The 57671-nt window shown below is 41.2% G+C and carries 52 protein-coding genes (2 of these 52 running past the window's edge); 24 read left to right on the forward strand and 28 right to left on the reverse strand.

Features of this window, described 5'->3' with window-relative positions:
- Positions 1-1629, forward strand: the 3' portion of a protein-coding gene (locus tag CXF81_RS13675; RefSeq protein ID WP_101181899.1) for a TonB-dependent receptor. The gene continues 1404 nt to the left of window position 1, outside the view; only the last 1629 of its 3033 coding nucleotides appear in the window; the start codon falls outside the window, past its left edge; it ends in the stop codon at positions 1627-1629.
- A gap of 400 nt (positions 1630-2029) precedes the next feature.
- Here CXF81_RS13675 and nspC read toward each other — a convergent pair whose 3' ends face one another.
- From nspC to CXF81_RS13695, 4 genes are all read right to left on the reverse strand, one after another.
- Positions 2030-3169, reverse strand: a complete 1140-nt coding sequence (gene nspC, locus CXF81_RS13680) for a carboxynorspermidine decarboxylase (RefSeq protein WP_101181900.1) — start codon at positions 3167-3169, stop codon at positions 2030-2032.
- A gap of 14 nt (positions 3170-3183) precedes the next feature.
- Positions 3184-4386, reverse strand: a complete 1203-nt coding sequence (locus CXF81_RS13685; RefSeq protein WP_101181901.1) for a saccharopine dehydrogenase family protein — start codon at positions 4384-4386, stop codon at positions 3184-3186.
- 88 nt (positions 4387-4474) lie between these two features.
- Positions 4475-4909: a hypothetical protein gene (locus CXF81_RS13690; RefSeq protein WP_232771932.1), complete on the reverse strand. Its 435-nt coding sequence runs from the start codon at positions 4907-4909 to the stop codon at positions 4475-4477.
- Between the two features lie 151 nt (positions 4910-5060).
- On the reverse strand, positions 5061-6035 hold the full coding sequence (locus tag CXF81_RS13695; protein WP_101181902.1) for a 1-aminocyclopropane-1-carboxylate deaminase/D-cysteine desulfhydrase: 975 nt from the start codon (positions 6033-6035) through the stop codon (positions 5061-5063).
- Between the two features lie 91 nt (positions 6036-6126).
- On the opposite strand from CXF81_RS13695, the gene CXF81_RS13700 reads away from it, so the two are divergent.
- Both CXF81_RS13700 and CXF81_RS13705 read left to right on the forward strand, forming a co-directional pair.
- The gene (locus CXF81_RS13700; RefSeq protein WP_101181903.1) at positions 6127-6735 is read left to right on the forward strand and encodes a chalcone isomerase family protein; all 609 of its coding nucleotides are present in this window, start codon (positions 6127-6129) and stop codon (positions 6733-6735) included.
- A 133-nt stretch (positions 6736-6868) separates the two neighbouring features.
- Entirely contained in the window at positions 6869-7426 is a 558-nt protein-coding gene (locus tag CXF81_RS13705; RefSeq protein WP_101181904.1) for a DUF3833 family protein, read from the forward strand.
- 97 nt (positions 7427-7523) lie between these two features.
- Here CXF81_RS13705 and CXF81_RS13710 read toward each other — a convergent pair whose 3' ends face one another.
- Entirely contained in the window at positions 7524-8900 is a 1377-nt protein-coding gene (locus CXF81_RS13710; RefSeq protein ID WP_101181905.1) for a HAMP domain-containing sensor histidine kinase, read from the reverse strand.
- Between the two features lie 11 nt (positions 8901-8911).
- The gene (locus CXF81_RS13715; RefSeq protein ID WP_101181906.1) at positions 8912-9595 is read right to left on the reverse strand and encodes a response regulator transcription factor; all 684 of its coding nucleotides are present in this window, start codon (positions 9593-9595) and stop codon (positions 8912-8914) included.
- A 210-nt stretch (positions 9596-9805) separates the two neighbouring features.
- Between CXF81_RS13715 and CXF81_RS13720 the strand changes: the two genes are divergently transcribed.
- Positions 9806-10192: an MAPEG family protein gene (locus CXF81_RS13720; RefSeq protein ID WP_101181907.1), complete on the forward strand. Its 387-nt coding sequence runs from the start codon at positions 9806-9808 to the stop codon at positions 10190-10192.
- An 8-nt stretch (positions 10193-10200) separates the two neighbouring features.
- On the opposite strand, the gene aceK is transcribed toward CXF81_RS13720, so the two are convergent.
- Positions 10201-12066, reverse strand: coding sequence for a bifunctional isocitrate dehydrogenase kinase/phosphatase (aceK, locus tag CXF81_RS13725; protein ID WP_232771933.1), 1866 nt, complete (start codon positions 12064-12066; stop codon positions 10201-10203).
- A gap of 184 nt (positions 12067-12250) precedes the next feature.
- Here aceK and CXF81_RS13730 point away from each other — a divergent pair, with 184 nt between their 5' ends.
- Both CXF81_RS13730 and CXF81_RS13735 read left to right on the forward strand, forming a co-directional pair.
- Positions 12251-12760, forward strand: a complete 510-nt coding sequence (locus CXF81_RS13730; RefSeq protein ID WP_101181908.1) for a DUF2937 family protein — start codon at positions 12251-12253, stop codon at positions 12758-12760.
- A gap of 337 nt (positions 12761-13097) precedes the next feature.
- Complete coding sequence (locus tag CXF81_RS13735) at positions 13098-14360, forward strand: DEAD/DEAH box helicase (protein ID WP_101181909.1); 1263 nt, start codon at positions 13098-13100, stop codon at positions 14358-14360.
- 36 nt (positions 14361-14396) lie between these two features.
- Here CXF81_RS13735 and CXF81_RS13740 read toward each other — a convergent pair whose 3' ends face one another.
- Positions 14397-15551, reverse strand: coding sequence for a flavohemoglobin expression-modulating QEGLA motif protein (locus tag CXF81_RS13740; protein WP_101181910.1), 1155 nt, complete (start codon positions 15549-15551; stop codon positions 14397-14399).
- A 243-nt stretch (positions 15552-15794) separates the two neighbouring features.
- The gene (gene hpf, locus CXF81_RS13745) at positions 15795-16151 is read right to left on the reverse strand and encodes a ribosome hibernation-promoting factor, HPF/YfiA family (RefSeq protein WP_101181911.1); all 357 of its coding nucleotides are present in this window, start codon (positions 16149-16151) and stop codon (positions 15795-15797) included.
- 319 nt (positions 16152-16470) lie between these two features.
- On the opposite strand from hpf, the gene CXF81_RS13750 reads away from it, so the two are divergent.
- On the forward strand, positions 16471-17352 hold the full coding sequence (locus CXF81_RS13750; RefSeq protein ID WP_101181912.1) for an alpha/beta fold hydrolase: 882 nt from the start codon (positions 16471-16473) through the stop codon (positions 17350-17352).
- A gap of 39 nt (positions 17353-17391) precedes the next feature.
- On the opposite strand, the gene CXF81_RS13755 is transcribed toward CXF81_RS13750, so the two are convergent.
- Both CXF81_RS13755 and CXF81_RS13760 read right to left on the reverse strand, forming a co-directional pair.
- Positions 17392-18318, reverse strand: coding sequence for a sulfotransferase family protein (locus CXF81_RS13755; protein WP_101181913.1), 927 nt, complete (start codon positions 18316-18318; stop codon positions 17392-17394).
- Positions 18319-18450: 132 nt separating this feature from the next.
- A complete protein-coding gene (locus CXF81_RS13760) occupies positions 18451-18630 on the reverse strand; it encodes an SEC-C metal-binding domain-containing protein (RefSeq protein ID WP_101181914.1) in 180 nt (59 codons plus the stop codon).
- A gap of 1165 nt (positions 18631-19795) precedes the next feature.
- Here CXF81_RS13760 and CXF81_RS13770 point away from each other — a divergent pair.
- From CXF81_RS13770 to ung, 7 genes are all read left to right on the forward strand, one after another.
- A complete protein-coding gene (locus CXF81_RS13770) occupies positions 19796-21031 on the forward strand; it encodes a hypothetical protein (protein WP_101181916.1) in 1236 nt (411 codons plus the stop codon).
- Entirely contained in the window at positions 21028-22335 is a 1308-nt protein-coding gene (locus CXF81_RS13775; protein ID WP_101181917.1) for a hypothetical protein, read from the forward strand. Before CXF81_RS13770 ends, CXF81_RS13775 begins: the two co-directional genes overlap by 4 nt.
- Before the next feature lie 836 nt (positions 22336-23171).
- Positions 23172-23342, forward strand: coding sequence for a hypothetical protein (locus CXF81_RS19925; RefSeq protein WP_157825566.1), 171 nt, complete (start codon positions 23172-23174; stop codon positions 23340-23342).
- Between the two features lie 92 nt (positions 23343-23434).
- Complete coding sequence (thrA, locus tag CXF81_RS13780; RefSeq protein WP_101181918.1) at positions 23435-25900, forward strand: bifunctional aspartate kinase/homoserine dehydrogenase I; 2466 nt, start codon at positions 23435-23437, stop codon at positions 25898-25900.
- Positions 25900-26853: a homoserine kinase gene (thrB, locus tag CXF81_RS13785; RefSeq protein WP_101181919.1), complete on the forward strand. Its 954-nt coding sequence runs from the start codon at positions 25900-25902 to the stop codon at positions 26851-26853. The genes thrA and thrB overlap by 1 nt, the downstream gene beginning before the upstream one ends.
- A 102-nt stretch (positions 26854-26955) precedes the next feature.
- Entirely contained in the window at positions 26956-28239 is a 1284-nt protein-coding gene (gene thrC, locus CXF81_RS13790) for a threonine synthase (RefSeq protein WP_101181920.1), read from the forward strand.
- Between the two features lie 144 nt (positions 28240-28383).
- Positions 28384-28995 carry a uracil-DNA glycosylase gene (gene ung / locus CXF81_RS13795; protein WP_232771941.1) on the forward strand — a complete coding sequence of 204 codons (612 nt, stop codon included), beginning with the start codon at positions 28384-28386 and terminating at the stop codon, positions 28993-28995.
- A 176-nt stretch (positions 28996-29171) separates the two neighbouring features.
- Here ung and CXF81_RS13800 read toward each other — a convergent pair whose 3' ends face one another.
- From CXF81_RS13800 to tal, 3 genes are all read right to left on the reverse strand, one after another.
- Positions 29172-29348 carry a DUF3545 family protein gene (locus CXF81_RS13800; protein ID WP_006015476.1) on the reverse strand — a complete coding sequence of 59 codons (177 nt, stop codon included), beginning with the start codon at positions 29346-29348 and terminating at the stop codon, positions 29172-29174.
- A 171-nt stretch (positions 29349-29519) separates the two neighbouring features.
- On the reverse strand, positions 29520-31172 hold the full coding sequence (gene pgi, locus CXF81_RS13805; protein WP_101181922.1) for a glucose-6-phosphate isomerase: 1653 nt from the start codon (positions 31170-31172) through the stop codon (positions 29520-29522).
- 254 nt (positions 31173-31426) lie between these two features.
- Positions 31427-32380 carry a transaldolase gene (gene tal / locus CXF81_RS13810; protein ID WP_101181923.1) on the reverse strand — a complete coding sequence of 318 codons (954 nt, stop codon included), beginning with the start codon at positions 32378-32380 and terminating at the stop codon, positions 31427-31429.
- Between the two features lie 159 nt (positions 32381-32539).
- Here tal and yaaA point away from each other — a divergent pair, with 159 nt between their 5' ends.
- Positions 32540-33355 carry a peroxide stress protein YaaA gene (gene yaaA, locus CXF81_RS13815; RefSeq protein WP_101182045.1) on the forward strand — a complete coding sequence of 272 codons (816 nt, stop codon included), beginning with the start codon at positions 32540-32542 and terminating at the stop codon, positions 33353-33355.
- 105 nt (positions 33356-33460) lie between these two features.
- On the opposite strand, the gene CXF81_RS13820 is transcribed toward yaaA, so the two are convergent.
- The 4 genes from CXF81_RS13820 to CXF81_RS13835 all read right to left on the reverse strand — a co-directional run bounded on the left by CXF81_RS13820 (position 33461) and on the right by CXF81_RS13835 (position 36088).
- Positions 33461-33928: a DUF4426 domain-containing protein gene (locus tag CXF81_RS13820; protein ID WP_101181924.1), complete on the reverse strand. Its 468-nt coding sequence runs from the start codon at positions 33926-33928 to the stop codon at positions 33461-33463.
- A 14-nt stretch (positions 33929-33942) separates the two neighbouring features.
- Complete coding sequence (locus CXF81_RS13825) at positions 33943-34485, reverse strand: YggT family protein (RefSeq protein WP_101181925.1); 543 nt, start codon at positions 34483-34485, stop codon at positions 33943-33945.
- A gap of 17 nt (positions 34486-34502) precedes the next feature.
- Complete coding sequence (gene proC / locus CXF81_RS13830) at positions 34503-35324, reverse strand: pyrroline-5-carboxylate reductase (protein WP_101181926.1); 822 nt, start codon at positions 35322-35324, stop codon at positions 34503-34505.
- Between the two features lie 74 nt (positions 35325-35398).
- Positions 35399-36088, reverse strand: coding sequence for a YggS family pyridoxal phosphate-dependent enzyme (locus CXF81_RS13835; RefSeq protein WP_101181927.1), 690 nt, complete (start codon positions 36086-36088; stop codon positions 35399-35401).
- An 86-nt stretch (positions 36089-36174) separates the two neighbouring features.
- Between CXF81_RS13835 and CXF81_RS13840 the strand changes: the two genes are divergently transcribed.
- Both CXF81_RS13840 and CXF81_RS13845 read left to right on the forward strand, forming a co-directional pair.
- Positions 36175-37218: a type IV pilus twitching motility protein PilT gene (locus CXF81_RS13840; RefSeq protein ID WP_101181928.1), complete on the forward strand. Its 1044-nt coding sequence runs from the start codon at positions 36175-36177 to the stop codon at positions 37216-37218.
- Positions 37219-37237: 19 nt separating this feature from the next.
- On the forward strand, positions 37238-38353 hold the full coding sequence (locus CXF81_RS13845; protein ID WP_101181929.1) for a PilT/PilU family type 4a pilus ATPase: 1116 nt from the start codon (positions 37238-37240) through the stop codon (positions 38351-38353).
- A 52-nt stretch (positions 38354-38405) separates the two neighbouring features.
- Here the strand turns inward: CXF81_RS13845 and CXF81_RS19930 are convergent, their stop codons facing one another.
- A complete protein-coding gene (locus tag CXF81_RS19930; RefSeq protein ID WP_157825567.1) occupies positions 38406-38555 on the reverse strand; it encodes a hypothetical protein in 150 nt (49 codons plus the stop codon).
- A gap of 293 nt (positions 38556-38848) precedes the next feature.
- On the opposite strand from CXF81_RS19930, the gene CXF81_RS13850 reads away from it, so the two are divergent.
- Positions 38849-39190 carry a DUF2007 domain-containing protein gene (locus CXF81_RS13850; protein ID WP_101181930.1) on the forward strand — a complete coding sequence of 114 codons (342 nt, stop codon included), beginning with the start codon at positions 38849-38851 and terminating at the stop codon, positions 39188-39190.
- A 25-nt stretch (positions 39191-39215) separates the two neighbouring features.
- On the opposite strand, the gene ruvX is transcribed toward CXF81_RS13850, so the two are convergent.
- From ruvX to CXF81_RS13870, 4 genes are read right to left on the reverse strand one after another with little or no spacing between them, the layout of a single operon-like run.
- Positions 39216-39662, reverse strand: coding sequence for a Holliday junction resolvase RuvX (gene ruvX / locus CXF81_RS13855; protein ID WP_101181931.1), 447 nt, complete (start codon positions 39660-39662; stop codon positions 39216-39218).
- Positions 39663-40253, reverse strand: a complete 591-nt coding sequence (locus CXF81_RS13860; RefSeq protein WP_101181932.1) for a YqgE/AlgH family protein — start codon at positions 40251-40253, stop codon at positions 39663-39665.
- Between the two features lie 17 nt (positions 40254-40270).
- On the reverse strand, positions 40271-41218 hold the full coding sequence (gene gshB, locus CXF81_RS13865) for a glutathione synthase (RefSeq protein WP_101181933.1): 948 nt from the start codon (positions 41216-41218) through the stop codon (positions 40271-40273).
- Between the two features lie 59 nt (positions 41219-41277).
- On the reverse strand, positions 41278-42006 hold the full coding sequence (locus tag CXF81_RS13870; RefSeq protein WP_101181934.1) for a 16S rRNA (uracil(1498)-N(3))-methyltransferase: 729 nt from the start codon (positions 42004-42006) through the stop codon (positions 41278-41280).
- A 438-nt stretch (positions 42007-42444) separates the two neighbouring features.
- Here CXF81_RS13870 and CXF81_RS13880 point away from each other — a divergent pair, with 438 nt between their 5' ends.
- On the forward strand, positions 42445-43263 hold the full coding sequence (locus CXF81_RS13880) for a mechanosensitive ion channel family protein (RefSeq protein WP_101181936.1): 819 nt from the start codon (positions 42445-42447) through the stop codon (positions 43261-43263).
- Positions 43264-43368: 105 nt separating this feature from the next.
- On the opposite strand, the gene CXF81_RS13885 is transcribed toward CXF81_RS13880, so the two are convergent.
- Together CXF81_RS13885 and metK are read right to left on the reverse strand one after the other, a co-directional pair.
- Positions 43369-44181 carry a M48 family metallopeptidase gene (locus tag CXF81_RS13885; protein ID WP_101181937.1) on the reverse strand — a complete coding sequence of 271 codons (813 nt, stop codon included), beginning with the start codon at positions 44179-44181 and terminating at the stop codon, positions 43369-43371.
- A 74-nt stretch (positions 44182-44255) separates the two neighbouring features.
- Complete coding sequence (gene metK / locus CXF81_RS13890; protein ID WP_101181938.1) at positions 44256-45407, reverse strand: methionine adenosyltransferase; 1152 nt, start codon at positions 45405-45407, stop codon at positions 44256-44258.
- 517 nt (positions 45408-45924) lie between these two features.
- Here metK and tkt point away from each other — a divergent pair.
- The 4 genes from tkt (at position 45925) to CXF81_RS13910 (ending at position 51227) form a co-directional block, all read left to right on the forward strand.
- Positions 45925-47919, forward strand: coding sequence for a transketolase (gene tkt / locus CXF81_RS13895; protein ID WP_101181939.1), 1995 nt, complete (start codon positions 45925-45927; stop codon positions 47917-47919).
- 47 nt (positions 47920-47966) lie between these two features.
- Positions 47967-48980: an erythrose-4-phosphate dehydrogenase gene (epd, locus tag CXF81_RS13900; protein ID WP_101181940.1), complete on the forward strand. Its 1014-nt coding sequence runs from the start codon at positions 47967-47969 to the stop codon at positions 48978-48980.
- 29 nt (positions 48981-49009) lie between these two features.
- A complete protein-coding gene (locus tag CXF81_RS13905) occupies positions 49010-50179 on the forward strand; it encodes a phosphoglycerate kinase (RefSeq protein ID WP_101181941.1) in 1170 nt (389 codons plus the stop codon).
- 148 nt (positions 50180-50327) lie between these two features.
- A complete protein-coding gene (locus tag CXF81_RS13910; RefSeq protein ID WP_101181942.1) occupies positions 50328-51227 on the forward strand; it encodes a fructose bisphosphate aldolase in 900 nt (299 codons plus the stop codon).
- A gap of 98 nt (positions 51228-51325) precedes the next feature.
- Here the strand turns inward: CXF81_RS13910 and ppx are convergent, their stop codons facing one another.
- The 3 genes from ppx to CXF81_RS13925 form a co-directional block, all read right to left on the reverse strand.
- On the reverse strand, positions 51326-52855 hold the full coding sequence (ppx, locus tag CXF81_RS13915) for an exopolyphosphatase (RefSeq protein WP_101181943.1): 1530 nt from the start codon (positions 52853-52855) through the stop codon (positions 51326-51328).
- Positions 52856-54925, reverse strand: coding sequence for a polyphosphate kinase 1 (gene ppk1 / locus CXF81_RS13920; RefSeq protein WP_101181944.1), 2070 nt, complete (start codon positions 54923-54925; stop codon positions 52856-52858).
- A gap of 72 nt (positions 54926-54997) precedes the next feature.
- A complete protein-coding gene (locus tag CXF81_RS13925; protein WP_101181945.1) occupies positions 54998-55501 on the reverse strand; it encodes a glycine cleavage system protein R in 504 nt (167 codons plus the stop codon).
- Positions 55502-55594: 93 nt separating this feature from the next.
- Between CXF81_RS13925 and CXF81_RS13930 the strand changes: the two genes are divergently transcribed.
- A protein-coding gene (locus tag CXF81_RS13930) for an ABC transporter permease subunit (RefSeq protein ID WP_101181946.1) crosses the window boundary here: on the forward strand, positions 55595-57671 show its 5' portion. It continues 164 nt past the right edge of the window; 2077 of the gene's 2241 nt are visible here — the first part of the coding sequence; its start codon is at positions 55595-55597; the stop codon falls past the right edge of the window.

Raw genomic sequence — 57671 nt, forward strand, 5'->3', positions numbered from 1 at the left:
TACCTTGGATCGGACGACAGTCGTCAAGCTAATGACTTAAATTGGGAACAGTTTGGCATTATTCTCCGAGGCACTTACTACTTTGACAATGACCATACGGTAACGTTCGGTTATGAACGCGATGAATTAGACATATTTAACTTATTTGTGCAGCATACGGAAACTGAAATCCGCTTTGACGGTATTGAGAATTTCCGCAACGGATTCGCAGATGCTATCTATTACAACAATGCACCATCAGGCAATCCTCTCGACGCTGCTGCGGATTGGGGCTATGCCGTTAATTCTTTGTATATTCAAGACAGCTTCTACCTAACAGATGACTTGTCAGTTACCGCGGGTTTGCGCTATGAATGGTATACATCTAGTGATGCGCCAGCAGAAAATGCACAGTTTGTTGAACAATATGGTTTTAGCAACAGCGGCACGATTGACGGCGAAGGTCTTCTCCAGCCACGAATTGGCTTGAACTACACGTTGAGCGACAACACAGAACTTCGCGGTGGTCTTGCCTTATATAGTGGTGGTAACCCTAACGTCTGGTTGTCTAACAACTTTTCTAACACCAACGTCACTCAGTTTGGTGCACGAGGCAGGGACTATGGCTACACCGACGGTTCGCGTTCCTTGTTCGATGCTGATGTCGTTTACTCCGGTCTTGAAGCTGGCGTGCCAAATGGCCCAGGCTATGGTGTGCCATCTGAGATGTTTGATGCAGTTGCAGGTGGAACGGGTGCAAACTTTGAAGTCAACTATTTAGACCCTGATTTCAAGCTGCCAAGTGAACTGAAACTCACTGCCGGTATGACACATTTAACGGATTCTGGCTATGTATTTGACGTTGATTTAATTATATCTCGCACTTACGACGCCGCTATTGTTTTGAAGGGTGATTTAGTTGAAGAAGGCGTAACTGATAATGGTTATATCGACTACGCAAGTCCTAACATTGACGCCTTTAAATTAACTAACTCTTCAGCTGATTCGACCTCTTTGAGTCTCGCTGGCAGCATGACCAAGAGTTGGGATAACGGTATTCAGTTAACAACAGGTTATGCCTACAGTGACGCTGAAGATTCACAGCCAATGAACAGCGCCGTTGCGTTTTCAAACTACCAGTTCCGCGCTTATACTAATCCGAACGAACAAGTTTCTTCTCTGTCGGATTGGAACATTGAGCACCGTATTACCGTTGATTTTCGTTACACGGTTGAGCTAATTGATGGTTTGCAAACTCGTTTCTCGGCCTTTGGTTTAAGCCAATCTGGCAGTCCATATAGCCGCGTGCTAGAGAATGGTAACTCAGAATTTGGATTTACACCTTTCCTTGAAAGATTTGATAGCGGCAGTGGTGCAGTGCTACCAATTGGGTCGTCACGTAACTCAATGGAAAGTTCATGGTGGACAAAAGTCGATATCAGTGTAAGACAAGACATACCAGCGTTTGCTGAAGGCCACAGTGCTAATGTTTACTTTATTGTCGACAACTTCACCAATATGTTAAACGACGACTGGGGTGTTTTGTATGAAGCGCCTAACATCGTTCGTATTGGTGATACTACACCGGAAACTCGTCAGGGTGATGCATCTCAGTGGGAACTTCGTTTTGGTGTACAATACAAGTTCTAAAACCTAAACTAGGTTAGTTGAACTGCCTACTTTTTGAAGAGCCTGCTTTAATTGAGACTCTTTAATAAGGCCACTATAGAGGCTTGATCTCGGTATTGTACCGAACTCAAGCCTTTTTTTTGCAACTAACGAGCATATTGACTTTCTTAACACACTAATACGGTGAGTCGCATATAATCTTGGTTATTGAACAGTTGCCTGAGTTAGACCGGAAATAAGTGATGGCAGTATGAGTACTTGTCCCCTCAGATCGGTGTTTGATAGGTTTTTATTGAAACGGCGAGTATTTTTTAATTCGTTCATAACGCCCCAAAAGTGATATTCAACTTTCGGGGCTATTGCGGTCTTCGAGTTTTTTTTGTCGCTGCGATTTGTTAATTGGAAGGTACTGAAGTAACAATTATGACAAGCGAGCTTTAAACTCTTCGTACGTAAACTCTTTTAGCAAATCAAAGGAGTTATCTTTTCGTAAAATTCCCATACTCGGATGTTCCACACCATTAAAAAAAGTTGTTTTAACCATGGTGTAATGCAGCATATCTTCAAACACTAATCGGTCACCGGCCTTTAATTTATTATCAAAGCTGTATTCCTCAATTACGTCACCGGCTAAGCAAGAGTTGCCACCTATTTTGTAGGTAAATGCTTTTTCGTTGGGCATACCAGCATCACTAATTTTAGGTCGGTATGGCATTTCCAGTACATCAGGCATATGCGCTGTGGCACTGATATCCATTATCAGAATTTGTTGTTCATTTTCAACAATGTCGACAACTTCGGCAACCAATGCACCCGCTTGCCAAGCAACAGCTGAGCCAGGCTCCATAATAATACGTAAATTTGGATACTTTTCTTTAAAAGTGACCAAGGCCTTAATTAAATGTTCAAGGTCATAACCTTCTTTTGTCATCAAATGACCGCCGCCCAAATTTAACCATTTTAGCTTAGGTAGATACCTTGAAAACTTTTTCTCTATCGCGTGCAATGTACGCTCAGTCGCAAACGAATCACATTCACATAAATTGTGTACATGGAATCCGTCAACACCAGTTAAGTCCTGACCTTCCAGTTGAGACGCTAAAATTCCTAAGCGAGAACCAGGTGCACAAGGGTCGTATAGCGGCGTGTCAGCCTCTTGAATCTCTGGGTTCACTCGTAAGCCTGCAGAAACCGAGCTTTGCATAACTTGCTCTTTAAATCGATCCCATTGGCTCATGCTGTTGAAAGATAAGTGATGCACTAAATCTAAAAGCTGGTCCATGTCTTTCTGCTTGTAGGCGGGAGAATAACAATGCACTTCGCCGCCCATTTCGTAATTGGCAAGCTTTGCTTCCCAAACAGCACTTGCTGTTGCACCCTTCAAATACTGCTTGATCAACGGAAAAGTTGACCACATTGAAAAGGCTTTGAGCGCCAAAATGATATCAACGCCTGCCTTATTTTGAACGTATTGCATCAGTTGCAAATTTTGTTCAAGCTTCGCTTCGTCACAAACGTAACAAGGAGAAGGAATATCGTCTCTTAAATATCTATTTGTCATTGAGTCTTATCTCACTACTTCGCGAACGGGCTGCGTTCGCATTCAATAACATGCCAAGGTAGGCCATGTTCCTTTAGCATCGCCATAAAGGGGTCTGGATCGAATTGCTCCATGTTCCATACGCCTGGTTTTTTCCATGTATTGTTTAACATCAGCGCTGCACCAATCATGGCAGGGACACCGGTGGTGTAAGAAACTGCTTGCGCGCCAACTTCTTCATAACAAACGGCATGTTCACAGTTATTGTAAATAAAAATAGTTTTTTCTTTGCCGTCTTTTATGCCCGTTACGTAAGTACCAATGCAGGTTTTTCCGGTATAACCTTCGGCTAGAGAACCAGGATTAGGTAGTACTGCCTTCAAAAATTCCAGAGGAATTATTTGTTGGCCTTGAAAGTCGATAGGGTGAATGCTTGTCATGCCTATGCCTTCAAGCACTTTTAAGTGATTCAAGTAAGCGTCACCAAAGGTCATCCAAAAACGAGCACGTTTTAACGTAGGGAAATGCTTAACTAATGACTCTAGTTCTTCGTGGAACAACAAATAAGAGGCCCTTACGCCGATGTTTTGATAATCTAAATCTTCGCGGACAGTTAATGGGTCAGTTTCTTTCCATTCGCCATTTTCCCAAAAGCGACCCCGTTGGGTTATTTCGCGAATATTAATCTCAGGATTGAAGTTTGTTGCGAAAGCCTGACCGTGGTCACCGCCATTGCAATCGACAATATCCAAATAATGAATTTCATCAAAGTAATGCTTTGCCGCATAGGCCGTGTAAACGTTAGTTACGCCGGGATCGAACCCGCTGCCAAGAAGTGCCATAATGCCGGCATCTTGGAACCTTTGCTGATAAGCCCACTGCCAAGAATATTCGAATTTAGCGACGTCTTTCGGTTCGTAATTTGCGGTATCAAGATAGTCAGTTTTCGTCGCTAAACACGCATCCATAATAGGTAAATCTTGATAGGGCAGGGCAAGATTAATTACCAAGTCAGGTTTCACTTTATTTATTAATTCGATAACGGCGTCCGCGTTATCCGCATCAACCGTAAAAACGCCTTTTAGACGCTCTGCACCTACTTCTTTTTGAAGCGCTTCACATTTTGATAATGTGCGACTCGCCAAATAGATTTCGTCAAATATTTCAGGTAATCGAGCACACTTTTTAACAGTCACGGAAGAAACACCGCCAGCGCCGATTATTAATACACGAGACATAAAAATTCCTTACTAAATAATTTGGCTGCATCGTAACAGCAATTTTTAAATTCACAAGTTTAATGGAAAAGTGCAGATAGTGATAGGATCAGTCTGGAAAATCACAAGTAAAAGGCTTCCCTATTTTAATTGAATTTACCTCAAACTCATAAGGATAGAGTGTTAGGGTGTTTTCACCATTTGCATCGCAAATACTAAACATGAGTGCATCGTTCTCTTCTTGTTGGGGAGATCTAATCGTAGCAGCATACACAAGCATGCCAATGGCCGAGTTTGCTTGTTTTTTACCTGACGCTAACTGACGTTCGAGCTTTTCGATCATGCCAAAATGCGCGCCGTTAGGATGTGTATTATTGTAGTCCTCGTCATCAAGAAAAACGCATTGAATCTGTTTGTCGATTGAGAGTACGGCAAAGGGATACAAAGTTTGTGATCGAGAGAGCATGGCTTCACACAAGTTCAATGCTCTATCAATCATTGATGCATATTGCACCTGCTGTTTCAAAATCATTTTGTGGTTCATGCCGCTGACCTCAACTTCTTTAATTACTGATGGTATATAGACCTTTATTTGCGATCTATATGTGAGTGTTACATATGGGTAATTTAACGGTAAGCACCGTAAAATAGTTCAGTCTAATACTGCGATGGTTTTATATTGATGTATCACTTCGTTAGCGAGCTCCTTGCAATCCACCTGTATGAATGATCAAGATTTTGCTATTGGGGGCAAAATACCCCTGTTGGATAAGCGTTTTGAGGGCGAAAAAACATTTGCCGGAGTAAACCGGTTCAATGCAAATAGGTATGTCTTGTTTCGCTTGTTGCTGATTGACCTCTTTGCAAAACGTCTTTAGCTCAACTGTGCTTTTGGCATAACCACCAAAGTGAAATTGGTGATTGATATGCCAAGGTAAATGAGGTGTGTCCTTGTTTAGGAATTGATTTACCAAGCCCTCTAAATAGCCTTCGCCTTGCAGTACGCCGATGCCGATTATATGTTTTGCAAGTTTTGATGAGCAGTTTTCAATGACACCAGCCATGCTTGCGCCGCTGCCAACAGGCAGTAATATGGCGTCAAAAGGCCTGCTTGAAGTAGCCATATTAATTTCATCTAGCATTGCCTGCATGCCAAAAAGCGCGTCTTGTTGTGAGCCACCTTCTGGAATAATAACATCGGCACTCATTTTTTTACGAAGTGTTGCTAAGTAGTTTTCATCGGTTTTTTGTTGGTAGGTTATCTTGTCCACAAAGACCAAATTAGCATTCCAGTTGTTTAAATCTTGCAAGGTGCGGTTAAACGCTTGGTCTTTTAGATAAGCGCCACGAATAACGGCAGTAAACTTGATATTCAGCTGGTTACAACAATAGCCCAGTGCGTGCAGGTGATTTGAATATGGACCGCCAAAACTGAGTACGTGTGATGCCCGATTGAGCTGAAATTCTTGCAAAGGCTTAGCTAGTTTACGCCACTTATTTCCCGCTATAACGCCATGCAGCAAGTCGTCTCGTTTACACCAAACTTCAACTTTTTTTCTGCTTTCACCAATAAAGAAGCGAGTCCAGGCCGCTTCTATTTTTTGTAAAGGCGAAGGAGTAATAATTGAAAATTGTGTTGCGATACTCTCGGTGCGCGGACAGGTTAACAAAGTTTAATCCTCTATACTGATCTTCTATTGTAGAATACGACGTTATTACTTATATATCATCTGTAATACGACAGATAATGAGGAAGCGACTATGAATTTACCAAAAATAATATTATCTCCGATGCTTTTAGCGCTGTCACTTACTGTTGTCATGTACGCTGCTGGAAGCCATGCAAAAACCCCTGAAACGCCAACTCAATTGAGTGTATCAGGTGCCGCTGCAGCGAATACGCCATTCACCTTTGAGCAGATTTCTGCACAGTATATGCAAAACCCAAAAGTGGTTGGCGAGGCGCGGCTCAAGATTATGTTTTGGAAAATTTATGATGCTAAATTAGCGGCAGCCAACGGCAAGTGGAAGAAGGACACATCTTTTGCATTGTCGCTAACGTATTTACGCGATTTTGATGGCGAAGAAATAGCCAGTCGGTCGGTAGATGAGATGCGAGACATTGGTTACGAAGATGAAGTGTTACTGGCTAAATGGTTTGAACAAATGCGTTCTGTTTTCCCGAATGTGAAAGAGGGTGAAAATATTACCGGCGTGATGGATGAAAATCAACACACGCACTTCTACCATGAAGGCAGGTTGGTTGGTAGCATAGACGATAAATCTTTTGGTCAATCTTTTTTCGATATATGGTTAAATGAAAAAACTTCTGAGCCAAAAATGCGTAAACAGTTGTTAGGGCTTCAATAACCCAGTGCCTAGCTTGTATCTACTATCTCACTAGATAAGCGTAGCGATGTGAGCCGCAGTGAGTATCGAAGCAATATTAAAAAGCCAAAAAATCGCTCAACTCTGTTTTAAGATAAGCGTATCAGGAGTAAAAATGAATTTGTCGAAAATATCAAAAAATGTCAGTAGGCTACTAGCTCTGGCAGCCTCAATTATTGTTTTGGGTGCATGCTCAATATCGTTAGATGCGCAAAAATATGAGCAAATGGAACCTAAGTTTGATATTGAGAGCTTCTTTGACGGTAAAGTGAAAGCGTGGGGAATTGTCCAAAACCGAGATGGTGATGTGGTTCAGCGTTTCATCGTGCATATCGATGGTTATAAAAAGGATGGTAATTTAATTTTAGATGAACGCTTTGAATATGGTTTTGGCGACGGTCCAGAAACACGCGTTTGGACCTTGAGCAAAAATGCGGATGGCACGTATACGGGCAATGCCGGTGACATCGCAGGTGCAGCTAAAGGCACCCCGCATGGGAATGCATTTAACTTCGCATACGAAATGGATTTAGCTGTGGGTGGCTCTACCTACCGAGTGAATTTTGACGATTGGTTTTTTGCCTTTGATGACAAAACAATGATGAATCGTTCGTACATAAAAAAATTCGGCATTGTGATGGCTGAAGTATCGATTTTTATGCAAAAACAGTAAAGTAAAACAGCAATCAATCAGCGTAAAGCATCAACAACGACACAGTTATATTGGGTTGTCGGGGTGGGGGTAATGTATCATCCCTCGGCTGCTAACTTTACTCACGTTGAGGCAGCACAATCTGGCATCCTAAGCCTGATGTTGTTGCTAAGGGATTGTCGATAAAGCCGATGGTGCCTTTGTGCAGGTTGACAATCGCCAACACCAGCGCCAATCCCAAACCATTGCCACTTTTATTTCGGCTACTGTCTTCACGATAAAAACGTTGTGTGAGTTTTTCAAAAGCCGGCGGCATGACGCCAGGACCGGAGTCAAAGACACTGAAAATCATTTCCTTTTGCTGTCCTAATGTTCCGTCATTTAGGGTGACAACAATATTGCCCCCTTCTTCATTAAATTTAATTGCGTTATCTAGGACATTTGCGAAGGCCTGAAATATAAGGTCTTTATCGCAATATAGTGTTACGTTTTTTAAGTTAATGGTCAGCGTCAAATGGATCTTATTGTCCTCAATAACGGGGAAGTAAAGGTCAACTACGTCCTCGAGAATTTGCTTCATATTGTGTTGAGCAAACGCACTGGTTTTTCGTTCAGACTCAATATCTGCAATTCTTAATAATGAGTTAAAGATAGACAATAAATTATCAGACTCTTTTAGAAGTGCAAATTTATCATCGCCCTCAGGCATCACTTCAATATGTGTTTTGAGCCTTGCTAAGGGCGTACGTAAGTCATGTGCAATGTTATCAGACACCGACTTGATGCCTTCAACGGAATACTCAAATTGGTCAAGCATTTTATTCAGCGCCATGGTCAATTTGCTCAAATCATCCCAGTTGCTATCGACCGGCAAGCGCTCAGTTAATTTACCGGTAGAAATGATGTCATCAGCTTTTTCTGAAATAATATTAATACGGTTTACAACATAGTACGCTACCCAAATACTAGTGGCTGAAATTAGGCAAAGGATCAATATCATTATCCAACCAAAGGTTCGGCCAACCCACTGAATAATTTCTATGTCGTCTATATTGCGCCCAATAAGTAATTGATGACCGTTAGTCAAGACCATTATCTTGGCCATAACATCATATTCTTTGGATGCGGCGTCACCAATTTTTAATGACAACATGCCATTTTTGATGCTTTGGGTATCATCGTTCGGCCAAAACAGCATATTGCCAGTAATAAACTTGTTTTTGTCGTTCTTGAGATGATAGAAAAAGTCGTTTCCGTTTTCTGCAATTCTATCATTTAGTGCTTTTTCAACGGCCTTTGAACCGGCAGCTCTATACAGTGAATTAAAGCCTCTTATATCAGCGTTGATGGCCGCTTCTGACTCTCTTATTAGTAAATCGTCATTCGAAATAATGAGGAAGTAGGTAATAAACACCACTCCGATCATTAACAAGCTGGTCAATACAATACTAAGTGTAAAACTAGAGCTGTTTCGAAATGCGCTGATTGCTCTCACTTATTCGGCTCCTAAGCTGTTGGCTCTGATACTAAATACCCAGCTCCACGAATAGTCTCAATAATTTGATAGCTAAAACCTTTGTCAATTTTATTTCTTAGTCTGCTGATATGCACGTCGATCACATTAGTTTGAGGGTCGAAGTTATACTCCCATACTTTTTCTAACAGCATTGTTCTTGTGACTATCTTGCCTTTATTTTTCAATAAGAATTCAAGCAGTTTGAATTCTTTTGATTGTAGATCGATGACAGTATCGTTGCGGGTAACACGCCGATTAATTAGGTCGAGTTTTAACTCACCCAGCACGATTTCGGTAACGATAGGCGTTGCAGGCGCCTGACGAGAGCCAATAATTTCAATACGCGCCAATAGTTCTTCAAAAGCGAAAGGTTTGGTCATGTAATCATCAGCGCCCGAGCGCAAACCTTTTACTTTATCTTCAACTTTGTTTTTTGCACTCAGGATAACCGTTGGCGTTTTATTACCAGACGCTCTAATGGTGTTTAATAGCGCAATACCGTCGACATGCGGTAACATTCTATCCAAAACGATCACATCATATTTGTTGGTAGTGGCCAATAACAATCCTTGTTTACCATCGTTTGCTACCTCGGGGGTGTGGCCTGATTCTTTAAGACCTTTGTTAATGTATTGTGCAACGGTCGAGTCGTCTTCTACGATAAGTATCTTCATTTTAGTCTTTTTCCATTTGACATATTGGCGATTCTTGTGACTTTGCTTATCTGAAAATATCGATAATATTCACGCAATGATTTACAAACGTTAATCCACATAATCGTATATTATAGGTACAAATAGACGACATAAATTTTTTACGTAAAATTTTACAATAAAGACCTATATCCTTTACTTTATCAAGGGAAACCAAATTAGGAGACAAGTATGACAATAGTAGTAATTTGTATGGCAATAGTGGTTTTTATGCCGATGCTGGCGAAAGTGCCTCTAGCCATGATGATGAATAAGCAAGGAGGATACGACAATAGGTTACCTCGTGAACAACAAAAAAACCTAGAGGGTCTGGGTGCTAGGTCAAAAGCGGCCCATGAGAACTGTTTTGAAGCGACCACATTTTTTGCGCCAACGATATTGTTAGTGCTCGCTCTCAATTCAGTTAATCACACCACCGCCTATTTGTGTATTATGTTTGTGGTTGTTCGTCTGGCCTATTTAGTTTGTTATTGGAGCGACTGGCACTTGTTGAGAAGCCTATTCTGGGGTATTGGCATGGTCACCGTAGCCGCTCATTATTACCTGCTGTTAAGTTAAGCAATCAACTAACGTATAAAGCGATAGCGCTCAGGGTAAGGTGTAAAATTTTGAATGATACCTTGAGCTGTTATGCGCTGCGTTTCGAGCCAATATTCAGTGGTCATGAGATCGCCATGTAGTTCTTTTAATATATCTTTAAATACTTTTTTACCCACAATAAAGTGTTCAAACTGTTCAGGAAATACATCAGTAGGACCCACTGATAAAGTATCAATAGCATAGGGGTCGCCGTTTTTAGGTAAACGACGAAACTGACGTTCGGACATGTAGCAAATCTCATCATAGTCGTAGAATATGACTCTTCCGGTTTTCGTTACGCCGAAATTTTTATGCAACATATCACCTGGGAAAACATTTGCTAGGGCTATTTGTTTAATACAAAGACCAAGTTCATCAAGCACATTACGAATTTTTATCGAGTCGGTCTCCTGTTGCAGATATAAGTTAAGTGGCGTCATTTTTCGTTCAATATACATGTGTGAAATTATCACATCGCTTTCTGTGATTGTCAGACTGCTCGCGCAGGTGTCCTTAAGGTATTGCAAGAGTTCTTGGTCAATACGATTGCGCGGAAAACGGAAGTTCACGTATTCATGAGTATCAGCCATACGGCCTACGCGATCGGTGGCTTTTACCAATCGGTAGCGATCTTTAACGTATTCTCGAGTAATTTTTTTACTTTCAGCAAATTTATCCTTAATCACTTTAAATACAACCCCATAAGAGGGTAAGTGAAAAACAGTCATCACTAGTCCTTTTATACCAGGCGCAAGTTCAAACATGTCGGTCGTATTACCACCCGAAGTATTATCTAAATGGGCTAAAAAATTACGATAAAACACGGTCTTACCGTGTTTGTAAAAACCCATTGACATATATAGTTCAAAGTTCTTTTTATGCGGCAATAGCTCTTGTAAAAAAGCAACGACTTCTGCTGGATATTGCGTGTCGGCCATAAAATACGAACGTGCAAAACTGAATATCACACTTAAATGATGTCGCTCAGTTAACAACGCATCGACCATGAGTTTGCCATCATCCGTCATTTGCATGGCGATAACAAAAGGTAATGTTTCGTCGGGCATACAAATGCGGCCTACCAAATAGGCTGCTTTTCCGCGAAAAAAAACAGGTTTTAGCATTTCTACGGCGTGCACGCTAGCCAATTTATCACGATTCAATTGCGCCCTTAACGCCGCGTCCATGTTATCTAAATCGATATCTAGATTATCGAAAGGGGTTTTGAAACGATAAGTATCAAATATAGATTCGTGCATGGCTCTAACAGTGCCAGAAGTATCAAAACTATAAATAACTTTATGTCGGTCTTGGCCAGGTAAATAGCAACGACTAGGCAGCACAAACATCATATTGTCATCAATTTTACCGTGTTTAAAAATACGCCCGATAACTGAATTATAAAAGGTCTCAGCCAATTCAAATTGTGGGTGACCGTTGAGTAATTTAGAGTATTGATTTTTGGCCGCTTTCCAAAAGCGTTGATCTTGTTGCTTAGGATGAACTTGTTGATATAAGTCGATAACGATATCCGTTAAACTTTGCTCATAAATAGCGATCCGTTCTTCAATAGCGCGCTGAGATTGAGCCCATTGTTGATTCTCAAATCGTTCTTTTGCCCCGGCCGTAATGCGACTATGCCAACGATATGATTTATCAAACCCGGTAATGATTTGGTAGGCAAATTGGCGTGCAATTGTGTCTAGCGCTTGCTGACTGCTGGTGTTTTCGCTTTCGCTTAATAGAGCAGTGCTAACTAACGCTTCAGGGTGACTAAGCGCTAGCGTATTCCTCGCAGAATCAATAGATGGAGCAGATACAGTCTTTTTTGGCGAAGCGGCTTGTTTTTTCATCGTTTAACTATTCATCATTGACATGCGTTAACTTAAGCTAGATTAACATGTATTGTATACTCTGATAACACGTTGTCACTGTCGCGGCCTTGCTTAATAAAGTCCTTATTATATATTTTATATAAAGCGAGTGCAGACAAAGGGCAATTAGCAACTGCCCACGCCAAGTTAAGTAGGAATTACATTGATATTTAAAACACTCGACAAGCTATTTTTTGGCATCACATTAGTTTTGGCTCTTCAAGTGCCTCAGTTGGCTGATCATTACCAACAGTTTTTAGCGGGCATGCATGAATCGAGTCAATGGCAAATTAATGGCTATCAACAAACTGCCAAAAAATACAATTACGCTTCTGTAGACGCTATGATTGAGCATCATCTGCAAAATGCAGTTCCTAGCGTGCGCGATGACGCAGTTCAGAAACAGCAAACCATCATTAAGTATAATGAGTTGAGTGAAGGACTCGCTGTTTTCCAAAGCGGCAATATAATTCAGAAGTTGCTCTATATGCTCTCCCCAAGTGGCTGGCAATACATAGACAATACGTTAGAAAATTTTTCATTTGGTTTACCTATTACAACCGAAGGTATTCTATTTGGTGTATTATTTGGCTTGTTTTTGAACCTCCTTATTAGTGCGCCATCATCGATGATTGCAAAGAGACGCCGAGAGCGAAAAAACAAAATGGACTAAAAAAAGGAATCGTAGACAACTGACTTTTCAATTTTTTTATAAAGCTTTATAACGCTGCGTTATTATCAACGCTTATGATTAAACGCTATTAATAAAACAGTGTTATAAAATGCATAGCTAACAGGGTCTCCAGAGGTTTTTTTTTGAAAAACCGCAACTTCTAATGGCCTGCTATTTGCACTTATAACGGTGTTGAGCAGAAAAACATCATTTAATCCCACCAAATCGTATAAAATACTGTATATTCCGCATTCATTTTTTGACTGTAGCCAGTGGTTATTGGTCTTTCATGCCATTAAACGACTACATTACAGAAAACTGCTACAGAGGACCCCACATGAAATTTTCAACTTTAGGCTTACATCCATCACTTGAGCAAGCTATCGAGTCTTGCGGATACAGCGAAATGACGCCTGTTCAAGAATTATCGATGGTGAAAGCGCGTCGTGGTAAAGACTTGCTTGTGCATGCCCAAACGGGCACCGGTAAAACAGCTGCTTTTGGCCTGCCTGTTTTGCAGCAAATGCTTGATACGCCTAAAGCAACTATTTCAAGTAGCCCAAGAGCGCTTATTTTAACGCCAACCAGAGAGCTTGCTGAGCAACTTGCCGAGGCTATCGGTAGTTATGCTCAATTTACGGCATTAACCGTAACCGCATTATACGGTGGCGTGAAAATGGCCGGGCAGATGAGCAAACTAAAACAAGGGATTGATGTTCTTATTGCAACGCCTGGTCGTTTACTTGAGCACATGGCATTGAATAACGTGACTTTGGCGAACGCCGAGTTTGTTGTGCTTGATGAGGCTGATCGCATGTTAGACATGGGCTTTATTGCTGATGTGAGTAAAATTATGCAGCACACGGCGAAAAAACGCCAAACTCTCTTATATTCTGCAACCAGTTCGCCGGCAGTAAACGAGTTGTGCCACAAGATCCTAAACAATCACACTGAAATTCGAGTGAGTAGAGCTAATGCAGCTGCTGACACAGTAAACCATGTAATGTACCCGGTTGAAGAATCACGCAAAATTGATTTATTTAAGGTCTTGCTGAAAGAACAAAATTGGTTTCAAGTATTGGTTTTTACGAGTACAAAAGAGCAAGCCGACAAACTCATGGCGGCACTCAAACAAAGCAAAATTGAGGCAGCAGTTTGTCACGGTGATAAAAGTCAGGGCTCACGTCGCCGCGCACTAGCAGATTTTAAGTCAGCCAAGCTTCAAGTGTTAATTTCAACTGAAGTTGCGGCACGAGGACTAGACATTCAAGGTTTGGATTTTGTGGTTAATTACAATCTGCCTTATTTACCTGAAGATTATGTTCACAGGATTGGTCGTACGGGTCGCGCTGGAAACTCAGGTAACGCAATTTCATTTGTCAGTCGTGAAGAAGAACGCACGATAAGTCGCATTGAGACGCTTATTGGTACTTCTATTAAGCGAGTCGTAAAGAAAGGCTTTGAAGTAAGCAACCGTCAAAGCTTGTTGAAAAGCATCTCAAAGAGTGGGCGTCCTAGTAAAACCAACAAAGTGAGTAAAACAGATATTACGGGTGATAAAGTTAAAGCGAAGAAACGCAATACTTCTAAACGGAAGTAGTACGTTTCGATTCTTAAGCGTTTTTTATTGCATGCCTTATCTTATCGCATGCGCAATGTATTGTTTAATTTCGCTTAAGCTATTTGGATTTTTGAATATATCAGACACATACTGAGGCTCATGTAACATGCCCTTAGTTATCAATCGGCTAATTTGCGGTAAATAATCAATCGATGTTTTACCCGCAAATAGCAAATTGAAGTTCGGCTCGTTTTCATACGCGTTCAGCATTTTATGAAAACCTTGCATGTATAAATAATCTTTCACAAAACCGCCACCTCTGTATATGCGTGAACATACCGCAAAGGCAATATCGTTACTCGAGCCATATTCTTCTTTGAGCATTAAAAAACTTCTTCTGAAGCTTTTTTCTTTTATCATGGATTGCACTGCGACTACCCGCAAGGCCAATATTTTCAAACGTTTGATGGTTAAGTTATCGGACAAGTATTCACTTAAAATAGCCAAACCTTCTTGCGTCATGGTATTCAGCGGGTTACCTATTTCTAGTATTCTTAACGGTTGCAGTCTTGCGTTTAATGTGGTCACTAAATGCACGCCAAGTTCATGTTGTGCCAAGGCATTGGTGTCACTTAGAGAAAGCTTTGCGTTCTTGTTTAATTTAAGTGTGTTGCCGGATACTAGCGCATTTGCGAGCATGTTTTCTTCGATCTTGAGATTGTAGGGCAAGTCATTTTTTCCAGCAAAATCGACTAATATTTTTTTGATTTCCTCAAATACTAAAGCGTCCTCATTTTCCTCATTTAGATTATCAGGTAAATGCAGGATGAATTTTGCGTTACCGATGTCTTTTTGTGTTGGCTCACCAAAATACCGAAGAGAATCATATATGAAGTCACTCGTGCCAATAGAGTTGAATTGATCTACTTTGTCTAAATAGCTATTAATGGTGTCAAAATAAATTTCCGTAAGGTCTTCATCAACGACCTTTTCAAGAGGTAAGTTTAGCAACCTCCTTTTGGTTGCAAATACGTCTAATTTACTTCCCTCATAAGTGAACTCAGGCTCAATTGAAAAGTGACTATCAAAAAAGGTTTCTTTTTGCTGGTCAAAATTAGTCGGATTTACTGCGCTCAAAATATTGATTTTTTTTGTGATATCGTAAAACTCTCTGTCAAATTCAATTAATTCTTGAGAGATTTGTGGCTTACCTAGAATGACCTCTGTCACTTTTTATCCTTTGATTTTCGGAAGTAATGCTGCGCGCACGGGTGGTCAAATACAGTGGCCTTACATTTAATAATATTACCTTTTGTACGCGCGAATCTGTTTTTTGAGTGGTAACTTGTATCGATTAGTCGGTTAGGCGGGGGGTAGTTTTACTATCAGCATAACTTTCTTATGAACGTTTTCTCTAGTGTTGCGCTCAAGTTCTTAGCTTTAACCTGAGCGCGTTTACCACATGGAGATGACTTAGCTTAGATCCATATCTTGGATAATTTCATGAGCAATTTCTGGTGTGGTCACTGTCGGTTTATCATGTAAATCGCCTTTTAATTGGCCTTTTCGGTGCTTAAGTGCGGCATCTAATTTTTTAATGGCTTGAGTAACGGCCGGATACATGACGTCATTTTTGCCTTTTACTGCAATACTGCTGCCTTCATATTTAGTGGCAACCTCGGCGCTGTACTCTCTGTGCTCTTTAGTCACAATGACATCTACGGCGATAAGGGTAGGGAAATGGCTCTCTATTTTTGAGAATTTTTGCTGAATATCTTCTTTAGCTGACTCGGAGATATCGCAGTGGTGACCTGAAACATTTATTTTCATAGGTTTTCCTCTTTGCTTTGATTACGTTTTTTATTGTTCTCACTATATAGCTTGGGACAATATAAGAAAAACACAAGGTATTAACTGTTTTTTTTACTCTGATGACTTGAAACAATTGGATACTGGAAGATAGGTCAGTAATGCCGCCTGTCTCGTGTTCGCGCGCTGAGTTGCTAGTTGCATGAAGTCCCTATTGTCCGCAGTCAGTTCTGTTGTATCGATCTCGGATAGCGTTTATTCTTTATACCCTAAAACGTCGACAACACCACGAAAATCAGCATGACCACGACGATAACCAAGCTCACGAGGCGAGATATTTATGACTACTCATTCATTTGGCGAAAACAGTACGTACATTCTACCCACCAAAAACGATGAGGCCCTTCTCGTTCGCAAATGGAATGCAGCGCAGACGACTAAGGGGATAATTATCGCGATCCATGGCGGAATGGCTCACTCGGGGGACTGGAATGTGGTAGCCAAATTCTATAATCAGAAGGGGTATGAGCTGCATGCCATCGATCTTCCAGGCCATGGAACCTATGCCGAAATAAATGCGGGTAAAAGAAACTTACTTGATATTAAAACATTTGATGCTTATTTACAGCATATCCATGATCTCATTAACGCTTCACAAAACGATACTCAGGATCTTCCAATCTATATTTTTGGCCATTCGATGGGTGGACTGATCGCTTTGCTCTATGGGTTAAGTTTAGACAAAAACCAAAAAAATATCCGCGGTTTTGGAATTTCTTCACCTTGGCTCAAGAATAAGACGGGTCCACCTATTCCAGCATTTATTGTAAATATACTTGCAAAATTTTTTCCCACTTTGCCAGTTTCATTAAAAATTGATTTGAGCCAGTTGACTCATGACCAAGCAGTGTTGAAGCGACATCAGCAAGACATCGACTCTGGACTGCGAGGCGGATTTGCCACTCCTCGTTTCGCTAAGGTCTCCCAACAGGCCCAAGCAAAACTAGCAATAGAACTCTCGAACTGGGCAGATTATCCTCTAGCTGTGGCCATTGCTGGAATGGATCATCTGGCAGACGCTCAGTTCACTAAGACTCAAATGGAACGTATCCAGTCACCGCTAGTTCAATACCGTTATTATGAAGAAAACCTGCATGAGAACTTTAATGAAATAAATCGAGAGGAGGTTTTTCAGTACCTTTTCGACTCACTTAATATGTAATTAGAAGGTAATGAAGAGCGCGTGTTTTAAATCGTAAAATTAAAAATTTATAGGCTTAAATAACTGCAGGACTCTTTTTTTAGATGCTTCATCAATCAATATGTCATTTGCATAATTTTCAAGCACAGCATTGATTGCTTTTAAGTGAGGCATCAAACGTGTTTTGTCTTTTGCTTTCATATTATAGTGGTTTATGGTTCTTAGTAATTTTATTGAAGCACTATTTACACTATTATTTTGTCTCGGAGTCGGATTGTCATGAGGAGTCGCGAGCCCTAATTTCCGTATGACTTCTTGTACCACATCACCTTCATATTTAAACACTGAAATGTTATTTTTACCAAACACTGTTTGGCATTCTGTAACGAAGCCTTGATAATCTAAATGTTGAAAAAACCAGTTAATATTTAACATTTCAGCAAAGGATAAGTCTTTGCCATAACATGGGTTGCCGACAACTTGGGGGTTGCGAATACATTGTTTGTAGTAACTTTCAATAAAACCTAAGGGTTCACGAAACCACACCCAGACTTCAATATCGAAGCGTTTACTCAATTCACCTAAAATATCTTTTGATTGGCTAGGGAAATCCCACCAGTAATTATAAATACCTTCAGATGACAATATAATGGTGTGGGTGTCGCTTTTAACTTGTGAGATTATATTCCTAAAATTTTCTAGCAAGCTGTCCAAATTTATCGTCACTAAATTCTTCTCAAACCATTGGTGTTTTGGTGCTGCAGTGTTCTGTAATTTATCAAGATTATGTGGATAAAGGATCCCTTTTCCTCTGAGCTTGCGTTGTTTTTTATTAAGGTAGGTTTGTAAGCTGGTGGTGCCAGTTTTTGGTGTGCCAACATGAATGATCAGCTTGAGTTTCTGCAGTTTAAGTTGCGCTAGAGATGGCTTAAGTGGCGCTAACAACGCAGTTAATTGTTTAATAAAATGAAGCTTCGATTTTTCCATCTCGATATATAAAAACCTTTAATTAGGGCGGGTCAAAGAGTGAGCTTATTCTAATCTGAGATATTAATACTAATCTGTAAATGGCCTGACTCACCATTTACAGCGGTACTGAGAACCTAAGCGTTGCTGCTCTTACTTATTTCCGCAACATTTCTTGTACTTTTTAGCACTGCCGCAGGGGCATACATCGTTACGGCCGATTTTAGCGCCTTCCCTAATAATCGGCGTTTGTGGCTCGTGGTGATGCTGATGGTTGCAATTTGGACCATGAACATGACCTTCGTCGTCATTTATTTGTTGTTTGGTTGTCATACTTTTTCCTGATTAAATATAAGCTATCTTTTATTTTTGCATAATAACAGATTGGATAAAAATCAAAAATGATTAAGTCAGATAATTCCAGATAATGGAGGGTAATCGCAGGGTCGGGTGCCCGCTACCTAGTCAAAAACATTCGAAAATAACCCTAAGATTCTTGAAACTTTGTTTTCCGTTCTTATAGGAAGCGAGGAAGAACCGGAGCTAAAAGATATCATTGAAATATTGTCTTCGAACCTCAGAGAAGTGATCTTCCCCTAAATCTGTAGACATTTTTTAACTACAACTTAAAATTCCCAATCTATAACTATTATTCCCAATCTATAGTGTCGCTGATCACCAGATGATCAGCGATATTATAGATTGGGAATTAATCGCTCTGGATGCCCTATTCTTTAACTTCGATAATATAATTATAGATTGGGAAAAGTAACCGAAATTCAACTAATTTATTTAAGGCTAATGTTATAGATTGGGAGAAACGTTCAAAACAAACCGTACTTTTTATTACCTGTATGTCTCCAGTGGGCAGAAGGAGACATATTACATTTCGTGTATGGGACTGAACAATAGATTAGCACCAAGCAAACAAATACACCCTCTACGATTACTTAACTTTTGCAAAGCTTTACTTCTCAATATTAATTATGTAATTTGACAAGGGCGGAGTTAAAGGAAGGGACTAATTAATGAAAAAGGATTGCTCTGAATGCAACTCTCATTCGTTCAAGATTGGAATTTTTAGGACATGTATTTTAAGGAGAGGTTTTTTTAGCGTTCCTATACAACTAACGTGTCCGAATTGTGGCGCTCATTTCGATGTCAAAGTAAAAACGCCAATCATAGTTAGAGCAACATCCGCTATTGGCTTCTCCATTTTATTTGCACTTTTAATACTATCTGACGTTCTTTTGCACAATTGGTTAATATTTATCGCCATGTTTGCATTCTCTATCACACACGCCATTCATGAGTCTACATACATTTCTCTGGAGCTTTCAGGATTGCGCAGAAAATTAAAAGATAAGGGAGTGAATATCGACACGCAAAAAGCAGCGAATTTACGTAAAGACGACCACAGCAGCAATTTACCGTATTAACTTTCTGATATAGTTTTCGAATTAAATTAAGGATTAGGGGGCATAATATCCGATTAAAAATGAAAATTGTTGTATTAATCACTCTATTCTTTGTGAGTTTTTTTATTAGCTTCTTTAGCTATGAGCCATCACAACCAAGTCATCCTCTAACTCTGCTTGAAGTAAATAATAGCAAACTTCAACAAGCTAAAAAGCCGTTGAAAAAAACAGAGCAAACTGACGCTGCGGAATTGCTAGATGAATTGAGTCTACAAGAACTCGCTTTATTGGTAGACGGCAGTTTTTTTGATTTCAATCCATGGCTTTCAGCCAAAGTCAGTAACACCCTAACAAGCTTTGGCTATTTGCAATTGCGAGGTGCCTATGAGCGTTTAAGTAATAGTAAAATGGCGGGAAAACACCAGCTCATGAACCTAATCGTATTGAGTATGGCTGCACAGTCAAGTATTGATACGCTTGAATATTTGCTCAAGATACCTGATGACCGGGTAACATCGCGACACATCTCACAAGTTTTCAAAAACGCAAGTAATCAAAATGCCAGCGACATTGCAGAGTGGATCTTGTCAAAAGATTACTATGCAGTAATAGAAAATAAGAATTTTGCTGTTGATGAAGTATTTGCAAAGGTTGCTCAACAATCACCTGAAACAGCGCAAGCCTACTTGCCACGTGCACACATTCATTTAAAACAACACATTATTTCCGGTTTGATAAGTAGTTTCAACGAATACCAGCAATATCAGTCATTGCTTGATTATATATCCATTAATGAACATGAAGTATTCAGGAAAATGGTAATGGATAGTATGGCTTCAAAATATCCAGAGCAGACTGCCAACTGGTTAGCCAACAACACAAAGCAAGACTACTCGGAATCTGTATATAGAAATATTTTTATGGCTAAAGTACAAAAAGATTTCACAAAAGCAGCCAACTGGTATTTCGAAAACGCTACCGATGATAAGAAAATGGCGATTGACACGGTATTCTTTAGTGGCCGAAAAAACTATAGCTCTCAAACAATGTTAGCGTGGGCAAAGAGCTTACCCATTGAACATAGTAATTATGCAATCGGGAAATTATTGTCATGGCTTGTAGGTGAAGACAATGAGTTCGTAATGGAGCATTACGAAGAGGTTCAAGATAAAAATCAGCGATTTACAATAAGCTCAAAGTTGTTCAATACCATCCGGCGTGAAGCCCCTGAATTATTAGATGAATTCATTGATAATTCCGAGTTCTCAAAGGAGTGGCGTGAAAGGCATGCCCAATATGAGGCTGGTGGACTATGAGAAAAACCATCTATGTTGGGCTGTCATTGATAACACTGCTAATCGGTGCATACTTGGGTAATATTTATGCCATATTACATTCAAAAGGCACCTTAAAAGAGCATAAGGCTAGCGAATTACATATACAGAAAAGCGACTCCCGCATTATTAATAATCCTGCTGACAGACTGGAGCGCAGGGCAGATGACTCGCAAGAAACGAATTTACCCGAAAACTTAGTAAGGGCGATATCCAATGATAATTCAACACAACAGGCAATATTGATTTATCAAAGCTTGTCAAAAATGTCACAACAAGACTTAGTACCATTAATTGCCAGTATAGACAGCTTCGAGAATATTTCTGCGGACGATAAATCGTTAATATTCATTATGCTGTTAGCTAGAATGGCTGAAATTTCACCTGCGTTTAGTATTGAATTGAGCATTGAGAGCTTGAATACACTAGCATTACCCGTCAACAAGCAAGTTGTTATGAATAGCATTTTTACTATCTGGTCAAAAAATGCACCCGCTGAAGTGTTTAAATATATATCAACACAAATACAATATCGCTCAGACTATTTAGCATTGCTTTTTCGACATTGGTCAGCCAAAGATTTTCCACAAGCCTTGCTAGCTGCGAAGGAACTGCAAAAAAATTCCGTAGAGGCATTTTATGGCATGGTGAATGGCAGCAACACTTCGGGCCACTTTAGCCAATTATTACCGATAATTTGGGCTGAACAAGATGAAGAGTTAAAGAAATTGTTCTTTCGAAGGTGGGCTGCGGTTGATGCGATATCAGTTGCTGAATGGTTGGCAAACAATACAAAAATTGGCGAAGCAAAAAAGCAGAAAGAGGCAATATTCTCTGCGTTAATAAGACGAGACTTCAACTACGCCATTGATTGGTATTTTGCCAATACAAACGATAGTTTTTCTAATCCAGAGTTTTCAGGCTCAAACTTCTATGATTTCATTACGCCATCTCAGTATTCACAAGTTTTTGATTGGTTACTGTTGCAAGACTTAGCAAATTTTAAGACAGGCGTAAATTGGATTAAGAGGATTGAATACAATGTTTCTGTAAATGCTGTTAAATACGATATTGATATCGTTAAGCGCTATCTATCATATCTCATTGATATAAGTAGAAAGTGGGAATTAAGTTTATTTGTGTATAAAGCGTTAGCTAAACAGAACGTTAAAAATGCTAAAGCTTTTTTGGAGGAAACGGGTTTAACAAGTGATACAAGGTTCATATCGCAAGTAGAAGCTATTGACCTGCAATTAAACACTCCATGCATTGGATATTGTTACTAATACACGTTGACAATATAGCAATCAGTATAGTTCGAGCTAGGGTACTTGGTATTAAAGTCTGCCAAAAAAAGACTCCATCAACGACTCTTCTGTAAGCCCTAGTTAGCCCTTAAAATATCGATTCAGCACTATTCTATTATTGTCGGTGAGAGTAAAATTTGATTGGTAGTTTTGGCCCGCCGCAGCTTATTTTTATAACAAAAACTGCCCAAACAAATATGAACGGGGCATGTCTTCTTTGCAGTTAAGCAGTCCTAATTATCATGAGCCACATTTAACCATCATCAGGTTTTCTGAAACCGACCCACAAAAAAAGCGAACTTAATATAAGCTCGCTTTTAATTAACGCTTCAAATTCCCAATCTATAATAGAATTCCCAATCTATAACTATTATTCCCAATCTATAATAACGTTTGTCACCAGAACTCCATTAAAAATGGGGGGATTACCTAGGGACAGGAGCAAATCACATTTCAATTTCCATCAACATCATTGTTAAATGCTGGTGGAGAATCTGAGCATATCCAATCTCTAGGTTTCAGAAACTACTAATTTCACTGAATATACAAATCGACGGGATAAAATAAAAAATTGCAAAATTCCCAGCTAAATTGCTAATTTTGATCAGAACAATAATGCGAATTTAAGCTAAATGTATGAAAAAATTAAAATTCCCACAGTTTGCTAATTTCCCAAGTTAAAAAGAAATGATCAAAAATATTCCGTTTTCCCTAAAATCAAGGTTGACATATAGACGTCTATACGGCAAATTGAGCGCATAAAATAAGAATAAAACTAACGACAAAAAAGTTAAACTGAGAGGGTTGAACTACGCATGGTTAACATTGCACGAAAAAACGTCAATATAACTAGCCATGCCAGTGATAAATTACCTCGCGCAGCCTATAGTGCTGTGAGTCATTTTGTAGCAATTATCATCACCACAAGCATGATGCAAACAATGACCAGTATGATGATTACCATGCCATTAAGGGGCAGTCGTTAGCTTTTGCGTATTAAGCAGTTAACGAAAGCCCGCCAAAAGCGGGTTTTTTTGTATGTGGCAAATATAAGCTCATTTAAGTAAAGGAGAGATACATGAAGGTTTTAAAGTTTGGTGGTTCGAGTCTCGCTGACGCAACTAGGTATATGCGCGTGCTAGAGATTAGTACCGATACACACCAAACAGAAGGTGCTGCCGTCGTGTTATCTGCACCCAAAGGGGTGACTAATGCTCTTTCGTTACTATGTGAGCAAGCTCAGTCAGGTGCTGACTACGGAGAGCTCTTCGCAAAGTTAAACATGACCCTACATGCGATTGCTGACGATTTGAACGAGAGCTTAGATAATTTTTCTTATCAGCCTCTTAGCGATTTTATCACTGAAAAGCTATCGGTCCTTGAGCAGCAACTCAAGGGCATTGCACTATTAAAAATATGTCCTGATCAAATCACCGCGGCCATCTTGAGTTTGGGTGAATATGTTAGCGTGCGTATTTTTAGCGAAATTTTAAATGCAAAGGGGCTCCGCAATAACATCATTGATCCCGTCGATTATATTATCGCCCACGGTGATTATCTTGACAGTATTGCCGACTTAAGCGCCAGCAAAGCCCGTTTTTCTGATGTCGATACCAGTGGCGCCTCTCTCATCATCATGCCTGGTTTTGTTGCGATTAATGAACTCGGCGCAAAGGTCACACTAGGTCGCAATGGATCGGACTACTCTGCCGCAATATTAGCAGCCTGCATTGATGCTACCTGCTGCGAAATTTGGACCGACGTTGATGGTGTCTATAATGCGGATCCTAATCAAGTAGATGGCGCTGTTTTACTGGATAAATTAACGTATCAAGAAGCCATGGAACTGTCTTATTTTGGTGCTAAAGTACTGCATCCAAAAACCATCGGTCCTATTGCTCAATACAGCATTCCTTGTTTAATCCGCAACACCTTAAATCCAAGCGCGCCGGGTACCTTAATTAGCCATGAAGCAAGCGAGAAATGGACAAGTGTGAAAGGTATTTCTCACCTTGAGAATGTAGTGATGTTTAACATTGCAGGGCCAGGTATGAAGGGCATGGTTGGTATGGCTAGCCGGATTTTTGATGTCATTTCTACGGGTAATATTTCAATTAGTCTGATTACCCAAAGTTCATCTGAATACAGTATCAGTTTTTGTATTCAGAATAAGGATGCTGACCGTGCGCTAGAGTTGTTAGAAGACAGCTTCGCGCTTGAACTCATTAATCAACTACTCGAACCAATTGAAGTGCGCCGAGAACTCGCTATTGTCACCTTGGTTGGTGATGGTATGCGTCAGTCACAAGGAATGGCGGCAAAGTTTTTTGGCGCCTTAGCGCAAGCTAGAGTGAATAATGTAGCAATTGCACAGGGTTCGTCAGAAAGGTCAATAAGTACCGTGATTGAAAACTCGAAAGCCAAGAAAGCGGTAAAAGTGATACATCAAAATTTCTTTACTAAAAAGCATACCATTGATGCATTTTTGGTAGGGTGTGGCAATGTTGGTCAGGAGTTACTTCGGCAAATTGCACAGCAACAACCGGCGTTGATGGCTAGAAATATTAGGCTAGAAGTGTTTGGTGTCGCTAACAGTCGAAGATTGTTACTGAATAACAACGGCATTGATTTAAACTCAGATTGGAATGCTGAGTTAGAGAAAGCCGATGAAGCATTCTCTGTCGCTCGTATTCATCAGTTCTCGAATGACAACAGCTTAGTAAACCCAGTGATTATTGACTGCACGAGTAACGAGTCGATTGCAGACTTGTATGTGGAAATGATGAATTCAGGTTGTCATGTTGTTACGCCAAACAAAAAAGCCAATACGGCATCCATGGCTCAATATAAAAAACTGCAACGTACTATGCAGAAAACTAACCGACAATATCTTTATGAAACCACGGTAGGCGCTGGCTTACCAGTCATTGATAACTTGCAAAAGTTAGTCTCGGCGGGCGACGTGCTAGAAAGTTTTGAGGGTATATTATCAGGTTCACTGTCTTACGTATTTGGCAAGCTTGATGAGGGCATGAGCTTATCCGAAGCAACCCTAATAGCGAAAGAGAATGGCTTTACAGAGCCTGATCCCCGCGACGATTTATCCGGCATGGATGTGGCGCGTAAACTACTTATTATGGCGCGTGAATCCGGCATGGAGTTGGAACTTTGTGACATTGAAACTGAATCTGTTTTACCGCCTAACTTCGATGCTACAGGCACTATTGATACATTCCTCGCCAATTTACCGTCGTTGGACGCAAACTTAAAGGCCAGAGTAAATAGTGCGAAAGAGGCAGGTAAAGTGTTGCGTTATGTTGGTTCAATTAAACAGAATAAATGTAAAGTTTCTATTCAAGCCGTCTCGCTTAATCATCCCTTAGCGACAGTAAAAGACGGTGAGAATGCACTCGCTATTCATAGCAAATATTACCAGCCTATTCCGTTTGTTATTCGCGGCTATGGGGCCGGCGCTACGGTAACAGCAGCAGGTGTATTTGCTGATGTACTTCGCACAATGCCTTGGACTCAGGATTTCGGATAATGACTCCAAAAACAACAAAAGCATTTGCACCCGCATCGATTGGCAATGTCAGCCTTGGTTTTGATTTGCTAGGTGCAGCATTGCAACCTATCGATGGTACGCAACTAGGTGACTGGGTTGAGGTAACCGACGCTGATGTATTTTCACTCAGTGTGGATGGTAACTTTGCCGATAGACTGCCCCCCGGCATTGAAAACAATATTGTGACCAAGTGCTATACTTTTTTTCAAAATAAATTAACATCTATACATAAAGCGCAACTCAACGTTAAGTTACATTTGCACAAAGCGCTACCTATCGGTAGCGGATTAGGATCAAGCGCGAGTTCGATCGTTGCTGCTTTCTATGCGTTAAATGAACATGCGGGTAAGGCGTTTTCTGAAGATGCTCTTTTGACTATGATGGGCGAATTAGAAGGTCAAATTAGTGGTAGCGTGCATTACGATAATGTGGCCCCGAGTTATATCGGTGGACTTGTCTTGATGACTGGCCAGGCCTCACCGGTTGCTGCTAAACTGCCGTGCTTTGATAACTGGTATTGGGTCGTGTGTTACTCTGGTAAGACGGTTTCGACGGCTGAAGCTCGGCGATTGTTACCTAAACAATATGCATTATCTGATACGCTTAATTTTGGTCGTCAACTTAGCGTTTTTGTACATAGTCTTTATACCCGAAATGAAACGCTAGCAGCGAAAATGATGACTGACGTAATTGCTGAACAACATAGAAAAGTGCTATTGCCTCGCTTTGATGATGCGCGCGAGGCTTGTATGAACAGCAATGCATTGGCATTCGGTATTTCAGGGTCGGGTCCAACTGTTTTTGCTATCGCCAGAGAACTTGACGAAGCAAAAATCATGCAGGCATGGTTAGAAAAAGAGTATGTTCAGAACAGTGATGGCTTTAGCCATATTTGTCAGTTAGGTGATAAAGGCACAACTCTTATTACCTAAGGTGTTTAATTCGACAGAATGAAAATAGCGAAGGCGGCATGTAACAATAACGTGCATTGCTAACTAAGCCATTAGCCGAACAAAAAAACAAAGGTTTCAGACGTGAATTTAGTCAATTTAAAAGATGCGAGTGATAAAGTAAATTTTGCCCAAGCGGTAAAAAAAGGCTTGGGTAAAAACCAAGGATTATATTTTCCTGAGGAGATTATTCCTTTTGATAATATTGATGAAGTATTGGCTTTGCCATTTGTTGAAAGGAGTATTCGTATACTTAAGCAACTCATTGGTGATGAGTTACCCGATGACCTGTTGAGCAAAATTGTCACTACCGCATTTCAGTTTGGTGCGCCATTAGTGACGGTGACTGAGAACATTTATAGCTTAGAGCTTTTTCACGGTCCAACACTGGCCTTTAAAGACTTTGGCGGACGTTTCATGGCACAAGTTCTAGCTAATATTAGTCAAGGTGAGCCAATTACTATCTTAACCGCCACCTCTGGTGATACCGGTGCTGCGGTTGCTCATGCATTTCATGGCATTAACAATATTCAAGTTGTGATTTTGTACCCTAAAGGCAAAATTAGTCCGCTACAAGCAAAGCTGTTCACTACGCTGGGTGGTAATATCCACACTGTTGCTATCGAAGGTGACTTTGACGGCTGTCAGCAATTGGTGAAGGCGGCATTTGATGATCCTGAAGTGCGTGAGGGCTTACACTTAAATTCCGCGAATTCAATTAATATTAGTCGTCTGCTTGCACAAGTTTGTTATTACTTTGAAGCACTTGCGCAGCTACCCAAAAAGCAACAAGACAAAGCCGTATTTTCAATACCCAGCGGTAACTTTGGCAACCTAACAGCAGGTATGATTGCTAAGTCACTGGGGCTGCCAATTAAGCGTTTTATTGCAGCGACTAATTTGAATGATACTGTACCGCGTTATTTGCAAACGGGTGAATGGACACCTAAGTCCACGATAGCCACCATATCAAATGCAATGGACGTTAGTCAGCCAAATAACTGGCCTCGTATTGAAGCGTTGATTGAGCAGGGCTATATAAATAGAGACTGTCTAACAGGCGAAGCGGTTGACGAAGAGTATACGCAAGTAGCTATGCGTCAATTAGCAAGCTTAGGCTATGTATCAGAACCGCATGCAGCTATTGGATACCGGTCATTGTCACGCTCTTTAGCTGCCGATGAAGTCGGCGTGTTTTTGGGCACAGCACATCCTGCTAAATTTAGAGAAACGGTTGAAAATGTATTGGGGCAACCCATTAGCTTGCCGCAACCGCTAGCTGATTGTGTGGGTAAACCAGAGTTTTCCGTGGATATTGAGAATAGCTACGAAGCGCTTAAGTCGCATATGTTTTCCATCTTAAAATAAGTAAGTTAAGGAGTGGCTTACATGCAGACTTGGGAGGCGCTTTTTGGTATTAATAATCTGCAGCAATGCCTTGCACAGAGTGTTAGCAATAATGCAGATAAAGGTAATACAACAGAGCCAGTGCGCGTGTCTTTGCGCGCAGGTATGCAAAGCGCTCTTAGTCATGTCGATAATGAGCGTGCTGTTGGCAGGGTGATTTTCCCTGTGCAGGCTGATGTATTTAATGCCTTCAAACTAACCACGCCGGCCAATTTGAAAGTGGTGATTTTGGGACAAGACCCCTATCACGGCCCGAATCAGTCGCATGGTTTGTGTTTTTCGGTTTTAGAAGGGAATAAAATTCCGCCCTCTTTACGCAACATATACAAAGAACTCGCTACTGATATTGCTCATTTTGAAACGCCAGAGCATGGCAACTTAAGTCAGTGGGCCCAACAGGGCGTGTTACTCCTAAATACAGTGTTAACGGTAGAGCAGGGACAAGCGAATTCACATAAAAATGTAGGTTGGGAGCAGTTTACTGACGGCGTTATTTCAACCATTAACAGCGAATTTGATAATGTGATTTTTTTACTGTGGGGTGCCCCAGCGCAGAAAAAATCAACGCTAATTGATAAACAACGTCATACTATTTTGACCGCTGTTCATCCGTCACCATTGTCCGCATATCGAGGTTTTTTTGGGTGTAGGCATTTCAGTATAACTAACCGGATTTTAAAGTCATTAGCAAAGACGCAAATCGATTGGCGCCCTTAATAAATGATAAGGCGCTTTTCTGTTGAAAATCAGGTCGCGTAGATTTTTAGCTCGAATTTACTAAGCTCCGCTATGTGCGTTGCTGGACGGGATTAGTCGAGTGTATATAAAATTGATTGAGTATAAAACAAAAATGCCACCCTAAGATACAATCTGTGGGGTGGCATTTTCGGTTGTTATCGCATCATTTCGTTTAATTCGTTCTCTAGGCTAGTATCCAAATCGCATAATTCTCTGTCGAGTTTATATTTGTCTTGGATTGCTTCAATCTCTCTCCATTTTCGCTTCTTGCTCTTAGTTTTAACTGGACGGGACTCTGTATCGATTATTGACATTAACTCGGCTCTTTCCACGTGTATCTCCTTATCGAAACCGTTTACTACATAACCAACTAACTCAATGAAGAGCATCTGTACTCTGCGCTCGTTATTAATATGTACCATAGGCGTTGCAAAATTAAAACACATTAATTAACTATTTGTTAACCTGCAGTTGCATTTTCATGACATGAACAGCGACTTATTTTACGATTTATTTTTTTGAGCCTGATTAAATTGAGCAACTAGTGCCGCAGTTGACGCGTCTAAATATTCATCACTCTTGTTACCTTGAATGACATTTAATACATCGTTACCCAACACTTTGCCTAGCTCCACACCCCATTGATCGAATGAGTTTACATCCCAAATAGCACCTTGTATTAATACTTTGTGCTCATACAAAGCGACCAGTGCCCCCAGTGTTTTGGGATCAAGTTGCTCAAACAAAAGCGTATTACTGGGTTTGTTTCCTGGCATTGTTTTGTGCGCAGCTAACTTTACACGTTCTTCATCAGACAAGCCCTCATCACCTAAGTCTTGGTAACACTCTTCAAATGTTTTTCCTTGCATCAAGGCTTGAGTTTGACCAAAACAGTTGGAAGCCAACATTGCATGATGTGTGTCATCTTGATTTTGTACCCTAATCGGCAACATGAAGTCAGCAGGGATGGGTAAGTTACTCTGGTGAATCAACTGGTGAAATGAATGTTGGCCGTTGGTGCCCTCACTACCCCAAATAATAGGACCTGTGCCGTGATCAACAGTCATGCCGTTTTGTGTGGTTGTCTTGCCATTACTTTCCATGTCAAGTTGTTGCACGTAGGCTGGAAAACCTCTGAGATAATGATAATAAGGCAACAACACATGTGACTGTGCACCCATAAAATTACGGTACCAAACGCCTAATACGGCCAATATCACCGCTAAATTTGACTCAAAAGGAGCCTTTTTGGTGTGTTCATCCATTTCGTAAGCACCTTGCAGCACTTGCCTAAAATTATCAAAACCAATTGCAAGGCAGATAGGTAATCCGATTGCAGACCAAAGCGAATATCTACCACCTACCCAATCAGCCATTGGAAATACATTGTCAGCAGCCATGCCAAAGTCAGTTGCGGCTTTTACATTTGAGGACACCGCAACAAAATGCTTAGCGATATCAGCCTCAGTGCCACCTTGCTGTAAAAACCATGCTTTTGCAGTCATCGTATTTTGCAGTGTCTCTTGGGTGTTAAATGACTTTGATGACATTACAAACAAGGTTTCTTCAAAATCACATTCGGATAAAACGTCTTGAATATGGCATGCATCAACATTGGCCACAAAACGCACATCCAACACCTTGTTTTTATACGGTTTGAGTGCTTCAGTGACTATTTTGGGACCAAGGAATGAGCCGCCAATACCGATGCAAACTACGGTCTTAATTGGTTTTCCAGTGCAGCCTTTGTGCGCGCCCGATTGGACGCTTTGTGTGAACGCTTTCATTTTGTCTAAGGTGGCTAAAACACTCGGCATGACGTCTTCGCCATCAACCATTACAGGATTACCAGAAAAGTTTCTTAATGCAGTGTGCAATACAGCACGATGTTCAGTGGTGTTAATAAGATCACCAGCAAACATAGCATTAATTTTCTTATTCACTTGACGTTGTTCGGCAAGCTCAAAAAGAGCTTTTAATACCTCTTCGGTAACCCGGTTTTTACTGTAATCAAGGGTAATGCCGCAAGCGTTGGTTGTGTACTTGCTTGCACGATTTTTGTCAGCAGCGAACCAATCTCGCATATGTTGGCGTTTTACACCGGCTGACAGTGCTTCGAGTGTTGACCATGCTTGGGTATGACGAATACGTTCCACAGTTGAGCCTCCAATTTTTAAATTTAGTCTATTGATCAAGATACAAAAGGCACGCAAAAGGCACCCAATAGTCAGACTAACAGCAAAAAATCATGAGTCTGATTTAGGCGTGCCCTATGTTTTAAAACTTAACAGGGTGATTCTGTGAATTGCCTGCTAAGTCGTTTCGTTGTGAACACAAGATGCTTGTTTTTATTGAACCTCAGTGAACACAGTTATTATAAAAATATTAACGGTTAAAACAGCATTTGTGTTTATAGCATTTTCCCCAGCAGTATTTCTAACTTAGCTTGGTCCGCTGCGAAGTTCCGAATACCCTCTGCTAGTTTCTCAGTTGCCATTGCATTCTCGTTCATATCCCATCTAAATTGGGCTTCTGATATTTTATCACCGACATTTTTTGCTTTGCCATGATCCACTAAATAAGGTTTTACTTCACCCGGTGCGTTAGATAATTCTTCAAGCAACTGAGGGCTAATAGTCAAACGGTCGCAGCCAGCAAGGTAACGTATTTCGTCAATATTTCGGAAACTTGCACCCATAACGACCGTCTTATAACCATAAGATTTGTAGTAATTATAGATTTCAGTCACAGAAATAACGCCCGGATCTTCATCACCGGCATACGCTGTTTTACCGGTGCTTGCTTTGTACCAGTCTAGGATACGGCCAACAAATGGCGAAATCAAAAATACACCCGCTTCAGCACAGGCTCTTGCTTGAGTGAAGCTAAATAGTAAGGTTAAGTTACAGTTTATACCTTCTTTTTCTAAAATTTCTGCTGCCTTTATGCCTTCCCAAGTAGATGCGGTCTTAATCAGAATGCGAGACTTGTCGACACCAGCATCGGCATATAATTTAATTAGTTTATGCGCTTTTTTTAGAGTTGCAGCTGTATCAAAACTTAATCTAGCGTCTACTTCGGTTGAAATGCGGCCAGGAATAACCGCCACAATCTCCTTACCAATTGCAACGGCCAGTTTGTCGCTAGCATCGTTAAGCTGCTGTGCCGCGTTATTTGATTGCGTCTTTGCCCATGCAACAGACTCTTTGATTAATTCCGCGTACTGAGGCAATGAAGCGGCTTTGAGCAGTAATGAAGGATTAGTTGTGGCATCCACTGGTTGATATTTTTTAATCGCCTCGATGTCGCCTGTATCAGCAACCACAGTTGTTAGCGTGCGCAATGATTCAAGTTGTGTTGTCATTTTTATGCCTTAGTTTAAATAATGTGTCTAGATTACCGATTGTCGTGGCAACTGGCTATAACAGATTGTTTGTTTTTATATTATATTGTGAGGACATAGACATTTATGAAATTGCCCCCATGTGTTATACAAGAGAACAAAAAAGGACAGAAAGTTATTATGTTAATGATCGTTTCCCCTGCGAAAAATCTTGATTTCGAATCTTCATTGCCTATCCAAGCGTTTACTCAACCTAGTATGTTGGGTGACGCTAAAGCGTTGGTGAAGACCTGCAAAAAGTTAGCGCCAAGTGATTTAGCGAGTCTAATGCATATCAGCGATAAGCTCTCGATATTAAATGCTGAACGATTTTCCAGCTTTACTACCCCTTTCACGCCTGAGAATGCGCGCCAATCAATATTTGCCTTCAACGGTGATGTTTACACCGGGCTAGATGCAAAATCCTTAAGCGAGGATGATATTCAGTTTGCGCAAAAACATCTACGTATTCTTTCTGGACTGTATGGTTTGCTGCGACCGTTAGACTTAATGCAACCTTACCGTCTTGAAATGGGGACTAAGCTCGAAAATACGCGCGGTAAATCCTTGTATGAATTCTGGGGTAACTCGATTACCCAAGAATTGAATAAAGCACTTAAAGACGCGAGCGATGAAACTAGTAGAGCGGTAACTACTGATGCAAAGGGCAGTAGCATCCTGATAAATTTAGCGAGTAACGAGTATTTTAATTCGGTGAAAAAGAAACTACTTGGCGCGACCATCATCACTCCTCATTTCAAAGATGAGAAAAATGGACAGTATAAAATCATCAGTTTTTACGCGAAAAAGGCACGCGGCTTAATGGCACGTTATATTATTGAAAATCGTATTACGTGTGCAACAGCATTGAAAAACTTTGATAGTGTTGGCTATCAGTATAATGCGTCAGAAAGCACCGCTACGGAGTTAGTATTTAAGCGGGCACAGCAAGCTTAGCGCTAAAATATATAAAAAAGGCGACTGTTTATAATATGTTAAATAATCGCCTTCTTATTCCAGTGTTAATTCACCGTGGTGTTAAGCTAATGTGTCTACTAGCCTCTAGTCTACATACATTAACTGCTGCAATTTAAGTATTTGGGTTTCGTTACCCTGCTGAATATTGATTTCAAAACGGAAACTTTCTTTATTCGCATGTGAGAAAACGGCTAAGTAGTATATGGCCTCTCCGTCTACCACTTTTTTGAATGATAGCTTTTTTGTATTGCCCAATAAATTTCTTGCCGTGCCGGTGACAGAAACATTTTGCGCCTTCTTGTCATCGCTATCTAACACAGAAATATTAACGAATGAATTAAATTTGCTGCGCACTATCGAGTTTGCTTTTGCTATTTGGGGAGTTAAAAACGAAGTGGCTAACACTATATGATGCACGTCCCAGCTACCCAACTGAGTTTTCTCTTCCGCGCTAGCTGTCGCTTGCATTAAAAAAGTAGCAAGCAATAGCGCTAGGAACATTGAGCCGCGACACGCTCTTGCTGGATACTGCTGATTGGCTGAATATCTCATAACTTTTCCTATGTTTACATTAAGTACGGTAAGTACTGACCGATTAGATCTAATGCAAACTGAATTGCTAAAATCAACACAAGAGGAGAGAAGTCCAAACCACCTAAGGAAGGTAAGAAACCACGAATAGGTGCTAATAAAGGATCCGTAAGTTGATGTAACACAACGCGAACTGAAGGCCCGACATTAGGAACAAAACTAAGTATCATGTTGCCTATTAAGACAATGAACAGTAACCAAAAAGCACTCTTAAGTAAGCCAAATAATACTAAGATTATAGTGGGTAGGACCGGGAACATTGAGTCAGTAAGTACAAAAACCACGATGAACTTGGTGAGTATTACTAAAAATGCAAACGCAAAAGTGGCTGTGTCGAATTTCCCCAAAGACGGAATAACCCTGCGCAATGGGCCAACAGCAGGCTGGGTTGCCTTGACTACAAACTGACTCAAGGGATTGTAGAAATCAGCGCGCGCCCATTGTAGCCAAAGTCTTGCCAACACAATCATGGCATAAGTATCAAATAACAACGTAATTAAATTATTGAAGGCTAACATTTTGGATTCCGTTTAAGTTAAAGGTCAGACGACATTTTTACAGCTCTTGCAACAGCAGCCTGCATAGCTTTGCTTACAATCGCTTCTAAATTGTTTTCTTGGAAGGCACAAATTGCCGCGTGTGTTGTACCGCCCTTAGATGTAACTTGGGCTCTCAGGTCACTTAATTCAAGGCTTGGATTGTGACAAATCATTTCAGCGCTGCCCAGCAGTGCTTGCTGCACAAGTAAGCGCGCGTCATTACTGTTTAATCCCATTTGTATGGCTTCATCTTGCATTGCTTGCGCAAATAAAAAGAAGTACGCAGGGCTGCTTCCGGCGGCGGCTATTACAATGTTAATTTGGCTATCTTTTTCTACCCATAATGTTTTGCCAACATGGTCCATGATGTGCCCAACAAAGTCGCGATCAAGTTGTGCCACTGAATCAGGCGCATAGAGTCCTGTCATGCCTTTGCTGAGTGAGGATGGCGTATTAGGCATAGTGCGTACAACTTGATCGTAATTACCCAGCATCTCAATTATACGGTCGGTGGTGATACCCGCTGCAATAGACACCATAATTTTGCCATCAATTGATGTTTTTTGGATCAGGTCTGCGCAAGCTGCGGCCATGATTTGTGGTTTGACTGACAGCATAATAACATCGCCAGCTTCGCACGCTTCGACGTTTGATTGGGTTGTATTAATACCAAAATCGTTAGTTAACGCATCTAGCTTGGGCGTCGATGGATTTGATGCAGTGATTAGCTTGGGGTCATAACCGCCATTTACTAAACCACTAATGATACTTCTGGGCATATTACCCGCGCCAATAAAACTTAACTTACGTGCTTGCATATTGCTCCTTTACATTTGTTATTAATTAATGAGTGTGCAGTCGATAGCACCAGCATTAAGCAACAGCGCTAAAATTAATTGCGAGCGCCAAAAATAGCCGTACCGACCCTTACTATGGTAGAACCACATTCGATGGCGGCAGGTATATCACCACTCATGCCTATGGATAGGGTATCAAATTGTGGATACTTTTGCTGGCATGTGGCAAATAAATCCTGCACTTTTTTAAAAGAGGCCAGTTGTTCGGATTTTACTTTGCTCGCTTTTGGGATCGCCATCAAGCCTCTTATACTTAATTTGTTAAGTTTTTCGCAATCTGACAATAGCGGCATCAGGTCCTGCGGCAATACTCCTGCCTTTGTATCTTCGTCGTCTATATTAATTTGAATACAGATATTCAGTGGGCTTGCGTAATTTGGGCGTTGTTCATTCAGACGTTGTGCGATTTTATAGCGATCGACTGAATGCATCCAATCAAAATTTTCTGCCACTAAACGGCTCTTGTTTGACTGCAGTGGGCCGATAAAATGCCAAGAGACATCAGTTAAGTGCTTTAGGTCAGCTATCTTGTCGACGCCTTCTTGGACATAATTTTCACCAAATGAACGGTGTCCGGCTTCATACGCAAGCACAATATCCGATACGGGTTTGGTTTTACTTACGGCTAACAATTTAATATTGTTCGCATCACGACCAGCCGTTACCGCACATTGTTTTATTTGAGCACGAATGCTCAGAAGATTTTCGGCAATATGATTTGTCATAAGTTGGTTTCTCAAATTTTAGTAACACAAGATTAATTATTTATATCAGCGTTCGCATCAGCAACTACTTTTTGGAGTCACCCATAGTGGACATTAACGAACTTCTTGCTTTCAGTGTAAGCAATAGAGCCTCAGATTTACATCTATCTGCAGGCTTACCTCCCATCATTCGTGTTGATGGTGAAATGCGTCGCCTCAATATCAATGAGCTAACTCACGAAGAAGTGCATGAGTTAATTTTCAGCATTATGAATGACAAACAACGCAAAGAATACGAAGAAAACCTAGAATGCGATTTTTCTTTTGAAATAAAAGATTTATCTCGCTTTAGGGTCAACGCCTTCGTGCAAAACCGTGGCGCGGCTGCCGTGTTGCGAACAATTCCAAGTGATATTCTAACACTGGACCAGTTAGGTGCACCGGAAATTTTTAAACAAATAATTAATCAACCGACCGGTATCATACTTGTTACAGGAGCCACAGGCTCAGGTAAAAGTACGACACTGGCAGCAATGGTAGACTATATTAATACGCACAAACGCGAGCATATTCTTACCATTGAAGACCCGATAGAATTTGTACATAAAAACAAAATGTGCGTGATGAATCAGCGTGAAGTTCATCGCGATACGCATAGTTTTAACAATGCACTGCGTTCCGCATTGCGTGAAGATCCTGATGTTATTTTAGTGGGTGAATTACGAGATTTAGAAACCATTCGTCTAGCAATATCGGCTGCGGAAACTGGCCACCTCGTATTTGGTACACTGCACACTAACTCAGCACCAAAAACGATTGACCGTATTATTGATGTATTCCCTGCTGAAGAAAAATCAATGGTGCGTTCAATGTTGTCTGAATCATTGCGTGCGGTAGTTTCACAAACTTTATTGAAAAAAGTGGGTGGTGGTCGAGTTGCTGCGCATGAGATTATGATTGGTATACCCGCGATCAGAAACCTTATTCGTGAAGACAAAGTGCCACAAATGTATTCTGTGATCCAAACCGGACATCAGCACGGCATGCAAACCATGGATCAGTGTTTACAACGTCTGGTTGCAAAGGGTGTTATCTCAGCCAACGATGCCGCCGCTAAGTCGATAGATAAATCGCCATCCATTGGTATGTAAGTAAAGTAGAGGATTAAGTATGTTAAGTTTACACCAGTGTTTAGAAGATATGGTTGTGCATGGTGCCTCGGATTTGTTTATTACGGTAGGCATGCCAGTAAGCGCTAAAATTAATGGGCGTATGACGCCATTAACGGCAATGAATTTAACTGAGCCAGAGGCGCTCGAACTCGTACATGATACAATGAGTCAAAAGCAACAGCAGGCATTTGTTGCAGAAAAAGAATGTAATTTTGCGATTTCGATAGAAGGTGTTGGCCGTTTCAGATGCAGTGCCTTTTGGCAACGCGATCAACCAGGTATGGTCATTCGTCGTATTGTAACGCAAATTCCAAACCCAGATGAACTGGGTTTACCTCCCATTCTTAAAAATATCATCATGTCTAAAAAAGGCTTGGTGTTATTTGTTGGTGGCACGGGTACAGGTAAGTCAACATCGCTTGCTGCTCTCATTGGTCATAGAAATCAGCATTCTCATGGGCATATATTGACCATTGAGGATCCGATTGAATTTGTTCATGAGCATAATAACTGTGTCGTCACGCAGCGCGAAGTTGGTATCGATACGCATACTTTTAATGATGCTTTGAAGAGTTCGCTGCGTCAGGCTCCGGATGTTATTTTAATTGGTGAAATCCGCTCCATGGAAACCATGGAATATGCCATGTCGTTTGCTGATACAGGGCACTTATGTGTTGCTACTTTGCATGCAAATAATGCAAACCAGGCAATTGAACGTATTATGCATTTGGCTCCTCAAAATATGCATCAGAAGCTACGTTTCGATTTAAGTCAAAACATTAGAGCGATTGTAGCTCAGCAACTAGTTCAGACTATTGATGGTAAGGGCAGAGTTGCTGCGATAGAAGTGCTACTGAACACGCCATTAGTGTCAGATTTGATCCAGCGAAATGAAATTGGTATGTTAAAAGAAGCGATGGTGAAGGGCAAAGAGCAGGGTATGCAAAGCTTTGATATGGCGCTTTATACATTATACAAAGAAAACCGTATTTCTGAAGAGCAAGCCATGCATAACGCCGACTCTGCAAATGACTTACGCTTAATGATAAAGCTTGATAGCCAAGAGGGTAGTGGCCTTGGTAGTTTGAGCAATGTGTCGATAGACATGGGCTAGGCTGCCTAGGAACAGTCGCTATTTGACTGCTAGCATTTGATAAACCCCGCTCTTAGCGGGGTTTATCGTTTAGTTTTGCCTGCTCTACCGCGTAACACTGCTGGTCGCCGTAGTAATTATCTTTAAAGTTACACACTTGTATACTCTGTTTTTGTTTGCTCAGTAAAAGACGCTGGCTTAGCTGAATGATGATATTATGCATGTTACGTTCCTTAGTGCGCTTAAAATAATGGCGCTTAAAATAAATTTCTATTTATTCGTGAGTGACAGTCTCTGCCATTTCCGTTTATGTTTGTTTATAAGCAAATAATAGAGCGTATTCATAATTATTAAAAACGATAAAAACCAATCGTTCTAATCGGTTTTTATGATTATTCTGTTGTATCGGCAACAAAAGCACGTAGTCATATTTTTAATCCACGATCCGTCTGCTATGCAATAGTGCATTGATATAAGTAGATGTGAAAATGGAAATAGTTTATCAAAGGGGATTTAATGCAGAGATTTTTTCGTCATCATGATCGCTTTCATGTCTATCAAGTCAAAAGTATTTTAGATGATGCTGGTATTCCTTGTTTTGTAAAAAATGAACTAGTACAAGGCGCTATTGGCGAAATACCGCCGATGGATTCTGAACCTGAAATTTGGCTTCAAGATAGCGAATGGCAGTCTAAAGCACAAAAAATACTAGATAGTTTTTATCAAGAACAGGCCGCTATAAGTGCTGACAATAAAAATGATTGGGCATGTGCGCATTGTGGACAAATGAATGAGTTTCAGTTTGCAATTTGTTGGAAGTGCCAAGAGCCCAGAGTTAAGGACACCGGTCAATCATAGTGTAAGGTCAGAATTTATCTGGTTTTTAGTTATTTTGGTTATTTTGGTTATTTTGGTATTGCGCGATAACCCAGCTCTCGTAAATTAAACAAGCTGAAACGCTATCTACTTTTTCTTTGCTTAGCTTCTTAAACCCACCTAATTCAAATAAACGTGCTTTTGCATCTACAGTGCTTAAGCGTTCATCAAACGTATGCACTGGGAGGCCGAACCGGCCATGTAAGCGATTGGCAAACTTTCTAGCGCGTTGCGTTATTTCTTGTTCAGTACCATCCATATTCAATGGTAAACCGACCAATAGGTTATCGGGTTGCCATTCGGCAAATACGTCCGCAATGGTCTGCCAATTTGGTATGCCATCATTTGCTCTTAATGCAAACAAAGGAGACGCCGTTCCTGTTATTGTTTGACCAACCGCCACGCCAATGCTTTTGACACCGTAATCAAATGCAATGGTGGTATTGTTTTTCATTTAAGCATGACCGATTTCTTGAGTCAGTTGCCAAACATCCACGCCTAACTTGTTAACGGCGGCTCGCCATTTTGAATGCACAGGCGTGTTGAATAAGAGATCGTCATCAGCCTCTACGGTGAGCCAAACATTCTCTTGTAGTTCTTGTTCCAGTTGTCCCGGTTCCCAGCCTGCATGACCAAGCGCGATAAGCGCTTTTCCCGGGCCTAAATCGTTTCCTATAACAGCTAAAATATCTTTAGAAGTTGTGACCATTATCGCAGGTGTGAGGGCAACACTAGAACTCCAGCCTGCTTGAGATTCATGCAAAATAAAACCTCTATCTTGATGCATTGGCCCACCACAAAGTACGATTTGTTGGCTTTTGTTGTCTTCTACTATCGCGTGCTCATCGGCTTGCGAAATTAGTTCCTGAAACGTCATTGTTGAGGGAAGGTTGATAACAATACCCATTGCTCCTTCTGTATTGTGCTCGCAAACATAAATAACGGTACGCTCAAAAAAGCCGTCTTCTAGAGAAGGCATAGCAACCAATAAATGATTTTTTAAGCCGTTTTCTAATCTATTATCCAGCGTCTTTATGTTTTTCATTTATCTTAGCTACTTCTTTATTGAATTCGTTTTTCGATAGCATCAAATAAGATACCGCAAATGTTAATGTCGTATGCACCCTCTATCTCTTTTACGCACGTTGGGCTGGTAATATTAATTTCAGTTACTTTATTGCCAATGACATCAAGGCCGACAAACAACAAACCCTGGACAGATAAATTCTCTGCTATTTTATTAGCGATCGCAAAGTCCGATTCTGATAACGGCTGAGGTCGTCCTGTTCCACCTGCAGCTAAATTACCGCGGGTCTCGTTTTTCGCAGGAAGTCTCGCTAAAGCATAAGGAATAACTTGACCGTCGACAATCAAAATACGCTTATCGCCGTCTTTTATTTCAGGTAAATATTCTTGAAACATGGCATATCTAGTGCCTAGCTCAGTGAGTGTTTCAATGATGACACCTAGGTTATTACCATCTTCTTTGACTCTAAAAATAGACGCGCCGCCCATGCCATCAAGTGGTTTACAAATGATATCTCTATGCTTCGCGTGAAATGCTTTAATTAATTTACTGTTACTGGTAACCAGGGTGTCAGGAATAAGGTCTGGGAAGCACGAGGTAAATAACTTTTCATTAAAATCTCGCAACGCCGAGGCTTTGTTGACCACTAAGCAGCCAAGATTTTCTGCCAGTTCAAAAATTTGCGTTGCGTACAAAAATTCACTATCAAAAGGCGGATCTTTGCGCATCAACAAGGTATCTAATTCACCCAAACAAATATCTTGCTCTGACTCGAAAGTATACCAGTTGGCATTATCGTTCTGAACACGCAGCTTTTTGCTAGTAGCACGAGGCTCACCATTTAAAATATAAAGGTCACCCATTTCGATATAGTGCAGCTCGTATCCGCGTTTTTGCGCCTCGGTCAGCATAGCAAAACTGGTGTCTTTTTTGATATTGATGGCAGAAATTGGGTCCATCACAATGCCAAGTTTAATTGTCATAAGCTTATTGGTCTCTTGTCTTTGGTTTAGATGTTGTTACTGAGTCACTCAATTTCAAGCTACAGGTCACCAAATAATGCCTGCATTATAGAAATACTAGCTAAAGTAGCAGTTTCTGTACGCAAAATACGAGGGCCTAAATTAACCGAATCAAAGCCGGTTTGTTCACAAGTATATACTTCTTGTTCAGAGAGTCCCCCTTCGGGACCAATTAATAGCCTAAAACCGTGTACAGGTCTGGTTAAGCTCGACATATATTTGCTACTCCCAGGCGTGAGCATGACTTTTTTCTGCTCTGTAGATTGACCTAGCCATTTATTCAATGAGACAGGTTGATGCAACGTTGGTAAGACATTGCGGCCCGATTGTTCACAAGCTGAGATGATTATTTTTTGCCATTGTTGGTGTTTCTTTTGCCATCTGTCAGCTGACAGTTTGACCGCACAGCGCTCAGTAATGACCGGCGTTATTTCGGTGACTCCAAGTTCAACCGATTTTTGTAATGCAAAATCCATTCGGTCGCCCTTTGACACGCCTTGAGCTAGGTGAATATTTAATGGAGATTCACTGCGCATTGACAGTTGCGAATTGACAATAGCAAGAACTTGTTTCTTGTTAATGCTCAATACTTCCGCACTGTACTCATTGCCATCACCATTGAAAAGGACGATGGGATCACCTTGTTTTAAGCGTAATACGGTGTTGATGTAATGGCTGAGTTGCGAGTCGAGCTCAATTTCGTCATCAACTTGCAAAGGCAGAGGTGTGTAAAAACGGGAAATTTGCATAATGTTTATAATAACAAAGAAGTCATCGCTCGATCCTATCACAACATTTTTATTAGCGATGTTTTATAAATTATTTTAGAAGCGCAAAGGTGTACTGTTGTGATTGCAATGTCACCAATTTAATCGAATTTATGGCCATTTGATTTGGGGATTTCTATTCTGCGTTTAGGGCTGTTGATACGGTAATGAGCATTGACAATTTTTCTGCCTCTTTTTTCTGCCTCTTTTTCTGCCTCTTTTTCTGCCTCTTTATTGGTAAAGTCCAAGTAAGCTGATAATGATAGAAAACATAAGTCAACATTATAATTCACAGCAATAAAAATACTGATTATTTACTCATTGTTTGTTTTATATTCGATAGATGCTATTTTTGCTGGCGGTTTGCTGTAAATTATTGCAAACAAAACTAAAAATAAAAAACCACATAGGATCTGTACCATGTTTGATTTTACTCAAGAAGATATGATGAAGTACCTTGATGATTACATTATTCCATTCGCAATCAACATTGCTATGGCGCTTGTTATTTATGTCATTGGTAGGTTTATTGTCAACATTTTGGTGTCTGCTTTTGGTAAGGTAATGGCGAAATCGAAATACGATGAAATGTTGATCAATTTTCTTAAATCGATTGTCAAAGCGATATTAATGCTGTTTGTTATCATCGCCTCTCTTAACCAGTTGGGCATTAATACGACATCAATAGCCGCAATTCTCGCTGCTGCTGGTTTAGCCATCGGTTTATCCCTGCAGAGTTCGTTACAGAACTTCGCTGCAGGAGTCATGTTATTAGTATTTAGGCCTTTCAAAAAGGGTGATTATATAGACGCAGGCGGTGTTGCCGGTTCAGTAACTAGTATTGGCGTATTCTCTACCATTATGAATACACCGGACAATAAAGAAATTATTGTTCCAAATGGCAATATTTATGGCGGCAACATTATCAATTTCTCTGCAAAAGACACACGTCGAGTAGACATGAAGTTTGGTATTGGATATGGCGACGATTTATTACTTGCCAAAAAGCTACTAGAAGAAATGGTCGCAGCTGATGAGCGTATTTTGGCTGAACCTGCTCCTCAAATTGCCGTTGCTGAACTAGGCGATAGCAGTGTTAACTTTGTTGTGCGCCCTTGGGTTAATTCAAGCGATTACTGGGGGGTGATGTTTGACTTCACCGAAGCGGTTAAATTACGTTTTGACGCTGAAGGTATCTCAATTCCATTTCCACAAATGGACGTGCACGTACACAAGTAACATTCAATGTAATTAACTATGTAGACAAGGCCTGATGAAGTGCCTCCCGAAAGTGCGATAAAACCTTTCAGAGTCAAGTCATCAAAGGCCTTTTTTTATTTGTAATTACTGCTGACAATTGGGGCGATTAGGCGCCGCTTTGTATGCCGCTAAAGCCCCTTGCATGTTCGCCTGTAAATCTTCAATTCTCGTTTTTGGTGAAGGGTGAGTAGAAAAGAATTCGGGTTGTGACTGACCGCTACTTGCCTTCGCCATATTCCTCCATAACTCAACTGACTCTTGTGGGTTAAAGCCTGCCTTTGCCATCAATTCTAAGCCAATTTCGTCTGCTTCACTTTCGTGGGTGCGACCAAATGGCATGGTGACCCCATACTGAAAGCCCAGTCCCAGACCGGTCATGATCAACTGACTACTGGCAACCTCGTTGGTTTGCAAAGCAACATTGACTGCTTCTTGGCCAATACCAATTAAGGTGCTGCGTGATACACGTTCATTTCCATGATGCGCAATGACATGTCCTACTTCATGGCCTATCACTGCGGCAACTTGATGCTGATTAACGGCAACGTCCAACAAGCCTGTGTAGACACCAATTTTGCCACCGGGCAGAGCGAAAGCGTTTACTTGCGCGTCGTCAAATACGACGACTTCCCATTTGCCGTCGAATACATCTTTGGGCACATGTCGGGTGATACTGTCTGCAATACATTGCACATAATCGTTCTGAACCGGTTTATTTGACATCTTGATATTCTCTTTCATGCTTGAAAAGGCTTGAACACCCATTTCACTTAACTGAGATTCAGGAAATAACAGCATTTGACTACGCCCGGTTGGCGATGTTGCACAAGAAGCGATAGTCAATGTGGTGGCAATGGTCAAGGTTGCCAATGCGATGCGATTTGATGAGAATGTCATGCGATTTCCTTGTCAAAAAAAAGCCCCCAAAAGGAGGCATTCAATAAAATAGTTGTAATTACCTTAGAACAGTACTATAACCCAGCTGCCTGCTTTAGGTCACCGGCTTTATCTGTTTTTTCCCATGGAAAATCATCGCGTCCAAAGTGGCCATACGCAGCAGTGGCTTTGTAGATCGGGCGCTCTAAATCTAACATCTTAATTAGTCCGTAAGGACGTAAATCGAAATGGTCCCTTACCAGTGCAGTCAGCAATTCATCTGATACCTTACCGGTACCGAAGGTTTCAACGTTGATAGAGGTTGGTTCAGCAACACCGATAGCGTAAGAAATCTGAATTTCACAACGTTCCGCTAAACCTGCGGCAACCATATTCTTGGCCACGTATCTACCTGCATACGCAGCAGAGCGGTCAACCTTTGATGGGTCCTTGCCTGAAAATGCACCACCACCATGACGTGCCATGCCGCCATATGTATCGACAATTATTTTACGACCAGTTAAGCCGCAATCGCCCATCGGACCGCCGATAACAAAACGCCCTGTTGGATTGATATGAAACTTTGTTTTATTGGATAGCCACTGTGCGGGTAAAACAGGTTTTATAATTTCTTCCATGACAGCTTCACGAAGATCTTCATTGGAAACTGAATCACAATGCTGTGTGGAAAGCACAACCGCATCGATTCCAACCGGTTTATCATTTTCGTAAATGAATGTTACTTGGCTTTTCGCATCGGGTCTTAGCCAACTTAGCTTACCATTTTTGCGCACTTCGGCTTGTTTCTGAACTAGGCGATGAGCATAAGTAATGGGAGCAGGCATCAATACTTCAGTTTCGTTGCTTGCATACCCAAACATTAAGCCCTGGTCTCCCGCGCCTTGTTCTTCTGGTGATGACCGGTCAACGCCTTGATTGATATCGGTTGACTGCTTACCAATGGCGTTTAAAACAGCACATGAATTGCCATCAAAGCCCATATCCGAATGTGTGTAGCCAATTTCGTTCACGGTTTTACGCGCTAATTCTTCAATATCAACCCAAGCCTTTGTATTAATTTCACCGCCTACTAACACCATGCCTGTCTTCACATATGTTTCGCAAGCGACACGCGCTTTAGGGTCTATTTCTAAGATGGCATCAAGAACGGCATCTGAGATTTGGTCTGCAATTTTATCTGGATGACCTTCGGATACAGATTCTGATGTAAATAAGTGACTTGCCATGGATTTTCCTATATTCGTTTAAATACAGACCCTCTTACGGTCTATACTTTAATTCTAGTACAGCGAAAACGATTGAAGCGTTAAAAACCAGTTAAGCCCTTAACAATACCCAGCGACTTTGGCGCCTATCTTTAACAAATAAACGTGAGTATTTGTGCGTGCAATTTCCGTCATTTTTCTCTAAAAAGTGCATTAATACCGGTTTAAAAAAAGGTAAATATTTTTCGCTAATCAACTTTCGCGACTTTGTGGTCGTATTGTAGAGTAAATTTTGTATTTTACCAATATTTACTTCTAGACGTCTAAAAGTCCAACAACTCTACGGCTACTTACGGCCTCTAGCGCAATTTGGATTTTATAAAACGGGATTTAGTCAAAAAAATGCAGACACAAACGCCGAATAATGATTGAACAAAGTGGCCTACTGTATGAGAATACGTGTTCTATTTTGAGATTGCCTTCTATTCGAGGAGTTAGTCTAATACGCAATAAGTAATCGAAGTTTCTAGGAGAGCTCATGCCATCACGTCGTCATCTAGCCAACGCCATCCGTGCTTTAAGTATGGACGCTGTTCAAAAAGCGAAGTCAGGTCATCCTGGCGCACCAATGGGAATGGCAGATATTGCTCAAGTATTGTGGGCAGACTTCTTGTCCCACAACCCACAAAACCCTAACTGGGAAAACAGAGACCGTTTTGTATTGTCAAATGGTCATGGTTCAATGTTGCTTTATTCATTGTTGCACCTTTCAGGCTACGAACTGCCGATTGACGAATTAAAGCAATTTCGTCAATTACATTCCAAAACACCAGGCCACCCAGAATATGGCTATGCACCAGGTGTCGAAACAACGACTGGTCCATTAGGGCAAGGTCTTACTAACGCTGTGGGTATGGCAATCGCCGAAAAAGTGCTGGGCGCACAATTCAACCGTGACACGTTTACTATCGTTGATCATCAAACTTATACGTTTTTAGGCGACGGTTGCTTAATGGAAGGTATTTCTCACGAAGCCTGTTCACTTGCCGGTACCTTAGGTTTGGGCAAATTAGTCGCGTTTTGGGATGATAATGGTATCTCTATCGATGGTGAAGTTGAGGGCTGGTTCAACGATGACACGCCCAAGCGGTTTGAGGCTTACGGCTGGCAGGTGATCAGTGACGTTGATGGTCACGATCCGGAGCAAATTAGAGCGGCAATTGAGCAAGCTAAAGCGGATACAACTCGCCCGACCTTAATTTGTTGTAAAACTGTCATTGGTTTTGGTTCACCCAACAAGCAGGGCAAGGAAGATTGCCACGGCGCGCCGCTAGGTGACGCTGAAATTGAGCTGGTTAGAAAAGAACTAAACTGGCCATATGCGCCATTTGAAATTCCGCTTGATGTTTATACCGCTTGGGATGCCAAAGCCAAAGGTGCTGCAGATGAAGCCGCTTGGGAAGTTTTGTTCGCTGGCTATCAGCAGGCTTATCCTGAGTTAGCGCAAGAGTTTATACGCAGAAAAAATAACAGCTTGCCTGAGTCATGGGGCCATGAGTCGGCTAAGTATATTCGTAGCTTGCAAGATAACCCAGAAAATATTGCAACGCGTAAAGCCTCGCAAAATACATTGAATGCGTTTGGTCCATTATTACCTGAACTTTTAGGCGGTTCTGCCGACCTTGCGGGCTCTAACTTAACTATTTGGTCTGGCAGTAAAGGCGTCAGCAAAGATGACGCATCGGGTAACTATTTGTACTATGGCGTACGTGAATTTGGTATGTCGGCCATGATGAACGGCATTACGCTGTATGGCGGCTTTAAAGCTTACGGCGCAACATTCTTAATGTTTGTGGAATACGCTCGTAACGCAGTTAGAATGGCAGCGCTTATGAAGCAGCCTTGCATATTTGTGTACACTCACGATTCGATTGGATTGGGTGAAGATGGTCCAACGCATCAGCCTGTTGAGCAGGTTGTTTCGTTGCGCGCAACACCTAACTTAGACAACTGGCGTCCATGCGATCAAGTCGAATCAGCGATTGCTTGGAAAGCAGCAATTGAGAGAACAGATGGCCCAACAACCTTAATATTTACGCGCCAAGGTTTGCCACAGCAAGCCAGGAATGAACAGCAATTATCTGACGTAGAACGCGGTGGCTATGTATTAGTCGACAGCGATGTTGTGCCTCAAATCATGTTAATTGCAACCGGTTCTGAGGTTCAGTTAGCGGTTGAGGCTGCAGCGAAACTCAACGCTGAAGGGATACCAACGCGTGTTGTATCAATGCCATGTACTGACTTGTTTGACCGTCAATCAGCAGAATATAAAGAAACTGTGTTACCCAGAGCCGTGACTAAACGTGTGGCTGTTGAAGCACTAGCCAAAGATACTTGGTACAAATATGTAGGTCTCGATGGTGCTGTTGTGGGTATGGATAGTTTTGGCGAGTCGGCACCGGCGAGTGACTTATTTGCTTACTTTAATATTACTACAGACGCGGTTTATAACGTTGCAAAAGGACTGAAATAAGGTTTGAGATCCCGGTTTAATTTGTTCCAACCAAGGGGCGCAGCGTAATGTTGCGCATCGCAATAAATGGTTTCGGTCGTATTGGCAGAAATGTCTTGCGTGCACTCTATGAGTCAGGACGTAACCACCAAATTCAAGTTGTTGCTATCAACGAAATAGCATCGCCAGAAGGCGTTGCGCATTTGTTGAAATACGACACTGCGCATGGTCGTTTTAAAGGCACAGTCGGCTACACAGACAAGTGTTTAATTGTTCAGGGTGACAAAATTCCACTCTTTCAAGAAAATCACATTGAAGATCTAGCATGGTCAAAAGTTGGTGTAGACATTGTGTTGGAATGCACTGGTGTATTCAGTTCCAGAGAGTCGGCTCAGCAACACATTAAGAATGGAGCAAACAAAGTCTTATTTTCACAACCTTGTGGACAAGACATGGATGCCACGATTGTGTTTGGTATCAATCATACTAGTTTACAAGCAAGTGATGTGATTGTGTCGAATGGTTCATGCACTACGAATTGCATTGTGCCTATTATTCAGGTCTTAGATAATGCTTTTGGTGTCGAAAGTGGCACAATTACCACGATCCATTCATCCATGAATGATCAACCTGTGATTGATGCGTATCATCCCGATTTGCGTCGTACTCGCGCCGCCAGCCAATCAATCATTCCTGTGGATACTCGCTTAGCTGTGGGTATCGAAAGAATCCTACCGCGCTTTGCAGGTAAGTTTGAAGCAATTGCGGTAAGAGTGCCCACCATCAATGTGACTGCCATGGACTTGAGCGTCACTTTACGTGACAAAGTGACGGTTAGTGATGTCAATGCAGCACTGAAAAAGAGTGCGCACGGCGATTTAAAGCACATCATTGACTACACTGAAGAACCACTAGTGTCGATAGACTTTAATCATGACCCGCACTCTTCTATCGTCGACGGCACGCAAACAAGGGTGAGTCATATGCAGCTAGTTAAAACATTAGTGTGGTGCGACAACGAATGGGGTTTTGCAAACCGTATGCTCGACACTGCGTTGTATATGCATAAACTCGACAATTAATTTTTTAACACGTTTGAAAGGAGAAGTTGATGACCATTCGTAAAATGCAAGAACTAGACTTAAAAGGGAAGCGAGTACTCATCAGGCAAGACTTAAATGTGCCTGTAAAAGACGGTATTGTGACCTCTGACGCTCGAATTCGCGCCTCTCTCCCAACCGTACTATTAGCCTTAGATAAAGGGGCAAGCGTAATGTTGATGTCTCACCTGGGGCGTCCTACAGAAGGTGAGTCCGATCCGGCGTTTTCATTACAACCGGTCGTAGACTATTTAAACAAAGCCCTTGATGGTGGTGTTGTTTTAGCTACTGACTATCTTCAAGGCTTAGATGTGTCATCAGCTAAAGTGATTGTGCTCGAGAATGTGCGGTTTAACCAAGGTGAAAAGGAGGATGATGAGATCTTAGCTAAGCAATATGCTGCTTTGTGTGATGTATTCGTCATGGATGCTTTTGGCACAGCGCATAGAGCCCAAGCATCAACTCACGGCGTAGCAAAGTTTGCTACCGAAGCCTGCGCAGGACCGTTGTTATCGGGTGAACTAGAGGCCTTAGGCAAAGCCTTGGATAACCCTGCACGGCCATTGGTTGCGATAGTCGGTGGTTCAAAAGTATCAACTAAGCTAACGGTACTTGAATCATTAGCAAGCAAAGTTGACCAACTGATTGTGGGTGGTGGTATTGCCAATACATTTATTGCTGCGCAAGGCCATAACGTGGGTAAATCGTTGTTTGAAGCAAGCCTTATTCCAGAGGCAAAACGGTTAATGCGGGCTGCCAAAGATAATAACGGCGAGATACCGGTGCCGACTGATGTAGTAACCGGTGCGCAGTTTTCAGAATCGACATCGGCTACCTTAAAAGCGGTAAGCGCGGTTAATGATGACGATATGATATTTGATATTGGTCCTGAAACCGCAAAAACCTTAGCTGCGATAATAAAGCAGGCTGGCACGATTGTATGGAATGGCCCCGTCGGTGTGTTTGAATTTGACCAGTTTGGCGAAGGAACTAAAACATTGGCGATGGCTATTGCTGACAGTGATGCTTTTTCTATTGCTGGTGGTGGTGACACACTCGCCGCTGTTGAGAAATATGGTATTGAAGATAAAATATCTTATATTTCCACTGGTGGTGGTGCATTTTTAGAGTTTTTGGAAGGTAAAACCTTACCGGCAGTTGCCATTTTAGATAGAGACTAACGTTGATCTTACTTGTTTGTGAACTTGATTATAGGCGAGTTAAGGCCTTGATTAGCGAACTGATCAGATAAGTGGTAAGGCCTATAAAATCAAGCTAACATAGCGATACTGAGCAGAAATAGCTCACAAACACGAAAAGGAGCGTTAGATGACAACTCAAGCACAACAAGACATGTTGGCGAAAGTAAAAAACGAAGTTGGCTTCATTGCCGCATTAGATCAAAGCGGTGGAAGTACACCCAAAGCACTAAAGCTTTACGGTGTTGAAGAGTCAGCCTACAGCAATGACGAAGAGATGTTCACTTGTGTGCATCAAATGCGCACTCGTATTATGACGAGCCCTGCATTTACAGGGGAGCGCGTAATGGGTGCTATCTTGTTTGAGAATACATTGGATCGTGATGTTGAAGGTCTATCTAGCGCACATTATTTATGGCAACAAAAAAATGTCGTTCCATTCTTAAAAGTTGACAAAGGCTTGGAAGACGAAGCAAACGGTGTTCAGCTAATGAAGCCAATTGCGGGGCTAGATGAGTTACTAACAAAAGCCAATGCACAAGACGTTTTTGGTACTAAAATGCGTTCTGTTGTAAAGCTAGCCAATAAAGTCGGTGTTGACGCTATTATTGCGCAGCAGTTTGTTGTTGCTAAGCAAATTTTAGCGGCCGGTTTAGTGCCGATTATTGAGCCTGAAGTGGATATCAATAGCCCAGAAAAAGCGCCAGCTGAAGCTCTATTAAAAGCCGCGCTTTTAATTGAGCTTGATGCCTTATCTGATGACCAACATGTAATGTTAAAACTGACTTTGCCGGAGTCGGTCAATTTCTATAAAGAATGTATTGAGCATCCAAAAGTGATCAAGGTTGTTGCCTTGTCAGGCGGTTATTCGCGTGAGGTAGCTAATCAAAGGTTAAGTGAAAATAAGGGCATGATTGCGAGCTTTTCGCGTGCGTTGACTGAAGGTGTGTCTTTTCAACAATCAGATGAAGCGTTTAACGCAACGTTAAATGATGCAATTGAAGGCATTTATCAAGCATCAAATACCTAAGCTATAAAAAATCCAGATTAGGGCAAGCTTATTACGAAAAAAGGGAACATTATTTATGTTCCCTTTTTTGTCATTAATACGCCGTCCTAACATCGCCGTTACTTTATACGAATGTGCATGCCGGTGGCTTCAATATACTGGTTTTCTTGTTGTAAATCTGCGAGCAGTAGCGGTGACAAATCAAACCAATTGTCGGGAAAGCTGAGAATGATTTTTTGCTCAATAATTTCCAAACCAAATTCAGGTAGTTGGCTTTCTTGTCTGTTAATATTAAGCACAATACCCAGTCGTAGCAGTACCAATAATTTAAGCACCACGGTTTCACTGTAGTTAACGAACGAGGGTAATTCGGCGAGTTTTATTTTTTTGCGATGGAAGCGAACTAAGGCTGCTAATAATTTTTGTTGCTCTTGGTTAAAACCGGGTAAATCGCTTTGTTCAATAATATAACTAGAGTGACGCTGCACGCCTCGTGAGTTAATTTGTAGGCCGACTTCATGCAGCAGCGCAGACCAACCCAATATGTGGCGTAAATCTCCAGTTTTAATATCCCAAGCGTCGGCTGCTTGTTCATAAATTTTGATGCAAGTGCCCCATACTTTTTTAGCGTATAGCGTGTCCACATCATAACGTGTTGCTAGGCTTTGCGCAGTGCGCTCCCTAATATTTGTATTCGCACCGGTGTCATGCGCTTCGTAAAGAACGCCTTCACGCAACGCCGCACCACTTATTTCCATTGCAGTTAAATTCAAACTACGAAAAATAGCAATGAGAATACTCAGTCCTGCAGCAAATACTTGTTTTCTATCTTCGGTCAAGCTGGGTAAGTTTAGTTGGTTTGAATGGCCCACTTCACAGCAGGCGTGCATCAACTCATTTAAGCCTATTTTAGTGATAGCCACATCACTCTTGCTTTGCGCCTGCGCAGTCAGTACAGAGCAGATAGAGCGAATAGTGCCAGATGCGCCAATGTTGGTTTCCCATTTAAACCGTTTTAAATTACCAACAACTAATTCAATTTCTTGGCGAGCGCCAGTAATAGCTGCTTGAAACGCTTTTTTAGTAATAACGCCATCAGAAAAATAACGTTTTTGATAACTCACACAACCCATTTGTACGCTTTTACACATCATAGGTAGTAAGTGTTCACCAACCGCAAACTCTGTCGAACCACCGCCAATATCGACCACTAATCGGTTTCCTTCAGATTGCGTCGTATTGGCAATGCCGGTATAAATTAAACGAGCCTCTTCAGGTCCTGAAATGATTTCAATCGGGTAGGGGATCACTTTTCGCGCTTTGGACAAGAATACTTCTGCATTGCGTGCTTTGCGTAAGGTATGTGTGGCGACAATTCGAACATGCGAAGGTTCAAGCCCTTGCATACTTTCCGCCATACTTTGTAAGGTTGTTAAACCGCGTTCCATTGCTTCGTCGGATAGAATGTTTTTATCGTTCAAGCCTTCTGCTAATCGAACTTTGTGCTTTATCTTTTGTACCGTTTGCAATGACCCTGCAACGACTCTAGCAATAACTAAATGGAAGCTATTAGAACCAATATCTAAGGCAGCATAAAGGTTGATATCACGAGTTTTGACATCTTCAAAAACATTTTCTAGGGTCTGCAATTAAAGTGCTTCCTTTTTTGTGAGGTACTTGTGTATTTCAATTTGTGAACGCAAGTTTTTGCGATTACCGCGTTTAACGTAATCATTGACTTGATGCTGGTCGATGATGCGCGCCTTTAATGTGTCTTTGAACTGGATGTCCAGCAGGTCTTCTATCATTTTGATGGCGTCAGGATCGTAAACAGGGCAGCCAACTTCAACTCGATATTCCATATTCCGGGTCATCCAATCAGCCGATGAAATGTAAACCCGTTTATCGCCACCATTCTGAAAAACCATGATGCGCGGATGTTCTAGGTAGCGGTCGACGATGCTAATCACTTCAATATTTTCACTGAAGCCTTTTACGCCGGGTATTAATGCGCACATGCCGCGAATAATAGCCCTGATTTTCACACCAGACTGACTTGCATGATACAGGTTGTCGATCAACTCTTTGTCTACTAAATTGTTGATCTTTAATGTTATTAGACCTTCATGGCCTTCATTAACACGCTGGATCTCTTGTCTTATTAAGGATTGTATTTTATTTCGAGCATTAAGAGGCGAAAGTTGTAAGTGCTGAAACTTCATCTTTTTATAGGGATTCTGTATCATGTCAAACACTTGGATACACTCTAAAGCAAGTTCTTGGTTGCAGGTAAATAGACTTAAGTCAGTGTATATTTTCGCTGTCTTTTCGTTAAAGTTACCGGTTCCAAAGTGTGAGTAATGCTTCATTACTCCGCGTTCTTCTCGCGACACCACACAAAGCTTACTGTGAATTTTCACATTCGGGTTGCCTAATACCACTTTAATACCGGCGTCAGTCATACTTTTAGACCAGGCGATATTAGCCTCTTCATCAAATCGAGCTCGAAGCTCAACAACCACTGTGACACTTTTACCATTGTCCACCGCATCAATTAACGAGTTAACGATGCGCGATTGTGATGCAACGCGATAAATATTCAGTCGTATATGTTTGACTTGAGGATCGAACGCCGCTTGGCGAACAAATTCAGTGAAGTGTAAAAATTCATGGTATGGATAATATAAAAGAATATCTTTGTCAGCGATGGCCTGAAAAACAGTATCGTGGGTTGAAAATGATTTGTTAGAAATCTCGGGTAATGTTGGGTTTTCAAGATAGCTACGGCCAACGTTTGGAAAGCCAATAAAGTCTTTAAAGTTACGATAGTGGCCCGCGGTCTGAATGGTGTCTTCTGAGGAAATTCTTAAGCGTTTGCGCAAATCTTTGATCATATCATCGGGCATACCATCGTCGTGAATAATCCTAACGGGCTCAGCAATAAGGCGTTGCTTCATACCTTCAGACATTTTTTCCACATAGCTTTCGTCAATTTCATCATTAATTGAGTATTCGGCATCTCGCGTTATTTTAAATGAATAGGCGTCAGCGGAATCAAATTTGACAAAACCGGTGAAAATATCAGACAGACAGAGTTTAATGAGGTCATCAATTAAGATGATCTGTTTTTTCATTTTGCTTTTTTCAGGGGGCAGTACAACAAAGCGACTGATGGCATTGGTCGGTATTTCTACAACCGCATACTTGGTATTTCGACCTTCTCTGCGCAGGGCAACATCGAGATACACTGAGCTATCATTCAAGCGTTGGATCAAATGGCCTTTGCTATCGAGCAATATTGGCGCAACGTGCAGTAAGACCTTGCTCTTAAAATACTTGCGGGCCCAAATGAGTTGACTTTCGCTCAACTCTGGATGGCGAAGAATATGAATATTGTATCTTCTGAGTGTCTTCGTAATATCACGGTGGATGGCGTCAAAGCGCTTTGATAAATGATGTACTTTTTCTTGGATGCGTTTGAGAAGTGATTCAAAAACCAGTGCTTGTTCTTCATTTCCATCATTATGAGAAATCGTGATCTGGCGTTTTACGTCTGCAAAGCGCACCCGATAGAACTCATCCAAGTTGTTCGAATAAATGCCTAGAAAGCGAATTCGCGCGATAATCGGATTGTTTTCATCCGCTGCTTCTTGCAGGACTCGCTCATTGAATGACAACCAGCTAAGTTCTTTTGGGTAGTAAAGCTCTCTTTCGTTCATTATTACTCTTTAAATACTTGTGTAAACGAATGCGTAGGCAGACACTTTAATGGATCAATATGACAGGCATTGTTACGTGCTTTCAATTTCTACCATTAAGTCGTCGGTGATATCTTCTATCGCCAATTTAACATTATCTAAATCCATTTGTGGTGATACTGAAATAATAACTTTTGCAGTAAATAATGGGCTCCCCCAGTTAGGTGCACTTTCACACTTTGTGGTCATTTCGATAATATTAATGTCAAAAGTTTTTAAGGTAGAGGTAATATCACTGACAATTCCTCTTCTATCGTTACCGGTAACCAGAATAACTGCTTTTGCATCAAGTGAGATTTCATGCGCATTGGAAGGTTGTAAAGTGATATGTAAATGCGCAAGTTGATGGCAAGCATGGACTAATTCATTGTGCTTCTCCTGCGGTAGCATAACTTCGATAAAGCCAGCAAATTGGCCCGATAATTGGCAAAAGCTACTCTTGAGCCAATTACCTTCGGCATCCATAATACATTTGGCGATTGCGTCAACTAATCCGGGTTTGTCTTTGCCTATTAATGTGAGTACCATAACTTGCATAACAGAATTTACCTTAACTATTGATTTGTCTTGAGTATAGTGCTTTAGTAGACTGAAGTCATTCCGTGTTTTCTACCCAATTTAATATTCCAAATGAACCAGCAACAACAACAAGAATTTAACACTCGCAGATTTCGCAAAGACTGGATAACGCGCAAAGTCGTGACGGGTTTCGGTTGGCTGGTATTAGCCACTTTTTTATTGATCATTTGGCATATTTTTAGCAACGCCTTCCCTCTATTTAAATCACCTAGTTTGGAATTGAAGCGTACTTCACTGCTTGCACGAACAACTCAATTGTCGGGTATAGTAGAGCTCAGTTCAGGTACTCATTATGTGGGTGTGGATAAATGCGACCTCACTTTGCTAAATAAAAAACGCTTGGATAATGAGCAGGTTGGTTTTAGCGAAACGAAGCGCTTTCCGTTTTCTTGCCAACATAAAATTCTTTTTCCTGAAAAAGGTGATTTAACCTATGTAGGTGTGATTACCCCAAATCATTTATTTGAGCTGTACAAGTTATCTTATGAAAAACAGCAATATAGCCTGATACTCGAAAGTTCTATTGGGATAAATGCAGAAATGAGTAATCGTTACAAAGTGCCTGACAGCGTTGCGTCCGAGCATGTTTTAGCTGACCACGAGCTATCTGACCACGAGCTATCTGACCACGAGCTATCTGACCAAGATCTATCTGATAAAAAACAGGCATGGCAGTTTTCAAAATCTGGCAATTTTGTGATGTTAACTCAGCTTCAGAACTCACGCCTTAGCACCTACTGGTTTGATAAAAAACAGCCAGCCGCGTTTCAACATTATGTATATGAAGGTATCGAACAATATCAAGCCATACCCAGGTCAAGGCAACTGCTAATAATATCGAAGAATATTATGTCGCTGGTGGACACGACAAATAAGGTAATTGATCGACAGTTATTATCACGTGATGTGATGCGTATTTTTCTATCTCCAAGTCAGCGCTCTTTCTTCACTCAAGACCGACAACACGTTTTAAGTAAATGGATAATGCTGAACGAACAAGGAAATTTTGTTTTTCGCCACAACGAGGCGGATATTAGTGAATTAGATGGCCCTATTGAGCAAATGGCTTTTGATACTGATTCTAATGCCGCGGTGGTTGTTTCCAAAATCGGTGATATCGCGTTTCTAAATCGGATGACAAATGAAATTTTTAGAGCACAAGACTTAGGGCTACCAGGGACAGGCCTACAATGGTTCGGTGCTCGTCTTTATGTATTTGAAGGCAATAAAATGCACTCCCTCGAAATCCAAAATTTGCAAGGCATAACCACGCTAAAAAGTCTTTTTTCAGAAGTATGGTATGAGGGGTATGAACAACCAGCATACGTTTGGCAAACCAGCAGTGCTACCGAAAATTATGAAACTAAATTCAGTGTTGTGCCTTTGATTGTGGGCAGTTTAAAAGCGTCTTTTCTGGCTCTGTTTGTCGCCATCCCACTTGCTTTGGGTGCGGCCATATACACATCATATTTTGCTGACCCTGCTGTGCGTCAATACCTCAAACCTGCGATAGAAATGCTCGAAGCGGTGCCCTCAGTTGTGATTGGTTTTATTGCTGCGGTTTGGATGGTGCCAATAGCTGAAGAGTTCTTGCTGTCTGTCATTTTATTTATTGTGTCTCTTCCTATATTGCTGGTTACTGCAGCATTGTTGCAATCACGAGTGGCAAGGGTGCTAGAAGATAAGTTTGACCGGCGCTGGGAAATTCTTGTTATTATTCTAGCAGTAGTGCTACTTGGTCTATTTTGTTTTTCTCTCAGCGACGTGTGGCGCTTTATGCTGCTTGGCAGCGCCGAGGTTGGCGAGCAAAAAGACAATATACTGAATATCTCGAAAACCACGATTGTGGTTGCCATTGCATTGGGTGTGGCTATTTCACCGAGTATCTATTCGTTGGCTGAAGATGCATTGTTCGAAGTGCCTGAAAGTATTAAACAAGCCTCGTTTGCGTTGGGGGCAAGCAAATTACAAACGCTGCGCCGAGTCATTATTGCTGTTGCAATGCCCAGTATTCTTTCCGCTGTAATGTTGGGTTTTGGTCGCGCATTCGGTGAAACTATGATTGTGCTGATGGTCACCGGTAATACGCCTATCAGTGATTGGAATATTCTTGAAGGTTTACGCTCAA

It is taken from the genome of Glaciecola sp. 33A, from assembly GCF_002836745.1.
Taxonomy (GTDB): domain Bacteria; phylum Pseudomonadota; class Gammaproteobacteria; order Enterobacterales; family Alteromonadaceae; genus Glaciecola.

Bases quoted from the DNA above. Each gene is read 5' to 3' on its own strand.
- proC (WP_101181926.1), bottom strand. From the start codon at position 35,324: ATGCAAGCACGTAAGTTAAGTTTTATTGGCGCGGGTAATATGCCCAGA.
- CXF81_RS13750 (WP_101181912.1), top strand. From the start codon at position 16,471: ATGACTACTCATTCATTTGGCGAAAACAGTACGTACATTCTACCCACC.
- CXF81_RS13905 (WP_101181941.1), top strand. From the start codon at position 49,010: ATGACCATTCGTAAAATGCAAGAACTAGACTTAAAAGGGAAGCGAGTA.
- CXF81_RS13880 (WP_101181936.1), top strand. From the start codon at position 42,445: ATGTTTGATTTTACTCAAGAAGATATGATGAAGTACCTTGATGATTAC.
- metK (WP_101181938.1), bottom strand. From the start codon at position 45,407: ATGGCAAGTCACTTATTTACATCAGAATCTGTATCCGAAGGTCATCCA.
- yaaA (WP_101182045.1), top strand. From the start codon at position 32,540: ATGTTAATGATCGTTTCCCCTGCGAAAAATCTTGATTTCGAATCTTCA.
- CXF81_RS13925 (WP_101181945.1), bottom strand. From the start codon at position 55,501: ATGCAAGTTATGGTACTCACATTAATAGGCAAAGACAAACCCGGATTA.
- CXF81_RS13685 (WP_101181901.1), bottom strand. From the start codon at position 4,386: ATGTCTCGTGTATTAATAATCGGCGCTGGCGGTGTTTCTTCCGTGACT.
- CXF81_RS13720 (WP_101181907.1), top strand. From the start codon at position 9,806: ATGACAATAGTAGTAATTTGTATGGCAATAGTGGTTTTTATGCCGATG.
- gshB (WP_101181933.1), bottom strand. From the start codon at position 41,218: ATGACAATTAAACTTGGCATTGTGATGGACCCAATTTCTGCCATCAAT.
- CXF81_RS13705 (WP_101181904.1), top strand. From the start codon at position 6,869: ATGAATTTGTCGAAAATATCAAAAAATGTCAGTAGGCTACTAGCTCTG.
- ppk1 (WP_101181944.1), bottom strand. From the start codon at position 54,925: ATGAACGAAAGAGAGCTTTACTACCCAAAAGAACTTAGCTGGTTGTCA.
- tkt (WP_101181939.1), top strand. From the start codon at position 45,925: ATGCCATCACGTCGTCATCTAGCCAACGCCATCCGTGCTTTAAGTATG.
- hpf (WP_101181911.1), bottom strand. From the start codon at position 16,151: ATGAAAATAAATGTTTCAGGTCACCACTGCGATATCTCCGAGTCAGCT.
- CXF81_RS13820 (WP_101181924.1), bottom strand. From the start codon at position 33,928: ATGAGATATTCAGCCAATCAGCAGTATCCAGCAAGAGCGTGTCGCGGC.
- CXF81_RS13715 (WP_101181906.1), bottom strand. From the start codon at position 9,595: ATGAAGATACTTATCGTAGAAGACGACTCGACCGTTGCACAATACATT.
- thrA (WP_101181918.1), top strand. From the start codon at position 23,435: ATGAAGGTTTTAAAGTTTGGTGGTTCGAGTCTCGCTGACGCAACTAGG.
- CXF81_RS13910 (WP_101181942.1), top strand. From the start codon at position 50,328: ATGACAACTCAAGCACAACAAGACATGTTGGCGAAAGTAAAAAACGAA.
- CXF81_RS13755 (WP_101181913.1), bottom strand. From the start codon at position 18,318: ATGGAAAAATCGAAGCTTCATTTTATTAAACAATTAACTGCGTTGTTA.
- aceK (WP_232771933.1), bottom strand. From the start codon at position 12,066: ATGAAAAAACAAGCCGCTTCGCCAAAAAAGACTGTATCTGCTCCATCT.
- CXF81_RS13735 (WP_101181909.1), top strand. From the start codon at position 13,098: ATGAAATTTTCAACTTTAGGCTTACATCCATCACTTGAGCAAGCTATC.
- CXF81_RS13845 (WP_101181929.1), top strand. From the start codon at position 37,238: ATGTTAAGTTTACACCAGTGTTTAGAAGATATGGTTGTGCATGGTGCC.
- ruvX (WP_101181931.1), bottom strand. From the start codon at position 39,662: ATGAAAAACAATACCACCATTGCATTTGATTACGGTGTCAAAAGCATT.
- CXF81_RS13700 (WP_101181903.1), top strand. From the start codon at position 6,127: ATGAATTTACCAAAAATAATATTATCTCCGATGCTTTTAGCGCTGTCA.
- CXF81_RS13850 (WP_101181930.1), top strand. From the start codon at position 38,849: ATGCAGAGATTTTTTCGTCATCATGATCGCTTTCATGTCTATCAAGTC.
- epd (WP_101181940.1), top strand. From the start codon at position 47,967: ATGTTGCGCATCGCAATAAATGGTTTCGGTCGTATTGGCAGAAATGTC.
- thrB (WP_101181919.1), top strand. From the start codon at position 25,900: ATGACTCCAAAAACAACAAAAGCATTTGCACCCGCATCGATTGGCAAT.
- CXF81_RS13760 (WP_101181914.1), bottom strand. From the start codon at position 18,630: ATGACAACCAAACAACAAATAAATGACGACGAAGGTCATGTTCATGGT.
- CXF81_RS13885 (WP_101181937.1), bottom strand. From the start codon at position 44,181: ATGACATTCTCATCAAATCGCATCGCATTGGCAACCTTGACCATTGCC.
- CXF81_RS13825 (WP_101181925.1), bottom strand. From the start codon at position 34,485: ATGTTAGCCTTCAATAATTTAATTACGTTGTTATTTGATACTTATGCC.
- CXF81_RS19930 (WP_157825567.1), bottom strand. From the start codon at position 38,555: ATGCATAATATCATCATTCAGCTAAGCCAGCGTCTTTTACTGAGCAAA.
- CXF81_RS13770 (WP_101181916.1), top strand. From the start codon at position 19,796: ATGAAAATTGTTGTATTAATCACTCTATTCTTTGTGAGTTTTTTTATT.
- tal (WP_101181923.1), bottom strand. From the start codon at position 32,380: ATGACAACACAACTTGAATCATTGCGCACGCTAACAACTGTGGTTGCT.
- CXF81_RS13870 (WP_101181934.1), bottom strand. From the start codon at position 42,006: ATGCAAATTTCCCGTTTTTACACACCTCTGCCTTTGCAAGTTGATGAC.
- nspC (WP_101181900.1), bottom strand. From the start codon at position 3,169: ATGACAAATAGATATTTAAGAGACGATATTCCTTCTCCTTGTTACGTT.
- CXF81_RS13860 (WP_101181932.1), bottom strand. From the start codon at position 40,253: ATGAAAAACATAAAGACGCTGGATAATAGATTAGAAAACGGCTTAAAA.
- CXF81_RS13835 (WP_101181927.1), bottom strand. From the start codon at position 36,088: ATGACAAATCATATTGCCGAAAATCTTCTGAGCATTCGTGCTCAAATA.
- CXF81_RS19925 (WP_157825566.1), top strand. From the start codon at position 23,172: ATGGTTAACATTGCACGAAAAAACGTCAATATAACTAGCCATGCCAGT.
- CXF81_RS13690 (WP_232771932.1), bottom strand. From the start codon at position 4,909: ATGAACCACAAAATGATTTTGAAACAGCAGGTGCAATATGCATCAATG.
- CXF81_RS13775 (WP_101181917.1), top strand. From the start codon at position 21,028: ATGAGAAAAACCATCTATGTTGGGCTGTCATTGATAACACTGCTAATC.
- ung (WP_232771941.1), top strand. From the start codon at position 28,384: ATGCAAAGCGCTCTTAGTCATGTCGATAATGAGCGTGCTGTTGGCAGG.